Annotated in this window: 56 protein-coding genes and 1 pseudogene (1 of these 57 running past the window's edge); 27 read left to right on the top strand and 30 right to left on the bottom strand. The window is 44.6% G+C overall.

What is annotated here, in order from left to right; translation table 11 throughout:
- Both F4V45_RS03290 and F4V45_RS03285 read right to left on the bottom strand, forming a co-directional pair.
- Positions 1–673: the 5' portion of an FtsW/RodA/SpoVE family cell cycle protein gene (locus F4V45_RS03290; RefSeq protein WP_150337046.1), read on the bottom strand. It extends 446 nt beyond the left edge of the window; 673 of the gene's 1119 nt are visible here — the first part of the coding sequence; its start codon is at positions 671–673; its stop codon lies beyond the left edge, outside the window.
- A gap of 151 nt (positions 674–824) precedes the next feature.
- Complete coding sequence (locus F4V45_RS03285; protein WP_150337045.1) at positions 825–1034, bottom strand: hypothetical protein; 210 nt, start codon at positions 1032–1034, stop codon at positions 825–827.
- Between the two features lie 214 nt (positions 1035–1248).
- Here F4V45_RS03285 and F4V45_RS03280 point away from each other — a divergent pair, with 214 nt between their 5' ends.
- The 4 genes from F4V45_RS03280 to F4V45_RS03265 all read left to right on the top strand — a co-directional run bounded on the left by F4V45_RS03280 (position 1249) and on the right by F4V45_RS03265 (position 4225).
- Positions 1249–3006 carry a DUF262 domain-containing protein gene (locus F4V45_RS03280; RefSeq protein ID WP_150337044.1) on the top strand — a complete coding sequence of 586 codons (1758 nt, stop codon included), beginning with the start codon at positions 1249–1251 and terminating at the stop codon, positions 3004–3006.
- 46 nt (positions 3007–3052) lie between these two features.
- Positions 3053–3349 (top strand): phage antirepressor KilAC domain-containing protein, encoded by a 297-nt coding sequence (locus F4V45_RS03275; protein ID WP_150337043.1) that lies wholly within the window; start codon positions 3053–3055, stop codon positions 3347–3349.
- Entirely contained in the window at positions 3346–3651 is a 306-nt protein-coding gene (locus F4V45_RS03270; RefSeq protein WP_150337042.1) for a hypothetical protein, read from the top strand. The genes F4V45_RS03275 and F4V45_RS03270 overlap by 4 nt, the downstream gene beginning before the upstream one ends.
- 157 nt (positions 3652–3808) lie before the next feature.
- Positions 3809–4225: a hypothetical protein gene (locus tag F4V45_RS03265; protein ID WP_170235142.1), complete on the top strand. Its 417-nt coding sequence runs from the start codon at positions 3809–3811 to the stop codon at positions 4223–4225.
- 76 nt (positions 4226–4301) lie between these two features.
- On the opposite strand, the gene F4V45_RS03260 is transcribed toward F4V45_RS03265, so the two are convergent.
- Both F4V45_RS03260 and F4V45_RS09355 read right to left on the bottom strand, forming a co-directional pair.
- Entirely contained in the window at positions 4302–5369 is a 1068-nt protein-coding gene (locus F4V45_RS03260) for a radical SAM/SPASM domain-containing protein (protein WP_150337040.1), read from the bottom strand.
- 9 nt (positions 5370–5378) lie between these two features.
- Positions 5379–5534, bottom strand: a complete 156-nt coding sequence (locus tag F4V45_RS09355) for a hypothetical protein (RefSeq protein WP_170235141.1) — start codon at positions 5532–5534, stop codon at positions 5379–5381.
- A gap of 143 nt (positions 5535–5677) precedes the next feature.
- On the opposite strand from F4V45_RS09355, the gene F4V45_RS03255 reads away from it, so the two are divergent.
- The 3 genes from F4V45_RS03255 (at position 5678) to F4V45_RS03245 (ending at position 9608) form a co-directional block, all read left to right on the top strand.
- Positions 5678–6841 carry a NifS family cysteine desulfurase gene (locus F4V45_RS03255; protein ID WP_150337039.1) on the top strand — a complete coding sequence of 388 codons (1164 nt, stop codon included), beginning with the start codon at positions 5678–5680 and terminating at the stop codon, positions 6839–6841.
- Positions 6842–7365: 524 nt separating this feature from the next.
- A complete protein-coding gene (locus tag F4V45_RS03250) occupies positions 7366–8622 on the top strand; it encodes an ammonium transporter (protein WP_150337038.1) in 1257 nt (418 codons plus the stop codon).
- Positions 8623–8633: 11 nt separating this feature from the next.
- Complete coding sequence (locus F4V45_RS03245; protein ID WP_150337037.1) at positions 8634–9608, top strand: iron-sulfur cluster assembly scaffold protein; 975 nt, start codon at positions 8634–8636, stop codon at positions 9606–9608.
- Between the two features lie 82 nt (positions 9609–9690).
- Here F4V45_RS03245 and F4V45_RS03240 read toward each other — a convergent pair whose 3' ends face one another.
- The 3 genes from F4V45_RS03240 to F4V45_RS03230 all read right to left on the bottom strand — a co-directional run bounded on the left by F4V45_RS03240 (position 9691) and on the right by F4V45_RS03230 (position 12256).
- Positions 9691–10290: a histidine kinase gene (locus F4V45_RS03240; RefSeq protein ID WP_150337036.1), complete on the bottom strand. Its 600-nt coding sequence runs from the start codon at positions 10288–10290 to the stop codon at positions 9691–9693.
- A 9-nt stretch (positions 10291–10299) separates the two neighbouring features.
- Positions 10300–10545, bottom strand: coding sequence for a NifU family protein (locus F4V45_RS03235; RefSeq protein WP_115010902.1), 246 nt, complete (start codon positions 10543–10545; stop codon positions 10300–10302).
- Positions 10546–10801: 256 nt separating this feature from the next.
- Complete coding sequence (locus F4V45_RS03230) at positions 10802–12256, bottom strand: OmpP1/FadL family transporter (protein ID WP_150337035.1); 1455 nt, start codon at positions 12254–12256, stop codon at positions 10802–10804.
- A gap of 172 nt (positions 12257–12428) precedes the next feature.
- On the opposite strand from F4V45_RS03230, the gene maf reads away from it, so the two are divergent.
- From maf to F4V45_RS03215, 3 genes are read left to right on the top strand one after another with little or no spacing between them, the layout of a single operon-like run.
- Positions 12429–13046 carry a septum formation inhibitor Maf gene (gene maf / locus F4V45_RS03225; RefSeq protein WP_150337034.1) on the top strand — a complete coding sequence of 206 codons (618 nt, stop codon included), beginning with the start codon at positions 12429–12431 and terminating at the stop codon, positions 13044–13046.
- A complete protein-coding gene (gene ccoS / locus F4V45_RS03220) occupies positions 13043–14221 on the top strand; it encodes a cbb3-type cytochrome oxidase assembly protein CcoS (protein WP_023929563.1) in 1179 nt (392 codons plus the stop codon). Before maf ends, ccoS begins: the two co-directional genes overlap by 4 nt.
- Positions 14222–15541 carry a UDP-N-acetylmuramoyl-L-alanyl-D-glutamate--2,6-diaminopimelate ligase gene (locus F4V45_RS03215; protein WP_150337033.1) on the top strand — a complete coding sequence of 440 codons (1320 nt, stop codon included), beginning with the start codon at positions 14222–14224 and terminating at the stop codon, positions 15539–15541.
- Positions 15542–15592: 51 nt separating this feature from the next.
- Here the strand turns inward: F4V45_RS03215 and F4V45_RS03210 are convergent, their stop codons facing one another.
- The 3 genes from F4V45_RS03210 to F4V45_RS03200 form a co-directional block, all read right to left on the bottom strand.
- Positions 15593–16963, bottom strand: a complete 1371-nt coding sequence (locus tag F4V45_RS03210) for an aspartate aminotransferase family protein (RefSeq protein WP_211362719.1) — start codon at positions 16961–16963, stop codon at positions 15593–15595.
- 20 nt (positions 16964–16983) lie between these two features.
- Positions 16984–17844 carry an acetylglutamate kinase gene (argB, locus tag F4V45_RS03205; protein WP_211362722.1) on the bottom strand — a complete coding sequence of 287 codons (861 nt, stop codon included), beginning with the start codon at positions 17842–17844 and terminating at the stop codon, positions 16984–16986.
- An 84-nt stretch (positions 17845–17928) separates the two neighbouring features.
- Entirely contained in the window at positions 17929–18150 is a 222-nt protein-coding gene (locus F4V45_RS03200) for a hypothetical protein (protein WP_150337030.1), read from the bottom strand.
- A 258-nt stretch (positions 18151–18408) separates the two neighbouring features.
- Here F4V45_RS03200 and thrC point away from each other — a divergent pair, with 258 nt between their 5' ends.
- Positions 18409–19851 carry a threonine synthase gene (gene thrC / locus F4V45_RS03195; RefSeq protein WP_150337029.1) on the top strand — a complete coding sequence of 481 codons (1443 nt, stop codon included), beginning with the start codon at positions 18409–18411 and terminating at the stop codon, positions 19849–19851.
- Between the two features lie 48 nt (positions 19852–19899).
- Here the strand turns inward: thrC and gpmI are convergent, their stop codons facing one another.
- Positions 19900–21408 (bottom strand): 2,3-bisphosphoglycerate-independent phosphoglycerate mutase, encoded by a 1509-nt coding sequence (gene gpmI, locus F4V45_RS03190; protein WP_150337028.1) that lies wholly within the window; start codon positions 21406–21408, stop codon positions 19900–19902.
- Positions 21409–21549: 141 nt separating this feature from the next.
- Here gpmI and thiD point away from each other — a divergent pair, with 141 nt between their 5' ends.
- The 4 genes from thiD to F4V45_RS03170 are packed head-to-tail and all read left to right on the top strand — an operon-like array spanning position 21550 to position 24078.
- Complete coding sequence (thiD, locus tag F4V45_RS03185) at positions 21550–22380, top strand: bifunctional hydroxymethylpyrimidine kinase/phosphomethylpyrimidine kinase (protein ID WP_150337027.1); 831 nt, start codon at positions 21550–21552, stop codon at positions 22378–22380.
- On the top strand, positions 22380–23069 hold the full coding sequence (locus F4V45_RS03180) for a lysozyme inhibitor LprI family protein (RefSeq protein ID WP_150337026.1): 690 nt from the start codon (positions 22380–22382) through the stop codon (positions 23067–23069). The genes thiD and F4V45_RS03180 overlap by 1 nt, the downstream gene beginning before the upstream one ends.
- Before the next feature lie 19 nt (positions 23070–23088).
- Positions 23089–23742 (top strand): glycerol-3-phosphate 1-O-acyltransferase PlsY, encoded by a 654-nt coding sequence (gene plsY, locus F4V45_RS03175; RefSeq protein ID WP_150337025.1) that lies wholly within the window; start codon positions 23089–23091, stop codon positions 23740–23742.
- Positions 23743–24078 carry a dihydroneopterin aldolase gene (locus F4V45_RS03170; protein ID WP_150337024.1) on the top strand — a complete coding sequence of 112 codons (336 nt, stop codon included), beginning with the start codon at positions 23743–23745 and terminating at the stop codon, positions 24076–24078. It abuts the gene before it with no gap.
- A 66-nt stretch (positions 24079–24144) separates the two neighbouring features.
- Here F4V45_RS03170 and F4V45_RS03165 read toward each other — a convergent pair whose 3' ends face one another.
- The 9 genes from F4V45_RS03165 to F4V45_RS03125 form a co-directional block, all read right to left on the bottom strand.
- The gene (locus tag F4V45_RS03165) at positions 24145–25152 is read right to left on the bottom strand and encodes a DNA adenine methylase (protein ID WP_150337023.1); all 1008 of its coding nucleotides are present in this window, start codon (positions 25150–25152) and stop codon (positions 24145–24147) included.
- Positions 25152–26270, bottom strand: a complete 1119-nt coding sequence (locus F4V45_RS03160) for a DUF91 domain-containing protein (RefSeq protein ID WP_150337022.1) — start codon at positions 26268–26270, stop codon at positions 25152–25154. The genes F4V45_RS03165 and F4V45_RS03160 overlap by 1 nt, the downstream gene beginning before the upstream one ends.
- 1 nt (position 26271) lies before the next feature.
- Positions 26272–26502 (bottom strand): hypothetical protein, encoded by a 231-nt coding sequence (locus F4V45_RS03155; protein ID WP_150337021.1) that lies wholly within the window; start codon positions 26500–26502, stop codon positions 26272–26274.
- Between the two features lie 357 nt (positions 26503–26859).
- Positions 26860–27411: an RICIN domain-containing protein gene (locus F4V45_RS03150; RefSeq protein ID WP_150337020.1), complete on the bottom strand. Its 552-nt coding sequence runs from the start codon at positions 27409–27411 to the stop codon at positions 26860–26862.
- A gap of 9 nt (positions 27412–27420) precedes the next feature.
- The gene (locus F4V45_RS03145; RefSeq protein ID WP_150337019.1) at positions 27421–28245 is read right to left on the bottom strand and encodes a cytolethal distending toxin subunit B family protein; all 825 of its coding nucleotides are present in this window, start codon (positions 28243–28245) and stop codon (positions 27421–27423) included.
- A 33-nt stretch (positions 28246–28278) separates the two neighbouring features.
- Positions 28279–29007, bottom strand: a complete 729-nt coding sequence (locus tag F4V45_RS03140) for an RICIN domain-containing protein (RefSeq protein WP_150337018.1) — start codon at positions 29005–29007, stop codon at positions 28279–28281.
- Positions 29008–29187: 180 nt separating this feature from the next.
- On the bottom strand, positions 29188–30369 hold the full coding sequence (locus F4V45_RS03135; RefSeq protein ID WP_150337017.1) for an MFS transporter: 1182 nt from the start codon (positions 30367–30369) through the stop codon (positions 29188–29190).
- A gap of 267 nt (positions 30370–30636) precedes the next feature.
- Positions 30637–31326 (bottom strand): DUF305 domain-containing protein, encoded by a 690-nt coding sequence (locus F4V45_RS03130; RefSeq protein WP_150337016.1) that lies wholly within the window; start codon positions 31324–31326, stop codon positions 30637–30639.
- A 77-nt stretch (positions 31327–31403) separates the two neighbouring features.
- Positions 31404–33623 carry a hypothetical protein gene (locus F4V45_RS03125; protein ID WP_150337015.1) on the bottom strand — a complete coding sequence of 740 codons (2220 nt, stop codon included), beginning with the start codon at positions 33621–33623 and terminating at the stop codon, positions 31404–31406.
- Between the two features lie 164 nt (positions 33624–33787).
- Here F4V45_RS03125 and F4V45_RS03120 point away from each other — a divergent pair, with 164 nt between their 5' ends.
- On the top strand, positions 33788–33985 hold the full coding sequence (locus F4V45_RS03120) for a hypothetical protein (protein ID WP_150337014.1): 198 nt from the start codon (positions 33788–33790) through the stop codon (positions 33983–33985).
- Between the two features lie 11 nt (positions 33986–33996).
- A complete protein-coding gene (locus F4V45_RS09345; RefSeq protein ID WP_170235140.1) occupies positions 33997–34173 on the top strand; it encodes a hypothetical protein in 177 nt (58 codons plus the stop codon).
- 433 nt (positions 34174–34606) lie between these two features.
- Here F4V45_RS09345 and F4V45_RS03115 read toward each other — a convergent pair.
- From F4V45_RS03115 to recO, 10 genes and pseudogenes are all read right to left on the bottom strand, one after another.
- Positions 34607–34921: pseudogene (locus F4V45_RS03115) on the bottom strand (DNA methyltransferase); the annotation flags it as partial.
- Between the two features lie 84 nt (positions 34922–35005).
- Complete coding sequence (locus F4V45_RS09685; RefSeq protein ID WP_150337013.1) at positions 35006–39214, bottom strand: restriction endonuclease subunit S; 4209 nt, start codon at positions 39212–39214, stop codon at positions 35006–35008.
- A 19-nt stretch (positions 39215–39233) separates the two neighbouring features.
- Positions 39234–42413, bottom strand: coding sequence for an alanine--tRNA ligase (alaS, locus tag F4V45_RS09680; RefSeq protein ID WP_170235139.1), 3180 nt, complete (start codon positions 42411–42413; stop codon positions 39234–39236).
- Positions 42414–42503: 90 nt separating this feature from the next.
- Positions 42504–42920 carry a Holliday junction resolvase RuvX gene (ruvX, locus tag F4V45_RS03095; protein ID WP_150337012.1) on the bottom strand — a complete coding sequence of 139 codons (417 nt, stop codon included), beginning with the start codon at positions 42918–42920 and terminating at the stop codon, positions 42504–42506.
- A gap of 18 nt (positions 42921–42938) precedes the next feature.
- Positions 42939–43748 (bottom strand): DNA-processing protein DprA, encoded by an 810-nt coding sequence (locus F4V45_RS03090; RefSeq protein WP_246144983.1) that lies wholly within the window; start codon positions 43746–43748, stop codon positions 42939–42941.
- A gap of 4 nt (positions 43749–43752) precedes the next feature.
- On the bottom strand, positions 43753–45378 hold the full coding sequence (locus tag F4V45_RS03085; protein WP_150337011.1) for a divergent polysaccharide deacetylase family protein: 1626 nt from the start codon (positions 45376–45378) through the stop codon (positions 43753–43755).
- Positions 45379–45382: 4 nt separating this feature from the next.
- Positions 45383–45610, bottom strand: a complete 228-nt coding sequence (gene minE / locus F4V45_RS03080) for a cell division topological specificity factor MinE (protein ID WP_023929537.1) — start codon at positions 45608–45610, stop codon at positions 45383–45385.
- Positions 45607–46416: a septum site-determining protein MinD gene (gene minD, locus F4V45_RS03075; protein WP_023929536.1), complete on the bottom strand. Its 810-nt coding sequence runs from the start codon at positions 46414–46416 to the stop codon at positions 45607–45609. The genes minE and minD overlap by 4 nt, the downstream gene beginning before the upstream one ends.
- A 70-nt stretch (positions 46417–46486) precedes the next feature.
- A complete protein-coding gene (locus F4V45_RS03070) occupies positions 46487–47236 on the bottom strand; it encodes a hypothetical protein (protein WP_150337010.1) in 750 nt (249 codons plus the stop codon).
- Positions 47237–47326: 90 nt separating this feature from the next.
- Positions 47327–48112, bottom strand: a complete 786-nt coding sequence (gene recO, locus F4V45_RS03065) for a recombination protein RecO (protein WP_150337009.1) — start codon at positions 48110–48112, stop codon at positions 47327–47329.
- A 171-nt stretch (positions 48113–48283) separates the two neighbouring features.
- On the opposite strand from recO, the gene F4V45_RS03060 reads away from it, so the two are divergent.
- From F4V45_RS03060 to F4V45_RS10035, 10 genes are all read left to right on the top strand, one after another.
- Positions 48284–50083, top strand: coding sequence for a Na/Pi cotransporter family protein (locus F4V45_RS03060; protein ID WP_150337008.1), 1800 nt, complete (start codon positions 48284–48286; stop codon positions 50081–50083).
- A 77-nt stretch (positions 50084–50160) separates the two neighbouring features.
- Positions 50161–50766, top strand: coding sequence for a glycosyltransferase family 2 protein (locus F4V45_RS03055; protein WP_150337007.1), 606 nt, complete (start codon positions 50161–50163; stop codon positions 50764–50766).
- On the top strand, positions 50684–50971 hold the full coding sequence (locus F4V45_RS09320; RefSeq protein WP_170235138.1) for a hypothetical protein: 288 nt from the start codon (positions 50684–50686) through the stop codon (positions 50969–50971). The genes F4V45_RS03055 and F4V45_RS09320 overlap by 83 nt, the downstream gene beginning before the upstream one ends.
- Positions 50965–52146, top strand: coding sequence for an EpsG family protein (locus F4V45_RS03050; RefSeq protein ID WP_150337006.1), 1182 nt, complete (start codon positions 50965–50967; stop codon positions 52144–52146). The genes F4V45_RS09320 and F4V45_RS03050 overlap by 7 nt, the downstream gene beginning before the upstream one ends.
- Complete coding sequence (locus F4V45_RS03045; RefSeq protein WP_150337005.1) at positions 52146–52895, top strand: hypothetical protein; 750 nt, start codon at positions 52146–52148, stop codon at positions 52893–52895. The genes F4V45_RS03050 and F4V45_RS03045 overlap by 1 nt, the downstream gene beginning before the upstream one ends.
- Positions 52882–54432 carry a glycosyltransferase family 8 protein gene (locus F4V45_RS09550; RefSeq protein ID WP_211362718.1) on the top strand — a complete coding sequence of 517 codons (1551 nt, stop codon included), beginning with the start codon at positions 52882–52884 and terminating at the stop codon, positions 54430–54432. The genes F4V45_RS03045 and F4V45_RS09550 overlap by 14 nt, the downstream gene beginning before the upstream one ends.
- Entirely contained in the window at positions 54432–56321 is a 1890-nt protein-coding gene (locus tag F4V45_RS03025) for a glycosyltransferase family 4 protein (protein WP_150337002.1), read from the top strand. Before F4V45_RS09550 ends, F4V45_RS03025 begins: the two co-directional genes overlap by 1 nt.
- Complete coding sequence (locus tag F4V45_RS03020; RefSeq protein WP_150337001.1) at positions 56318–57208, top strand: glycosyltransferase family 32 protein; 891 nt, start codon at positions 56318–56320, stop codon at positions 57206–57208. Before F4V45_RS03025 ends, F4V45_RS03020 begins: the two co-directional genes overlap by 4 nt.
- A gap of 28 nt (positions 57209–57236) precedes the next feature.
- Positions 57237–57614, top strand: a complete 378-nt coding sequence (locus tag F4V45_RS03015) for an FkbM family methyltransferase (protein ID WP_150337000.1) — start codon at positions 57237–57239, stop codon at positions 57612–57614.
- On the top strand, positions 57601–57671 hold a 71-nt coding region (locus tag F4V45_RS10035; protein WP_407925324.1), incomplete at its 3' end, for a DUF4422 domain-containing protein. The genes F4V45_RS03015 and F4V45_RS10035, both read left to right, overlap by 14 nt.

Below are 57671 nucleotides of genomic sequence, written 5' to 3'. Positions count from 1 at the left end.
AGCCTATGGTGATGATACTCTGCTGGACATGGTAGCTGGGCTTTTCCGCGATGAAGTCGTGGATACGCTTTTTTTGATAGTCTTTGAGTGAGCCATAAATGAGCGGCGAAGCCACAATGATAGCGACAATAATCCCTGTCCAGATTTTGTAATTAACCCCGATTAAAAATAGCGTCCCAAACCCTACAAAGAGCACCACAAGCGCGGTGCCTAGATCGGGCTGTTTTAGGATTAGCACAAAGGGGAGCAGGGTATAGCCGCTAAGGATAGCAAACTGCTTTAGCCCATAGCCCTCCGGCGGTGGAGGGTTGTTGTGGATATGAAGCCCTAGAAGCAAGATGATAGCGACTTTCACAGGCTCGCTTGGCTGGATAGAAAACGCCCCTATGGTGATCCATCTCTGCGCGCCTAGCTGCTTAGTGCCGATGAAATACACAAGGATTAGCAGCACGATACAAATCCAGTAGAAAATCACCACTGATTTATTAAGCTGCCGCACAGGGATAAAGAACGCCACCACAAACGCACAAAGCCCGATAAGGATATAAATGCTCTGGCGGAGATTCTGGCTGGGGCTTGCTTCGCCTATGAGCAGGTATGAGAGCAGCACGATAGGGACTACAAGAATAGGGAGCAGTATGTCAAAGTGGATTAGCACGCGCCGATCGATCATCTTAAGTCCTAGATTCTAGCTAGTGGATTCTAGCTCGCTGCTTGATATAAGTGGGCTACTATGGGGGCGATTGTAGCACAAGGGGGCTTAAGTGCGCAAGCTAGGCTAGAATCTAGGGGCTAAAGCGTTTGGGTGTAGGGTGCTTATAGGGCTACTTGAGTGAGTGGGTGGAGTTTGGATCGACAGACTTGATAAGCTCTAAAATCTCTTGGTGGTAGAGCTCTTGGCTTGCTAGATTCTCGCGCATTTTGAAGCCTGCTTCAATGAGTGCGTAAAGCTCTGGCTTGGTCGTCTTCCACCGCTGGAGTGTGCGGGTGGTTATGCGCAGGATTCTGGCTTTGTCTCTTTGGGTGTATTTCATAATGCTTTGCCTTTAAATTTTTGGCATTTAAAGGCAAACTCTCTTTAAAGCTAACTATGACAATAAGTCGTTTTTATAAATTATTTAAGAAACTATGTCGTATCATTAGCAAGCTAGCAATCACAAAGGCGCGTAATGACACAAGATCAGGTAGAAAGTAGCAAAGTGAAAAACTTGAAATACTGCTAGGCAATCTTAATGTAAAGGAGCAACAATGACAAGCGAAAATCTAGGAAAAGCATTACAAATGGGGGTGTTTTATATCCCAAACTATCAGCGCGACTATGCGTGGGGGAGCGAGCAGTTTGATGATCTCTGGGAAGATTTGAAGGAAAATGTAAAGGTTGTTAAAGAAAAAGGACTAAGCGATGAAAGCGGGCATTTCTTAGGCACGATTGTCATCGCCCCGCACGGGTATAATGCTTACGATCTAATCGATGGGCAGCAGCGAATGACTACGATATTTATGCTGCTTACTGCGCTTATTGAGAGATCGGCAGAGAAAGATGAGCTAAAGCCGCAATATCTCATCAAAGGAGGCAAGCCTAGATTCCAAGTCATTGAGAAAAACCAAGACTTTTTCACCAAGCTTTTAGGCTATGCTGGTAGCTCGCATATCCCAGCAGAGCTGCAAAAACAAGCCCACACAAAAGGGCAGAAAAATCTCTGTGAAGTGTTTAAAAAGATTTTAAGTAGTGTAAATTTACCGCAAGATGAGATCAATCTCTATATCGATACTTTGCTAGCGATGCAGCTAATCGTGTTTAAAGAGAGTAACGCTGGGCAGGCGATAAGGACATTTCAAAGTGTCAATGATCGCGGCGTGCCGCTAAAGACATTTGACAAGCTTAAATCGCTGCTAATCTACTACTCCAATCGCTATTGTGATGCAAGGCTTGATGATAAGATCAATGATCTCTTTGGCGAGATTTTTGAGTATTCTGCGCGTATAGAGAGCCATAAGCATAGCTCAGTAGTAGGGGGGACAGATTTCAAAGAAGCTGAAATGCTGCGCCACCACCTAGGCAGCTACCCTACTTTGCCGCTCAAAAAATCGGCGATGGGTCCTAGAGTTACCACAGAGATGACATATAAAATCATTAAAGACTATCTAGCACACTGCAAAGAAGATCCGCTGGGTTTAGGGGAGTTTATCGATCATTATGTGATGGATTTGCGCGACTTTTTTAAGACATTTGTAGAGATTTTAGACAAAATCGATACAAGCAAGGTGCTTTTTGAGTGCCTGTATTTGGAGAATCTAAACCCGCGCCTTTACCCCACGCTTGTGCGTCTCTATATGCAGCCGACAAACGCAAAGACAGAAGAGCTAGTAGAGCTCATCACTAGGGCAGACTTCGTGCTATCCAAGCTTTTCCGCACTGAGTCGGTATATAACATCAATGCGGTGATACTAGAAAATGGATTGATGTATCTAACTAAAACAGACCTGCTGCAAGAGATACAAAAGATCTGCATAAAAGCAGACAGAAACTTCCAAAACAAGATTAAAGATTTCGTGCAAAGTGCGTTTAATACCGATAGCAAAGCTGGCTACCACTATGTGTTTCTCAAGCAAACTTGCCCTAATTTGACGATAGGAGATCTACTAAAGCTTGTTACAACTTCTCAAGGGAATTTTGACCTAGGCAATGCGCTAGGTATCGAGCATATATGCCCGCAGAGCTGGGGCGATAAGGAAGAGTGGAGGGGCTATGGCTTTAGCGATAGGGGGGAATTTGAAGGGCTTAAGCACTCGTATGGGAATCTACTCTCCCTAGAAAAGAGTCTCAATAGTGAAGCAGGCGATAAATCCCCAGAGCAAAAGCAAGCCGCGTATGGAAGATCTCATATCCCCTATACTGCGCAGTTTGGCAGCCAAGTGGAGAAATTTGACAAAGAAGTGATTATAAAGCGCAATGAAGAAGCCATCGCGTTTCTCAAAGAATTTTTCAAAGACTTTATAGATTAGAGTTTGCCTAAGCTTCGCATATAGCTATATGTGAAAGCGCAAGGATATGGAATGGGGTATGACGATAGATTTGCTCACTCATACAAACAAAACTTACACAATGACCGAGATAGCCAAAGAGTTGAATCTCAAATCAGCAGTAGAGTTGAATAATAAGCTGTGCGAGCTAAAGATACAATACAAGTCTAATGGCACTTGGGTAATGTATAGCAAGTATTCTAATCGTGGCTTTGAACTTATTAAACAGGAGGTGCTAGATAATGGTCGTGTAATATATCATAGGAAAATAACACAAATCGGTAGAGAGTTTATATTAAATCTAATACAAGGAGCAGGAAAATGAAGAAGTTGTTGTTATGTGTGCTTTTATTTGTTGGCACGGCAGGCGCAAAAGAAACTCACATCATAGGAAATATAGATGAGATTTATGATGGCGATATGAAAGTTATGCAATTTGTAGATGGGAACGATGTTGTTAGAGTTGTTTCAATACCTGGCAATATTAGTGATACTCGAGATAATTTGGGTGTTGTATGCGAAGCACCAGCAAACTATGATTTAGTTAGTGGCTCTATGAGAGCGGTCTATCCTATCTTTAAAAATATTGATTGGAAGCAAAAATTGCAAAAAATTGAGACCCCTTAGAGAATTTGTATGTAGGCTTTTATATGCACCAGAAATAAAGGAGACAAAATGACTTACCAAGAAATTAACATTGATGAAAAGAAACAAAGAAATGCACGCAAAGAAACTCACACTAACAATACAAGGACAGCACGAGGATTTTCAAGGCGCATATTGTATGTGGATTAAAAGTGTCAAAGGCTTTAACCCCACTAAGCATTGCATTAAATGCTTTGATGGCAAGTATATAAATATCAAACCCACGCACTTCACACAGCCATTTAAGACAAACACGCCCTACACTTTTGCACTTGATAACTCCCCCAAGCTTACATCGCATTTAATCAATGGCGAGATTCTGCACTACTTTTGCATTGTCGCACAGCCCTATAATTGGAGTCTCAATATCCACGCGGGCTTTATCTACTCACAAGGCGATATAATCGAGCGCACATTCAAAGAGCAGAAAATCACCATAGAAAATGCTAAAGAAATTTACTTCGATGATAGCGTAGTGAGAGAAAAGTATTCTCACTTGCCAAAAGAATTTACCACTTGCAGAAACTTCCACTTTGGCGCGTATTATTATGGCTAGATTCTAGCTTGCAAGCAGGCTTTAGGGCTTGTGCGCAAAAGCTAGAATCTAAGCGCGCTAGCTTGTCTCGCGCCACCTACACCACAGGCAGAGCACGGCTTGTGATAAAGCTGCGCATAGGCTTCTCATATTGACAGCTCGCGCAAGCCCCGTGCTTTTGCCCATCGGGTGTGAGTGCTTGGCGCATAGCGATAAGCTTGTCGCTCATAAATAAATCAAAGAGATCTTGCTTGGCAATATCGCCTAGAATGTAGCCCTTATGCGCCTCTACATCGCTTCGCAAGTTGCAGCAGGGCATAGCCAAGCCATTATAGTCTATATACATATCCATAAGCGGATAGTAGCAGCCCTTTGTGCGCACGCTCTGGCTTCTCTGCTTGATTGGCTCAATCACCCCGCCTCTATCGCTACCGCTTAAGGCTGGATTCCAGCTGCGGTAAAACACTTGCATTTTCTCATACGCGAAGCTCACCCCGTATTCTTGCGGCGTATCGATATAAGTGATATATGATAGCCCTAGCTTCTTGCCCATTTTTGCCATAGCGGGCTTGATGTAGGACTCCACATCAAAGGACTCATTTTTTGTGCCATAGTAGCTCATTAGCAAAAAGCTAGCCCCAGCATCTGCTAGCGCGTCTAAATACTCTCTATTTAGATAGTCTCCATTGCTAAAAATCCCTAGAGTCGCCTTGGGTAGCTTGGATCTAGCTTGGCGCAGGCGTTTTAGGATAAGCTCTTTGTTTGCTAGAGTTTCGTTGAATCTATGGAAATTAAGCATTCCAGCGTAGTTGATCTCTGCGAGATTATCGATACACTTGAGAAATAGCTCTTCTTGCAGCTCGATGTTTTTAGACTTTCTATCGATGATGGAGTTTGGGCAAAACCAGCAGGTGCGATTGCAAAAGCTAGAAATCTCGATTTCTATCAGCTTTAGATTCTGGGCTAGAAGCTGCTTTTTGCGCGCTCTATCAGTCGTGGGCGTGGTGAGTGCGATATAGCGATTAAGCGCATTTAGAGCATCGCTAGCCCTAGAATCTAGCTTGGCAGTATCTTTAGTGCTTTTAGCAAGCTTGGTGCGATAGTAGTGCCGCGCTTTAAAAGGGACATAGGGCTTAATGGTTTGCTTAAAAGCGTGTAGGCTCATAGATTTCCTTTATTGATAGTGTCGCGCTAGGTGGTTTAGGTTGTGGGCGCGTTTGCGATTGTATGTTTTTTTTGTAAAGAGCTTAAAGCGGCGGAGCATTAAGGCGTAAAGTCGTGGGGCTTTGGCATTATGCAAAGGAGTCTTATTATTGGCGTGATATTTCATAAAAACATTAGAAAATCCGTGCTACAATCGCGCCCGTCTCAAGCAATATTGGCAAGATTAAGCATTTCATCAAGCAAGTATCAATCATAGAACTATCAGCGGGAATTTATCTATCGCTTTTACAAAGCGGATTTGGAGCAGTGATGAGAATCTACCTTGATAACAACGCGACCACAATGGTCGATCCTAAAGTAAAAGAAGCAATGGAGCCGTTTTTCTGCGAGCATTATGGGAATCCAAATAGCCTGCATAAATATGGCACAGAAACGCACCCGGCAATCGCTGATGCGCTTGAGAAGCTCTACGCTGGTATCAATGCGCGCGATGAAGATGACATCATCATCACAAGCTGTGCCACAGAGAGCAATAATTGGGTGCTTAAAGGCGTGTATTTTGACAAAATTAGAAGCGGAGAGAAAAGCCACATTATCACCACAGAAGTCGAGCACCCAGCCGTGGGGGCAACTTGCGACTTTTTAGAGAGCTTGGGCGTGAAAATCACGCGCCTAAAGGTCAATAAACACGGCGCGATCTATGCCAAAGATGTGCGGGAAGCCATCAGCGATGAAACCGCGCTTGTAAGCGTAATGTGGGCAAACAACGAAACCGGCGCGATTTTCCCCATCGAAGAAATCGGCGAGATTTGTAGGGAGAGAGGCGTGCTGTTTCACACGGACGCGGTGCAGGCGATTGGCAAAATCCCCGTGTGCGTGCAAAGCGCGAATGTGGATTTTCTAAGCTTTAGCGCGCATAAGTTCCACGGACCAAAGGGCGTGGGCGGGCTTTACATTAGAAAAGGTGTGGGGCTAACCCCACTGCTACACGGCGGAGAGCATATGCGAGGGCGGCGATCGGGCACGCTTAATGTGCCTTATATCGTGGGTATGGGCGAGGCTATGCGGCTTGCGGTGGAGTATTTAGACTATGAAAATAGCTATGTCAAAAACCTGCGCGATACGCTAGAATCCAAACTGCTTGGGCTAGATGATGTGCAAGTCATCGGCGATATTACCCACCGCGTGCCAAACACGATCCTAGTGAGCGTGAAGGGCATTGAGGGAGAGGCAATGCTGTGGGATTTAAACAAAGCTGGCATTGCAGCTTCCACAGGTAGCGCGTGTGCGAGCGAGGACTTAGAGGCAAATCCCATTATGGTAGCAGTAGGCGCGGATAAAGAGCTGGCTCACACGGCGATTAGAATCTCTCTAAGCCGCTACAACACGCAAGCCGAGATGGACTACACTTTTGAAGTGTTTAAAAAGGCGGTGGAGAGGCTTAGGGCAATCTCTAGTAGCTATGAGAGCTAGATTCTAGCGGCATTCACATTTGGGTATGCAATTTGCGCGATTATGGGGATTTTAGGATAGTCATTACCGCTTTAGGTAACTCCTACCCTAAAATCCCCATAAAACACGCAAAACGAAGTTTCTTTAGAAAGCCATACCGCAACTGCTAGAATGTGGGATTTTCGTCTTAGAATTGCTAGGGTTTGCATTGAGCGGCTTATTCCGCCTTTGTAATTTTTTCAAAGATACTGCCGCAGAGTGTTTTAATGTGCTAGATACTAGAATCTAAGCGGCAATTTTATACAACAACTAAAGGAAAGAAAATGGCAAAGAATGACTTAATCGGTGGTGCGTTATGGGGCACAGATTTTTAATGAAACTTACGATTGTATCACAAAGATACTTCCGCAGTATGTTTAGTGCGTGTGAAATGCGCTAGATTCTACTTTGCTTTTGAGTAGAGTGGTTGATAAGACTTTATAGGCGGTCATACTTTGGGTAATGACTTAGGTAGCTAGTTAAGCGTAGATTCTAAGGAGTATTAAATGGCTTTTATTGAAACAATGAGTCCTACCAACACGCTGTTCCTTATGCTTTGCTCACTTCTAGTGCTACTTATGACACCATCTCTTGCGATGTTTTATGCTGGAATGGTGAAGTCCAAAAACACGCTTAATACTATTATGAATTGCTTCATTGGTTTTGGGGTGATTTCTCTGCAATGGATTGTTGTGGGGTATAGCTTGAGTTTTGGGACGGATAGCTGGTTTGGGATTGTGGGGAGCTTGGAGCATTTGTTTGTCGCAAACACTACTAGTGTCAATGAAAATGGAATCCCAAATATTTTGTTTGTCATCTTTCAAATGATGTTTGCTCTCATCGCTGCGGCAATTATCACAGGCTCACTTGTGGGGCGTATCAAGCTTGGTGTGCTTGTGGTGTTTTTGCTTTTGTGGAGCACTTTTGTGTATGATGTTTTGGCACATATGATTTGGAGTGAAAATGGCTTTTTACTTGCACGAGGTGGCTTAGACTTCGCTGGTGGCGGTGTGGTGCATATTAGCTCTGGTGTAGCTGGGCTTGTGGGAGTGCTGATTGTAGGTGCGAGAAAAGAGAATATCCCCTATACGCAAGGTGCGCATTCTGTGCCGTATGCGTTTTTGGGTGCGATACTGCTTTTCATCGGTTGGCTTGGGTTTAACTCTGGGAGTGCTGGAAAAGTAGATTCTATTGCTGTGAATGCTTTTGTTGTTAGCATTATCTCTGCTGCAAGTGGCTATTTTATGTGGGTGCTATTAGAGTGGGTCATACACAGACGCCCCACGATTCTAGGCTCACTTAGTGGGCTTGTAGCTGGGCTTGTGAGTATAACGCCCGGTTGCGGTTTTGTGAGTGTTGGCTCAAGTGTGCTTGTCGGTGCTTTGGGTGCTTGTATCTGCTACTTTGGGCTAAGTTTTATCAAAGATAAGCTGAAGCTTGATGATTCGCTTGATGCCTTTAGTTTGCACGGCATTGGCGGGATTTGGGGCGGAATCGCCACAGGTCTTTTTGCAAATGGTGCGGTGAATCCAGCAGTAGTAGCACAAGGGGCGTTAGGTGAGGGCTTGTTTATAAGCGGGGAGTTTGAGCTGCTTATTGAGCAGCTTTATGCAATCGGGATTTGTATCGCTCTATCGGCTGTGGTAAGCTATGTGATTTTCAAAGCTATAGCGTTTTTTACAGATTTGCGTGTAGATGAGGAAGTAGAGAAACACGGGCTAGATTCTAGACTACACGGCGAGAATGCGTATAATCATAATTGAAAGGAAAGAAAATGGCAAAGAATGACTTAATCGGTGGTGCGTTATGGGACGCATATTCAAACAAAGTAAGCGAGAGAATGGATAATCCCACACATTTAGGCGTTTTGACACAAAAGGACGCTGATGAAAAGGGAGCAAAGCTCATCGTGGCAGACTATGGTGCAGAGTCGTGTGGCGATGCGGTGCGGCTGTATTGGCTTGTGGATAGCAATGACACAATCATTGATGCGAAATTTAAGAGCTTTGGCTGTGGGACGGCGATTGCAAGTAGTGATATGATGGTAGAGCTCTGCCTTGGCAAAAAGGTGCAAGATGCGGTAAAAATCACCAACCTTGATGTAGAGCACGCCTTGCGTGATGACCCAGACACCCCAGCAGTCCCTGGGCAGAAAATGCACTGCTCTGTTATGGCGTATGATGTGATTAAAAAGGCGGCTGGGATTTATCTAGGCAAGGACGCAGCGGACTTTGAGAGTGAAATCATCGTGTGTGAATGCGCACGCGTTAGCCTATCTACCATTAAAGAAGTCATCAAGCTAAATGATTTAAAAAGCGTAGAAGACATTACCAACTACACAAAAGCAGGGGCGTTTTGTAAAAGCTGCATTAAGCCCGGCGGACACGAGGCAAGGGAGTATTATTTGGTAGATATACTCGCACAAGTAAGGGCGGAGATGGATAAAGAATCTGTGAAAAAAGTCGCTGATAAAGGTAGCGAAATCGCATTTGCTGAAATGACCATAGCCCAAAAGGTGCGTGCTATTGATAAGGTCATTGATGAGCATATCCGCCCTATGCTTATGATGGATGGCGGCGATATGGAGATTTTAGACATTAAAGACACAAGCGATGGATTTATCGATGTGTATATCCGCTATCTTGGGGCGTGTAGCGGCTGTGCGAGTGGGGCAACTGGCACACTCTATGCCATAGAATCCATTTTGCAAGAAAACTTACACCCAAATATCCGCGTGCTACCCATCTAAGCTAGAATCTAGCCTAGCTAGATTCTAGCTTAGATTATTCCTAGATTATGCCCAAATTATATCCTTGGGGGGCTTGGGCTCTCTAGCACTGCTTTAAAATCTCTTGTATCTCTTTGCTGTAAGCTACTTGGGGCATTTCTTCGATGTAGGAGAGTGCTACTTGCTTGAATCCATAGCGGATAAGGTCTTTGAGAAATTGGTGGAAGTCATCGCGCTCAGTGAAGATGATTTTGGTGCTAAAGATGAGATTTTCAAATACCTCTTTAAAACCCTTTGCCTTACATAGCTTGGTGAAGTCCTTATATGCTATGCCATTTAGCTGCTCGGATTCTAGGGAGTCTTCTTTCTCCACGGCTTTGGAGATGTGGTTTAAGCTCGCGTCAAACTCGCGCAAGATGTCAAGCATTTGTGTCTGTATCGTATCTTGCTGTGCGCGTGGGGCAGAAGCTAGGAGAATCTGGTAAAGCTCGGTGAAAATCTCGGCTTTTTTGGGGAAGTCTTGAGCGATGTCGGCGATTAGCACGCCTATACGCGCGCTTTTATCACTAGAATCTAGCAGCAATGCCAAGCCAAAGCAGCGGGCTGCTAGGGTGAAGTCTCTTGCTGCTAGAGCTTTGTAGCCCTTGGTGATTAGCCGCTTTTTGCGTGGATTGTATGAGGGATATGCTGGGATTGTGGTCATACTCTGCCTTTATCGAACTTCTACCACTTCCATATCTGGGTGTATATCGCGCTTGAGCTGCTGCTCTACACCGCGCTTTAGCGTGATATGCGAAGCCGAGCAGCCTTGACAAGCTCCAAGCAAGCGCACATACACCTTGCCGCCTTTAATCTCTTGTAGCTCGATGTCGCCAGAATCGCGCAAAAGATGTGGGCGCACCTTTTCTAATGATCGCTGCACAGGCTCATAAAGCTCACTATCGCTAAAGGGCAGCATTACACTCCTTGTGGGGGTCTAAATTGATATGTGTTTATAACTGGGTTTGTTAAACAATGCAAGCCAAGCTAGAATCTAAATTTTGTCATTGCCAGACACTGCGCCAGCAGTGGCGTGGCAATCTATATTTTTGCGTTAGCAAAATTATCGCTCCTAGAATCCACTTGCACGCTAGATTCTAGCTTCTCCTTTGTGAGAGCAAGCCCGAGCAAAGTGGCGGCAATCAAGGCGACACAAAGCCTAGAATCTATACTTCCTAGAATCTATACTTCGCGCCCAAGGTTACTAAATGTAGCTGCCCTAAGCCGTCTTTACTTTGGATAAAGCTCTCTCTATTGTCTTTGAGTGCGAGCGAGTAGGCAAGCCCCACATCTGCTCTCCCGTCAAAGAGATTATACCTAGCACCAAGCCCTAGCATATAGGCATTAGCATCAGGGATACCAAATTTATCTCTGCCTTGAGGCACGGGGGTAAAATCTAGCGCGAGCGATCCCATTAGAGTTAGATTCTGTGTGGAGAAGTGTGTAAAGCCTAGGCGGAAGGCATTGCTATTTTTCCAGCCTCGTCCCATAGCCACGGCATTGTAGTCGGCTCCTGCCATATTTTGGTATGCCATTGCGATAATGGTATCTTCAAATCCTTTTGTAAAGCCTTGTGCATTGCTAAATTCTTGATTTCTATAAGCAAACTCAAATATATCCGCACTTCCCCAGAATGTATGCTCATAGGTAAATTCTGCTAGGAGCTTGCCTAGCCTTTGAGCTAGGGCGACATTAAGGGTATCGGGCAAATGTGTAGAAAGTAGCAAGTCTGCTTGCATATCGACCGTTCCTTTTCCAGCCAATATTCCGCCATCTATGTGTGAAGTAGCAGAGAGCTTGCCTTTCATATCAAAATGCACTTTAGAGCGATAGGTGGCTGCAAGGGTGGTAGAGTGCGTGAGCTTGAGCGTGGCTGCGACATTGTAGCCATAGCCCCAAGCACTTGTTTTGGATTGCTGCTGCACCTTTGTCGTGCCGCTAATGTTTAAGCCCATACCCATAGCATTATCCGCACGATATGGGACATATAACGCATTATCAAAATCCCCAGATCCATAGATGATACGCGCTCCAGCAGCAAGCCCTAGCCGATCCCATAGCGTGATTGAGACCACAGGGTTTGTCTCTATCATCATTATCCCAACTTTGTCTAAAAACTCTCCCCCTTCTCCGTCCCAGTCCATACTTAAGCCAGAAGGCGCGGTAAGAGATAGCCCGAAGTTTGTCTTAAAAAAGCTTCCTATATGCCAAGGCTTGGTTTTGAAAAATATCTTTGGCGCGAATGCTAGCGTGGTGTTTGCCCTACCACTTACGACAGCGGGTCCTGCTGGGCGATTTGGACCAAGAGTAGCTCCACCTCCCGTAGAAATTTCCCCTTTATCTCTACCTGCCGTAGTAAAGTCAAACTCCGGGATAAAAATCATCGTCCCATTGACTTCTAGCTCATTTGCTTCATCAAAGCCCATATTCGCGGGATTATAGTAGCTGGAGTCTGCGCCATAAGCCCCAGCGATATATGCAGAGTTTAGCGCGGTGCCATTTAGGCTCTGCTCTGCAAGCTTAAAGCCAGAGGCTTGCGCTAGGCTGCAAGCACAGAGTGAAGCAAGCACGCTAAGCTTGGTAAGCCTTGATGACTTTGCGCTAAGTGCGCACCTTTTAGCCATTATCATCGTATATCCTTTTCAATAAATATTGGGGTATTTGCATATGCAAGAATCCATATTCTACAAAAAAAAAAAAAAAATAAAATCAATGTGCTGCTCAAGTGGGATTTAGAGTGGATTTAGCGCGATTGGTTTATAATAGCCCTTGACAAATGCCCTATAAGGACCACCAAATTTAATGTGTAAAGCCATGCGCACATCTGCTCCCCCACTTGCTGCTCCAATTATCCTAGCTAGCCTTAGCCCTACGCGCGCGCAGATTCTAGCAGAGCACGGGATAACATTTATCCAGATGGATAGCGGGTTTGATGAAGAGAGCTTGGCAGTTTGCGAGCCTGCGAAGTTTGCTTATATCGCTTGTGTGAAAAAGCTAGAATCTAGCCTAGAGCTTTTAGCCAAGCAGGGCAAATATGATCACGCGCTAGATTCTGGGCTGCTGTGTGCAGATAGTGTGGTAAGTGTAGATGGCAAGCTCCTGCGCAAAGCTAGAGATAAGCAAGAAGCTAGAAATATGCTAGAATTGCAAGATTCCAAGCGCATAAGTATCCTAACAGCCCTAGCCTATAAAAGTCGGCATATAAGCTTCACTGATTTGAGTGCGTGCCATTTGGAGCTAGGGAAATTTGAGCTAGATGATATGCTAGGCTATGTGGATTCTCTAGCGTGGCAGGGGAAAGCCGGGTGCGTGATGGTAGAGGGCTTTCATAAACGCTATATCCGCAGGCAAATCGGGCTAGAATCTAGCGCGCTAGGACTTAGCATAGAAAAGCTTGTGAGATTCTGGGAGATTGTATGAATACCCCTATTATTGTGATTATGCTGCTTGTATCGCTGGGGATAGGGCTTGCTGGGCTTTTGGTGTTTCTGTGGGCGTTGCGAAATGGGCAGTTTGATGATGCGCACAAAATCACGCACGGCGCGCTTTTTGATAGTGTGGAGGATCTAAACCTAGCCAACACCATAGCCCAAAGCCAGCAGGCAGACCTAAATCCCACCAATCTCAAACATAAGGAGACAAAAATGGAGCATTACACCATAGCAGTAGTTGGAGCAGGACCGGGCGGCATTAGTGCAAGTGTTGAAGCCAAGCTTAAGGGGCTCTCCGTCATCTTGCTAGAAAAGGGCAAGGAGCATAATGCCACGCTGCGCAAATTCTACAAAGACGGCAAGCGAGTGGATAGGGTTTATAAAGGCGAGCAAATTGATCTAGTAGGCGCGATAGATTTTAGCGATACGAATAAAGAAGGTGCGCTAGCGATGTTTGATAGCTTGCTAGAGCAGTATAAAATTGATGTGGCGTATGAAAGCGATGTAGAATCTATCCAAAGACAAGATAATGGCAGCTTGCTTATCCGCACAAGTGGGAATCGCTCTATAAGCGCGGATTATGCCATTATTGCCATTGGCAAAATGGGGCAGCCCAATAAGCCTAGCTACAAGATCCCTCCAGCGATTTTGCGCCAAGTCAATTATAATGCCCAAAATATCCAAGCAGGTGAGCGACTACTCATCGTAGGTGGTGGGAACTCCGCAGTGGAGTATGCCATTGATCTATGCACCTCGCACGATACCACGCTAAACTACCGCCGCACAGAGTTTGCACGCATCAATGATACCAATCAGCAAGAGCTAGAAAAGGTCATCGCAAGTGGCGCGCTAAAGACGAAGCTAGGCGTTGATATAGAGAGCTTAGAAGAGCAAGATGGCAAGATTTGTGCGCATTTTAGCGATGGCAGTAGCGATGTGTTTGACCGCGCGATTTATGCCATTGGCGGATCTTCACCGGTAGATTTTCTTAAAAAATGCAATATCGAACTTGATGGCAATAATCTCCCCATTGTCAGCCAAAATCTTGAGACTTCCGTGCAAGGCGTGTTTGTCGCTGGGGACATTGGCTTTAAATCAGGGGCTTCTGTGGCTATGGCAATCGCCCAAGCAGAAAAGATTATCCGCTATATCACAGGTAAGTAAGTGAAGCTCGCTAAGCCTTGTGTGTATGCAGGCGTGCAATACTCGCATTTAAGCGATGATTCTAGGGAGCTAGACTCTCACACGCTTTTTGTCCGCACGCCGCTAAATGCTGCTTTCACCCCTGATCACCCTAGCATAGAGGCAAGTGAGCTAGCAGGGCTTTTTGCCCCGCTGCCAAAGATCATTGGCATAACAGGCACTAATGGCAAGACCACCACTGCCGCGCTTATCTACTCGCTTTTGCTAGATTGTGGCTACTCTTGCGCGCTTATTGGCACGCGCGGAGTGTTTGCTAATGACAAGCAGCTTAGACCTAAGGGGCTTACGACACCTTGTGCGCTGGAGCTGTATGAGATTTTTGCTATGGTTGGAGAGTGTGAGTTTGTCGTTATGGAAGTAAGCTCGCACGCGATTGTGCAAGAGCGCATTGCTGGCATTAGCTTCCATACTAAAATCCTAACTAACATCACAAGCGATCATCTAGACTACCACAAAACCCAAGCAGAATATATCCGCGTGAAAAATAGCTTTTTTAGCGATGAGTGCTGCAAGATCATCAACGCTGATGAGCCAAAGGCTAGCTATAACCCGCTAAACTCCCATACCTACGGCATAGAATCTAGTGCCAACTTACGACCAAACGCATATAGCCTAGATCAAGCAATCACTGCGCATTTATCTTATACCCCAAGCAGAGTGAGCCAAAGCAGCAAGAGTAGAGAGCAAGCACTGATTCACGCTCCACTTTATGGCAAGCATAATCTCTACAATATTTTGGCTGCGCTGCTTTGTGTGCGGCTTATCGCACAAAAGCCCCTAGAATCCTGCGTGGAGTATTTAGAGAATTTTGGCGGTGTGGAGGGGCGTATGGAAGTGGTAAGCAAAGAGCCTTTGATCATTGTAGATTTTGCTCATACACACGATGGTATGGAGGCGATTTTTGAGAGCTTTAGGGGGAAAAATATCGCTGTAGTCTTTGGTGCTGGGGGTGATAGAGACCCTAGCAAACGCCCGAAAATGGGAGTAGCAGCTTACAAATACGCTAAGAGAATCTACATCACAAGTGATAATCCTCGCAGCGAGAAGCCAGAATCTATCATAGAAGCTATTAGGCAGGGTATCCCGCTAGATAGCAAGACACCCATTATCTGCGAAGTAGATAGGGCTAAGGCGATTTGCCAAGCTGTGAGTGAGCTAGAAGATGATTGGGTGCTGCTTGTGCTGGGCAAGGGCGATGAGACTTACCAAATCATAGGCGGCGAGAGTAGGCATTTTGACGATAGGGAAGAGATACGAAAGGCACTAAAAGCTAGAATCTAAATAGGCAGCTCTCTAGGCGAGAGAAGCTAAGATAGATTCTAGCTAGCTCTCTTACAGGCGATCAAGTGCGCGGATAAGCTTATGGCGCATTAGCTCTATATGCTCTTGTGTGATAATAAGTGGTGGTGCAAAGCGCAGGACATTTTGCGATGCGCTAAGGATTATGAGCCCCTGCTCTGCGGCTAGCTGGACTATGTCTTTTGCTTGAATTTTGCTCTTTGGATCAATTTGGACGCCTTGCAAAAATCCCTTACCACGCACGCTTTGCAAGAAGCTATAAGAGTCGCATAGCTCTTGGAGTGTTTGTGTGAGAGTGGGAGTGAGCTTGGCTACTCTTTGCACGAGTTTCATCTCATTAAATATATCAAACACCTTACTAACTGCTGCGCAGACAAAGGGATTACCCCCATAAGTGCTGCCGTGATCCCCGGGCTTTAGTGAAGAATCAGCGACCTTTTGAGATAGCACAAATGCCCCCACAGGCACGCCACAGCCAAGGGCTTTCGCCGTAGTGATAATATCTGGCATTATCCCATACTGCTCATAGGCAAACATACTCCCACTTCTGCCCATACCGCATTGGATTTCATCAAGGATTAGTAGCATATTGTGCGTATCGCAAAGCTTGCGCAGTGCTTGTAAAAATTCCTTGCTAGCAGGCGTTACACCGCCTTCTCCTTGAATCGTCTCTAGGATAATGGCACAAGTCTTTGGAGTGATTAGCTTCTCCACACTTGCTATGTCATTAAAGTGCGCAAACTTCACGCCAGAGAGCAGCGGTTTAAAGGGCTTTTGATGCGCGCTATTGCCTGTAACTGATAGTGCGCCAAGTGTGCGCCCGTGGAAGGAGTTGTGCATAGCGATGATTTGCGGAGATTTTATGCCTGTTTGATAGGCATATTTTTTTGCCACTTTTAGCGCGCCCTCACACGCTTCTGCTCCGCTATTGGTGAAAAACACTCGATCAAGCCCACTTGCTTTAGCAAGCTTTTTTGCTGCTTCTATGGCAGGGGGATTGTAGTAGAGATTAGAAATGTGCAAGAGCTTGTCAATCTGTGCTTTTAGCGCGGCATTAAAAGACTCATTCCCATAGCCTAGTGCATTGACAGCAATACCAGCACCAAAGTCTAAATACTCCTTGCCTGCTGCATCATAGAGATACACGCCACTGCCTTTTTCAAATATAATGGGTAAGCGGGAATAGACTTGCAAAATCGCATTGTCATCTGGTGTGGGCGTTGGCTTTTGCGCGCTTTTGGGAGATTTTGCGGCGGGGGCTTGCTCATTACCGCTTAGGTAAATCCCTTCGCCCCCGCCTTGAAAACCCCCAAAATCATCGCAAAATCCTGCCGCCCGCGAGATTTCTACATTTTTGGCGTTTTTCCTAGAATCCACTTTTTGCTTAGAATCTTTCCTTGCCATACTCTCTCCTTATGTGATCATCAATCGTGTAAAATCGCCGTGCCTATGCCCTCATCGGTGAAAAACTCTAGCAGCAAACAATGCTTAATGCGCCCATCAATGATATGCACGCGCTCCACGCCACTCTCCACCGCTTTTATGCAGTTTTGTAGCTTTGGTAGCATACCCCCGCTAATGCCCCCATCTTCTAGCAAGTTTCTAGCCTTTGATGTTGGCAGTATGGTGATGAGTGAAGCCTTGTCATTAAAGTCTCTATAAATCCCCTCAATATCACTAAGGAAGACAAGCTTCTCTGCCTTTAGTGCGATCGCTAGTGCATAAGCAGCATCATCAGCGTTGATATTGTAGTCTTGGGCGTTTTCGTCCATACCAATAGGGCAAATCACAGGCACAAAGCCCTTATCAAGTAGCCCTAAAATTAGCGTGGTATCTACTTGCTTCACTTCTCCTACAAACCCTATATCCACGCCATTTGCTAGCTTCTTTTGTGCGCAAAATGTATTCCCATCTTTGCCGCTTATGCCCACTGCCTTAACTCCATAGCTTGCCATATAGCCTACTAGGTCTTTGTTGATACGATTTAGCACCATTTGGGCGATTTCTAGTGTGCTCTCATCAGTTACGCGCAAGCCTTGCTCAAAGCGCGCTTCCCCGCCGAGCTTCCCTACCCATTTGCTAATCTCCTTGCCCCCGCCGTGGATAATGATGGGCTTAAAGCCTATGCTTTTTAGTAGTGCGATGTCTTGCACCACGCTTTTTTTTAGGCTCTCATCTTCCATAGCACTGCCGCCATATTTGATAAGGATAATTTTTCCGCTAAAGCGTTGGATATAGGGAAGAGCTTCGATGAGTGTTTTTGCCTTGCTTTGCAGCTCTTGCATATTCATACCTGTCCTTGGAAGTTAGATTCTAGCTTTTAGATTCTAGTGTGATTAAAGGCGCGATTATAGCAGAATCTATGTGCTTCAATCGCTTGAGTTAGGCGAGAAATCACGAAGATAAAAGCCCTTTTCATCACAAGTGATCTCATAGCGCACGCCTGTGTGCAGGTCGATTAGATAGCACTGCTCCAAGGTCTCTGCTTTAGCGCGCTCGGGTGGGATCTGGCGCATTCTGGCATAGACTTCATCAATGTCTTCGCACAATGCTGGGAATCCAAACATTACAAGCTTATATGATAGTGCCATTGCTAGCTCCTTAAGAAAACCGCAAGCTTACAACAAAAGCTTAAATCTGCTACAATCGCACCTGTTGAATCGATCCCGATCCACTTTTATTAAGGTTGTTTATTTGGCACGATTCTAAGCATTGCGGTGGGGCTTTGCGTCTTTTGAAACAATTTAGGGTAGGAGCTATCTTAGCGATAGTGACTGCCCTAAATTTTTTCAATGGCGCGAATCGCTCGCCCAAGACTGAATCGCCCACCACTCAAAAAGGATATAAGTATGAAGCCCTTTGTCTCCACTCGCAATGCCAATGCCAAGTCCGTTGATTTTGCTCAAGCGATCCTATCCCCTGCTGCTGATTCTAAAGGACTCTACACCCTAGCATCACTCCCTACAATCGACTTTCGCACACTGCTAGATTCTAGCTACAGCGATTTATGTAAGGCGATTTTCACGCACTTAAGAGTAGAGGTGGATTCTAGTGTGCTAGATACTGCCTTGCACTGCTATACAAGCTTTGATGATCCTAATAACCCAGCCCCCATAACCCAGCTTGAGAATGCCTACTTTTTGGAGCTTTTCCACGGACCCACAAGGGCGTTTAAAGATATGGCTTTGTGTCCCTTTGGCTCTCTTTTTAGCTCTCTAGCAAAGGCGCAAGACACGCACTATCTAATCCTAACTGCCACCAGCGGCGACACAGGACCAGCCACGCTTGCTGCCTTTGCCTCTAGCCCCAATGTCAAAGTCATCTGCCTTTACCCAAATGGTGGCACAAGCCAAGTGCAAGCCCTGCAAATGCAAACCGCCTCCGCGCCAAATCTCAAAACCCTAGGCATTGTAGGCGACTTTGACACCGCGCAAAGCCTGCTAAAATCTCTGCTAAATAGCCCAGAATTTACCAGCAAAATCGCGCAAAAGGGCTACAAACTCTCCGCAGCAAACTCTGTGAATTTTGGGCGCATAGCCTTCCAAATCATCTACTATGTGTGGGGCTATATGGAGCTTGTGCGCAAGGGGGCGATTAAATGGGGGGAAAAGCTAGCAGTGAGCGTGCCTAGTGGGAATTTTGGCAATGCTTTGGGCGCGTTTCTTGCTAAGTCTATGGGGCTACCACTAGGGCAAATCATCATCGCTAGTAATCAAAACAATATCCTTACAGAGCTTATTACAAGCGGTGTGTATGACATTACAGATAGATCCTTGCATAAGAGCATTTCTCCTGCTATGGATATACTAAAAAGCTCCAATGTCGAGCGCGTGCTTTTCTATCTCTATGGCGATAAGCGCACCAAAGAGCTGCTAGAGTCCCTAGAATCTACCTCGCGCTATGCTCTAAGCCAAAGCGAGCTAGCAAAACTACAAGAGCATTTTTGCGCGTGGTGGGGTGATGATACAAAGGCGCGCGAGATGATACGCGCAGCTTTTGGCAAAGGCTATGTCCTAGACCCGCACACAGCTCTAGCGTATGGGGCGCATTGTGCTATAAATCCTAGTCAAAAGACGCTTGTTTGCGCCACAGCAGAGTGGAGTAAATTTGCTCCAAGTGTCGTGGAAGCGATCTTTGATAAGAGAGTCGATGATAAGCAAGCTATAAGGATAATGCTAGATTCTGGTAGCACGATTGGCGCGGATATTGAAGAGCTTTTTAGAAAGCCTAAAATCCACACGCAAGTGCTCCCAAGTCAAGCAGTGGAAGCAGCGATTTTGCAGTGGCTATAAAGCTAGAATCTACATTTACTAGAGTGAGCGGCTTAGTAGAAGTATCTACTAAATAAGCGGGCGATCCATTTCTTTAGGGATTGGCAGTCCCATAATCTTTAGCACACTTGGGGCGATGTTATTGAGCGCGCCAGAATCCACTTTTTCCACGCCATTAGCTAGCACGAAGCACCACACATCGCCTATGGTGTGGTTTGTCTTTATCTCTCCTTGCGCGCTTTTCATCTCTTCACAATTGCCGTGATCGCTTGTAAGCACGAGCGCGTAGCCTAGCTCACGCGCTTTTTTAACTATCCGCCCAAGCTCATAATCCACCGCTTCTACTGCCTTTAGCGCGGCTTCATAATTGCCTGTATGCCCCACCATATCGCCATTGGCGAAATTGACTACGATAAAGTCATAAGCATTGCTATCGCTGCTTGAGTCTCCCATAGCCTTAAGCACTGCATCGCCCACTTCTGGCGCGCTCATTTGGGGCTGCAAGTCATAAGTGGCGACTTTGGGCGAGGGGATAAGCACGCGCGACTCTCCTATGAAAGGCTCTTCCACTCCGCCGTTGAAGAAGAAGGTAACATGCGCGTATTTTTCTGTCTCTGCGATGTGGGCTTGGCTTTTGCCTGCATTTGCTAGCACTTCTGCAAGGGTATTTGTGGGCTTTTGCTTGGTGAAAAGCACAGGATAGGGGAAGCTCTCATCATACTCACACATTGTAAGGATATGGGCAAAATGCTTAGGGCGCGGGAAATGCGTAAAATGCTCCGCCCCAAGCGCGGTGATAATCTCTCTAGCGCGATCGGAGCGGAAATTACTCATAAGCAGTCCATCTTCACTAGCAAAGCCACCATTTTTAGCAAACTCTCCAAAGCACATAGGCGTGATAAACTCATCTGTAATGTCTCTAGCATAGCAAGATTCTATATACTCTCTAGGGCTTTGCTCTGTGTGTGGGATAGCGTGCGCTAGGGCATTGTATGCTTCTTGTATGCGCTCCCAGCGTTTATCTCTATCCATCGCATAATATCGCCCGCTCACACTTGCTATGCTGATAGAATCCACTTTTGCACACATTGCCTCCACCTCTGCCAAAAATCCTAGCGCGCTTTTAGGCAGCACATCGCGCCCATCGGTGATAAGGTGCAAAAACACGCGCTTATTATGTGCTGCTAAAATCTCTGCCAATGCGACAAAATGCGCCAAATGAGAATGCACTCCGCCATCGCTCATAAGCCCTAGCAAATGCACTGCTTGCGATTCTTGCATAAACTGCTGCAAAGCTGGATTCTGGGCTAGCTCCTTAGACTCTATGGCGCGCTGGATTCTTACTAGATCTTGGTAGAGCACCCGCCCAGAGCCTATACTCATATGCCCTACTTCGGAGTTGCCCATTTGCCCATCTGGTAGCCCCACACTCTCTCCATAAGTGTGGATAAGGCTATAAGGCACATTTTTAAAGAGCCAATCATAAGTAGGCTTAGTAGCATTGGCAAAGGCATTGTAAGGAGAATCTGGCTTATAGCCGATCCCATCAGTGATGATAAGCACGCATTTTTGAGACATTGATAATCCTTTAGCGATAGAATCAAGGCTTTATTAAAGCTAAAAATATTAAACACACTTGTAAGCACCCTTGCCAAGCTACCCCTAGAATCTACATAGATTCTGCTACAATTTGCCCAAATGTTTCAAGCAAGGATTTTTATGCACTCAAAAGCACGCGCAAATGCCACCCCTGTCCTTAGTGTCGCTGGGAGTGATTGTAGCGGTGGGGCTGGGCTACAAGCGGATTTAAAGACATTTGCCGCACACGGGCTATATGGTATGAGCGTGGTGCTAAGTGTCGTGGCAGAAAATACTTCGCGCGTGATCAATAGTGTGGATATGCCAAGTGAGTCCATTTTCGCGCAGTTTGATGCGGTGTTTGAAGATATTGTGCCAAAGGCTGTGAAAATCGGTATGCTAGGCTCTGTTTCTATCCTTGAGAGTGTGGAGCAGTCTCTAGCACGCTATCTACCTAGCAATGTTGTCATTGATCCTGTGATGTTTGCTAAAAATGGCTTCCCCCTTATGCCAGAATCTATCCGCAAGGAGTTTGCTAGGCTGCTTATCCCCTATGCGTGCGTGCTTACGCCAAATATCCCTGAAGCTAGTGAGCTATGCGGCTTTGAGATAGTAAGCCTTGAAGATATGAAAAAATCCGCGCTTATGCTGCACAAAATGGGGGCAAAGAGTGTGCTTGTAAAAGGAGGGCACAAAGAAGACTTCGCTGATGATGTGCTCTATGATGGCAAGGAGTTTCATATATTCCACGCGCCAAAGCTCAAAAGCACCAGCACGCACGGCACAGGCTGCACGCTAAGTAGTGCGATCGCTAGCAATCTCGCACTAGGCTTTAGCCTTTATGATTCTATCAGGCGCGCTAAGTCTTACACTTATAATGCCATAGCTCACGCTGCGCCGCTTGGCAAGGGCTTTGGTCCTACTAATCATCTCTATGCTTGTGCGTGCGATCCGCTAGGTGGGCTACACTAATGCGCATAGCTAAAGCTGGATTCTATGTGCTTATGTGCAGTCTTTGTAGCTTGCGCGCAGATGTGGAGTTCCGCTCATCGTGGCAGGGGCATTACACACATAAAGCACACAAAGACTACACAATCGCTATCAAAAGCTGCGCTAATAATCTCTGCACTCTAATCATCACCAAAGATACCAAAGACTCTACTCCTAAGCCCATCTACCAAGCCACATTGCGCCTGCTTGATTACACAAGGGCGGAGGTAGATTCTGCTTGTGATTTTGCCCTAGAGACACACTTACTAGAATCTAGCGAGCTGCAAATCCCCTTGCATTTAGCAATCACCAAAAACACCTGCTTACAAGAAGCCCCCCTGCAAGTATCTCCCCACCCTAATAAAAAGTCTAATATGTGGGAGCGCGTGGCGGTTTATCCGTCCTTTGACTGCGCCAAAGCCCGCACAAACAATGAGCGATCAATCTGTGCTTCAACATCGCTTACAACCCCACTACAAGACATTGTGCTAAATGATATATACGCGCTTTTATTGCAAAGTCTTCCCAAGCAGGCTAGAAAGTCGCTTACAGCAAGCCAAAAGCAGTGGCTTAGTGAGCTTATGCTCTGTGATGGTGATGAGCAGTGTATCGCCCAAGGCTATAAGGCGCGTATTTTTGAGCTAGAGAATCTCTACGCATCGTATCTTTAATCTTATTTTAGGAGTGTTTATGGGGTTTTTATACGACTATATCAATGTGGTGTTTTATGTTGTGGCATTTCTTGTGGGGGGGATTCCATTTGGAGTGTTTTTCACAAGGCTATATGGTATTAAGATCCAAGAAGTAGGCTCTGGCAGCACAGGCGCGACAAATGTCTATCGCGCGTTGAAAGAAGTCGCCCCCAAGCAAGCCAAGCTACTCTCCATCGCTACACTTGTGCTTGATGCGATTAAGGGGCTGCTTGTGGTGCTTGTGGCAAAGCTTGTGGGGCTGCCTTATGGGGCGCAGTGGATGATCGCGCTACTAGCGATTGTGGGGCATTGTTATAGCCCATATCTAGGCTTTAAGGGGGGTAAAGGTGTATCCACTGCTATTGGCTCTGTGCTTTTGCTTATCCCCATTGAGGGTGCGCTTGGGCTTGTGGTGTGGGCGATTGTGGGGAAGGTGTTTAAAGTTTCTTCACTCTCTTCACTTTTTGGCGTGCTAAGTGGGATTGCGCTTACTTTCATCGTGCCTTATGTGCTGCCAATCCCTGATTCTATCAACATCATCGCGCAAATCCACAGCCACGCCCCAGTGATTTTAATCGGGCTGCTTATCCTCTACACGCATATCCCAAATATCAAGCGGCTATTTTCTGGGCAAGAAAACAAAGTGCTATAAATGCCACAAAGTTATGAGATTGTGCTAGAAAATCTAAGCACGCAGGTGATTATAGGCACGCTACCAAGCGAGAGAGAGCGGGCGCAAAGGGTGCGGATAGAGGCGTATATTTGCTATGAGCGAGATGGCGAAGCATTTTTGGACTATGCGCAAGTGAGAGAGTCTATCATCACGCATTTGCAGCAAGCGCGCTACTATTTGCTAGAAGAAGCTTGTGATGGAGTTGTAGCTATGCTTTGCGCGCGTTTCCCGCTTATCACTAAGCTCACGCTCACGCTAAAAAAGCCAGATATTTTCCAAGACTGCTGCGTGGGTATCCGCAAGAGCTATCCCTAGAATCTAGCTATCCTTTTGTCCTATAATTTAAGAAGTATAAATTCTGCATTTGTGCTTGGGCGATCATCAACACTTTTGCAAAATATGAAGATACTCTATTGTTTTGCTCTGTTTTTGCAAACGCGTAGAATCTGCTTTAAAGCGTTGATAATCCTGCTTGACACAAGAATATTTGCCATATTTTTTCATAAGCTTTTCTATTTTTTCTAAACTCAAAAGTCCCTCATCGTTGTAGCTTAAAAATATCCACTCAAACCTTGCTCTTTCAAGCAAAAAATCAAGCGCATTCTCCACGCAGCCCTTTTTGCACCACGCTGACTTTTCATACGCTCTAAGCCCCGTTTTACCCCTTGGAGTAAAGTCATCATACAAGGCTATGGTATTAAGCAAATGATAATTTGCCCCATATTCCCTAGCATTATAGGGCGGGTCAAGGTAGAGTATATCGCCACTAATTTGTGTGATAAGATGTTGAGAATCTTCATTAAAAACCTTATGCGTATTTTGGCTATATTCAAACACTACAGAGCTTAGCACAAGCTCTTTTGTCGCACTTTTTTTAAGGCTTTTTAAAAATGCTCCATACACACAGGCTGTATTTGCTACCCTATCGCTAGATTCTAAAAGTGAAGCAAGGAGGAAGTAAAACTCTTTTTCATCGATAAACCCACTTTGTCGCCACGCAGCAATTCTCTCTCTTATCCCATCAATTTTCATCGCATTTTCATCGCTAAAATACTGCCTTCCACCCCCACCACCAAGGGCATAATGTGTGAAAATCTTTCCCTTTTTTAAGGGCGTGTTATTGAGTATTGTTAGTAGCTCATTTGTGCGGATAAGGGGGGTGTGATTAGCAATATAGTTTTGATTAAGCACGAAACTATAATATTCTTTATCATTGCTTATAATCTGCTTGACTTTAGGCTTAAAAGCCCTGCCCACAGCCCCGCTCCCAGCAAACATATCGCAGAAGATAGAATCTTCCAAAGGCTTAGTATTGTGCTTTTTGAGCGTAGATTCTATGCTTTGCTGTAAAAATGGCAGTAATTTAAGCTTTGAGCCTATGTAGTTCATTAAAAGACTTGATTAAAAGTTATAAAGCTACTTTGAATCTTAAATTCTACATACATTAAAGGCAAAATATTATTTTCTTTATTAAATATTTGCACTTGTTGATAAAAATCTTGAAAGGAGCTGGAATCTTTATTAACTGTTTCTCTGCAAATTACCATTGGCTGAATGTCTGATGGACGATTTGGAATGTAATACTGCTCCAGCCAATCAATATATCGTTGAATTTGCTTCAAAATCTCAACATAAACACATGTGGATTTTAGTTCTATAGGGACAATTTTTCTTGGTTTTTCATCAATAGATAACATAATGTCAATGCGTTGCATTCCAACACCACAGCTAACTTCATTGCCCAGCCATTCAATCGGTTGATTTTTAAAAATTTCTTTATAACCAGATTGCAAAATATGGGCTTGCAAATGCGTTTCAAATTGATTATTCCTTGAATATTTATAAGTTAGCCTAGGTAAAATATTTAGTTGTTCTTGTCTCCCCTCATAAGTATAATGAGTGGAAATAGGAATAATCTCTTGGCTTGTTGAATTAAAACTAAAATTAACCCCACTGATATTTTTCTTTAAGTTTTTATCTCTAATCAATGAAACAAGTCTTTCGCTCTCATAAATAGTAATCATTGTGTTGCCACGATTACCTTTTAATTTCCTATAAATGAGACTCCATAGTATTTGACTAGGGGATTGCAAGGTTTTAATTTCATCTAATGCTTCCCATTCTGTAACCCCTTGAGCATAAATCATTTCAGGCTCAATCAAACATCTAAAAGTAAGAGATTTATTAAGATCTTGCTTAAGATATTGTTGTTCATCGTTATTGTCAAAAAAGAAATTACTTTTTACTTTAAATAAACCAAAAAATTTTCCCTCATAGATTCCATGTTGGAAATTTTGTTGCAAATAAAAAATGACTAAATCTCCGATTTTGACTCTAGAAAAATCCGCAATCATACTTAAAATAGTATTTTCTGTTTGTGTTTTAAGTTGGGTTGTTTGACTATCATTGAAATCAACAGAAATGTCTTTCATGCCTGTGCCGACAAACATATATTCCAAATGGTATTTAAAGGTTGTAGCATCTACAATAAAAACATGCGTGGTCATTTTATTTCAACTTTCTATGTGTCGTTTCTTTTTGACATTTTTTGCAATACATTCTTACTCCATATTTATACTTTCTTATCGCATTTGCAGACTCATTATCAAACTCATGCCCTTCTTTTACAAGATCTCTAATAATTGCAGCATGCTGACTTGAAGCATGGAGATCGCAAATAGCACAATGCCATTCATTATCTTGTAGAATTTCTAAAAAAGTCTCGCTTAAGTTACTCATATTAACTTCTCTATTTAAATTTAGGATGCAAAAATTATATTATACCATCTATAAGTCTTTGTATTTTAGGTTTCTATACCTAGCAAGATGGTTTTTTAAGAGTCTTTATGCTCGATAGAGCTTAGAACAATAAGCCATCAGCAATATTTAGTAATCGCCAATCGCACTTTTCGCTACCACATCTCACAAAGACTGAAATATCCAAGTCCTTGCCTTTTTAATCCACTCGCCCTAAGCACAATCTTTGCATTCCATCTTTTGTGAGTATTTTAAAGCTATATTTCACTCTTACCACACAGGCTTAGCAAGCTCTAAAAATAAATCTGTTTTTGTCTTAACACTCATCTAGATAATCTCTTAAGGATTGATTAGCATCGCATCGCGGATAGGGGGATTGAGCAAAAAGAGATTATCCAAATCCACAGAAAAGAGGCTATCCACATCGCAAGGGCGGATTCCAATGCCCCTGCCCCTTGGGAGCTGAGGGTTGTTAAACACCGTCATACACTCATTTTTATCCAGCACAAAGGAGCGGATTTGCACTGCGGGCGTGGTTGTGGGGATAATGGTATAGAGTGTCTCATATTTTTTAGAATCCAAATCTTCATTACAATTTTTGCGTGTAAATAATCCATCTTCGCCTAATGCTAGGCAGACATCTTGTGTGCCTAGCTGCACAAACTGCACCGCACCAAGCCCAAAATCCTTAAAAGGGTCATTTTTACTCATATCCTCTGTCAAAGGAATATCCCATATAGTCCAATTCCTATCTTTCCCAAAGCCCACAATATCCCCAGAAAACGCACTTCGTATCGACACAGGTGTGGTAAATTCTACAAAATCTGGCAGCTCCGGGTCATCAGCATACGCACTCAATACAAGCACTGCAACAAGCAAGAATCTTTTCATACCCACTCCTTATTTGAAATTCCCAAAACGCACAGGGACATGATCTGAAGCTAAATGCGATCGCACGCTAGCTGCCATCAAAAGCGCGGTGATAGCAGGCAGAGCAAGTGTCCTCCTATCACTAGAGCTTCGCCCCACAACCGCATAGTCCAAAATCCTATTTGCCGCCCCCCTACTAAAATGCGTGGCGGAATTTTGCGTAACGATGTGTATATGATTGGTGATCCTTGTATCAAGCCCAGATTGCAAGCTAGCAGGATCGCGGTTAAAATCCCCAGCGATGATCCAGCTTAACTCCGGGCGAGTGATAAATTCATCATGCACGGCGGTTACTAAAGCAGTGGCATCTCCACCGCCACTTGCTAGCGCGTGGATATTGAAAAACACATCATTACCGATTCTAATGCCAATAGCAGGGCGTGAAACATCAGCCGCAATCCTATCTTGACGGATTACAAAGACTTCCTCCGCCTGCCTAGCACTCACAATCGCCATATTCACCCTTCTAGCCCCTACATCGATATTGGCATAGTAGATAAACACAGAATTTGGTCTTGATCTCGTGCCTAGATCCCAAGTGTATTCCTCAATGGGCGTGCCGCCGGGCTGGATCACTCTGCCTGTGGGTCTAGCAGTGGCAGGCACTCTGCCTGCTTCTTGCACCATTAGGATATTCACAGGATTATCGCCTGTGATGAGCTGCCTCACACTTACATTCCACTTATTCTCCGTGCTAGCTGAAGAGCCTTGCAGATTCCAAGTCCCCACGACATAGTCCTCAATCCTGCCAAAAAGTAGGCTTATGCCTAGTAGCATTAGCGCGATAATCTTCATTGTGCCACTCCCTTATGTCAATGTCGTATCAATCTATCTGCCATCGGTGCTAAAGACTACACCTGCTTGAAGCGGCGGCGCGGTGATAAACCACTGCTGATCGCTATTTAGCTGCCCGCCTTGCACGCAGTCTGTGAGAAAAATGCTAAAAAATCTCGTGGCTTGATTGCTCGGTGTCTCTAGGCATTGCTTGGTGGCGACATTTTGGATTTGCACCGCTTGATTGTCAAAGAAATTAAACCTCCATAGCTGCGCTGGATCTTCCATATTGCAGTAGCTATGGATTACGCCATTTCTATACGCACTTAGGCAGGTGCCTTCCTTGGCATTCTGTATTGCAGCACTGCCATTTGCTTTGGTGAAAATCCGCCAAATCCTAGCCCCACCAAAATCTAGGGTATCTATCAGCGGATAGCCCCACACCCAATTCCCCACCGCTAGAGCCCAAAGCGTCAAAACACCCCCCTCAGGGCTCATAATAGAGAGTAAATCAGACACACTCTCTCTGCCGCTATTATTCCCAGCTAGCAGCAGCAGCTCTGTATGCTCGGTGGGCGTGTGGTTGCCCGCTTCATCGGTGTTTGGTCGAGGGAGTATATCTGTAAGGTTTGGTCCCTCTACAAGCGAGACTTTACTAGAATCCACTTCACTCATATCCACAGGCGGCGTAGGAGAATCCCCAATGCCCAAATCCACGCCTACACCTACTTCTTGCGCCAAGCAAACCCCAGATAACAGCACCGCACACATAGTCAAACGCATAGCAACTCCCAATGTTGTAAAATTATCCGCGATTGTAGGGCAAAATAGATTAAACACCAAGCAAAGTGCGGTAATTTTACCTAAAAGCGCATTACCCTAACTCCAAATGTCGGCATACGCGCATTATAGCGGGAGGCTCTCTGCTTGATCCCAAGAGCTGCCTAGTAGAATCCAAGTCCCCTAGATTTGCGGAGATTTGTAGGCGAGATAGCCCACACAATTTAGCAAAATCGCCAAGCCAAGCAGCCCCACAAGCGCGTAGGTAAAGCTATGAAAATGATCATAAATTTTGCCAATCACCACAGGGGATAGCGCGGCGATGAGGTAGCCCACGCCTTGTGCCATAGCGGAGAGTTTGGTGGCGGTTTGGACATTGGAGCTTTTTGTAGAGATAAAGAGCAGCGCGATCCCAAACACACCGCCCACAGGCACGCCAATAAGCACAGAGACGATGAGCGCCACCCATGCTTGCTGGGAGAGAAGCAGCAAGGCGAAGCACACAATATATGTCCCACAGATGAAAATGATGAGATAGATTCTGCGCGCATTTGGCAAAACCCCAAGCATAAGCGGCGCGAAAAACGCCACAGGCACGAGAATGCAATGCGCTAGAATCATCATCTGTGAAGCAAAATGCGCAGAGAAGCCAAAGGATATAAGAAAGCTAGGATACCACGCGAAAAAGCTATACGCAATCGCGCTTGTGATCCCCATAAACAGCGTGATTTTCCACGCATTTGCATTGGCAAAAAGCGTGCCTTTGGCGGTGGATTTGAGCTTGGGGCGTGAGATTCTGTGGTTGCTCATTTGAGGCAGATAGCTAGCAATGGCAGCCACTGCGAGAATCGCCCAGCTAGAGAGAGCTAAAGGCACAGGCAGCAGCCCCATAAGCGGCAAAATCAGCAGCACCCCAAGCATAGCGGAGAAGTTAAGCACGAGGCTGTAAATCCCCATTATTTTGGGGATTTGTCGGGGGAATTTGGCTTTGACAAGGCTTGGGAGTAGCACATTTGCCACGGCAATCCCACTGCCCATAATCGCCGTGCCGATAAATAGCTCCGCACTCCCGCCCACGCAGCGCACAATCTCACCTAGCAGGATACAAAGCAGCCCCACAAACATCGCACGCACAGGCTGAAAATACGAGACAATAAACGACACAAGCCCAAAGGCAAGCAGCGGCAGGCTTGTGAGTAGCCCCACTAGAGCGGCATTTAGCGCGTAATACTCACGCACAGAATCCACCACAGGCGCGACAGAAGTGATGGGCGCGCGGAGATTTAGGGCGATTAGCACGATGGGCAAAAGATTGATGAAAAAGATTTTGCGGCGTGTGTTGGCGGTGGATTGTGCTTTGCTCATTGCTGGCTCTTTGGGGGTGGATTGTTGCGATGGATTCTAGCATACTTGGGGCTTTTTGGCTGGTGGAGTTTGCCTGCTAGGGTTTGTGCGTTTGCGCATTATGTCCTGTGTTTTAATGTTTGGTGTGCTTTAGGGCTTGTCGCTCGCACTTAGATCTGCCTTGCTAGAATCCACTTTTACAATTTTCCACGCATAAGCCTCTACATACTCTTGCTCTAAGCTGCACTTGTGTTGTAGGTTATGCTGGCTTGGGCTTTGTCAAAGCAATTAGCGCGTAGAATTGCGTGTATCCGCGAGCATTGCTCTAAATTCCTTGATTTCGCTCTCTTGGGCGGCAATGATGGCATTAGCGATTTTTTTAATCGTGGCGTTGTTGCTAATGCTTAGGATTTGCTTTGCTGCATCAATCGCGCCTTGGTGGTGGGCGATCATAGAGTGCATATAAGCACTTTGCACATCATCGCTACTGGATTCTTGGCTGGATTTGTGCATTGCTTGCATCATTGTCTGCATATCGCGCTTTGCTTGTTGCACAAATTGCTGGTATTGCTCTTTGTCTATTTCTTGGCGTAATTGCGCTTCATTACGCAAGAGTTTGGTGAAATATGCGATTTCTTTTTCTTGCGCGCTAATGATTGCTTTCGCGATTTTTTTCAGCTTGGGGTGTAAATCTTTACTTTGTAAGAGCTTTTGGGAGGAGAGAATCGCGCCTTTGTGGTGGGGGATCATATTTTGCAAGAAGTCGATGTTGGGATTCCCACTTTCTGTAAATTTTGCTTCCATCATTGGCGCGTGCATTAAATTTAGCACCTCTTGTATAAAGGCGGATTCTGGGCTTTGGTGGGCTTGGGTAGCGTGGCTATGGGCGTGGGAGTCTGAGCTATGCTCGTGGGGTTTTGCCATAGACACTTGCGCTAAAGCCGCTGCCACACAGCAAGAGAGTAGTATATTTTTCATTGCGGACTCCTTGTAAAAGATAAAAGTGGATTCTAGCTTTGCTTTGGTTAATCAATCGATAATGCCCAAATAAAGCCTTATACCCTATACTCCACCACGCAGTAATTTGGCAATATCTCTTTTACTCTTTCTGTTAGGATTCTGCCTCTCTCAATAACCGCTTCATCATTCACTCCCTCCCAATCGCCTTTTTCATCAAATTCAAGCTCAAAATAATCATACGCCCATTCGCTTAATTCTTCATCAAGTTTTTCTATCTCTTCCCTATTCTCTGTTATATCAATCCCAAAGTCATCTTCTAAAACACCTTCAAGCGAAGTCCCACAACCCTCTTCATCCCACAATCCACAATCATAATCCGCCATTACATAATAATACTTTATCTCCTTTATATCATCTTCACTCTCAACATAAGTCTCTATATACGCATCGCCTTTAAAGTGTGCTTTCAATGCCTTAGCAAGTTCTAATTTTTGCTCATTAAAGGCAGCATACAGCTTTTTTAGAAACTCATCTGCATCATCTTTATACCAATACAGCCCATACTCATCGTGTAGCCACTGCCATTGTTTAAATTTCCACGCTAAATCTTGCGGTAATCCCAAAAGTTCATACCCAACATTTGGAAATTCTCTTTCTTGCTTTTCATCACTCCAAAGACTCCATATCCCACTACTATAAAATTCTTCCCACACTTGCAAATGCCATTTGTGGCTACAAGATTCATCGCCACAAGGCTTTAGCCTTTGTTTTTGCTCTAGCTGCTCTTTATGCTTTTGCAGGAGACTTTCATATCGCTCTAGCACGCCTTTATTTGGCTCTTTTTTGCTATTTCTCTCCATAATCTCAATAATGCTTTGTGGAATCTCTTTATAAGTTTCAATCACATTTAATGCCATATTGCGATTACCCGTTACAGGACTTTGCAGGGCAGTCTCTACAAACTCTAACCCAATAATCTCATCAAAATTTCTAAGATTTTGCACGATGAAAGTTATATCATCATACACCCTAAACTCCGCTCCAAGCCCTAGCTCATCTTGTGGCTCACTTTTTAAAGATTCTAGATTAAATCGCTCTTTTGCCAAGGCACAAAGCCTTTTATACCGCTCTTTAGAATCTGTAAGTGTGAGTGGATACCACTCTTTGAAGTCCTTATTTTTACTAGCGATTTTAAACATATCCTCCCAGATATCAATGCCAAGATGCCTAGCAATATTCCTTGCATTATGGTCAAACACATTAGCGCGGATAATCCCCTCCCAATCAATCTTTTTATGAAAAGCAATGTCTCTTATAATGTTAAGCAACTCCTCTTTTTCGCTCTCATCATATTCTAGCTCCTCTTTAATGGGGCTAATCAACGCACAAATAATGGCAAATCGCTCTAGATTCATCTGTTGATTGTTAGATTCTCTAATAAATAATGCGACTAGTTCTTTAGAATGTGGATAGTCTTCAAAATGTGCCTTACTCAAGCCACAAAAGCTATATAGCATTTTACCTGTTGCAATATAGATTTTTTCATCAAAGCCATTTTCTTGTATAAAGCCTAGCAAATCACCCTTTTCCAAACACTCAAGCACAATATGATCAATCCCAATCTCACATTGATAGCCTTCAAGCAGCAGCCACTCTCGCTTTTTCTCATCATCAATTTTCACATAATCCACATAGGCGATTCTCCCCCAGCCCTTTGTGCGTTTTGCTAGATAAAAGATTTCATCATTTTTCTCATTACGCATTAACGCCACGGCGACAAATCTCGCAAACTCATCTGCCAAGCCAAATTGCATAAGCATACTTATTTCTTTCTCATCAAGTCTGCACACCCCAAGCACGGCAATGCCAAATTTAATCGCCTCTCTATGCACCCCACTACGCAGAAACTGCCTAGCCGCAGTGATACAAAAATGCAAAAGTCTCGTATTATTATCCGCTTCATTCATCAATGCTTCTAAAAAATCATCAATATACCCAAGCGTCCTATGCTGGATAATAAACATATAAATCCCACCTAAATGCTTATCTATCAATTCATTACTTAGCTCACTAGAATCCACTTCTGCAAAACACCTAAACATCGCAAGCAGCGTAGCAGCACTATCATCTGTGTCTTTCCCCATAATGCCATCTAGCATTCCGGGCATAAAGTTTAGCCCCGCAATCTCTGGCATAGCAATATGCAGGCTATCATCATCTGGCAAGTCTTTATCCAAGCCATCTTCTGTCGCATTATCTATAATCCATCTAAGCAGCCCCTGCTCGCCGCTTATAATCTTTTCATAGCTTTGCATAGTATTCCTTTTTGCAGTTTGCTTTATTATAGCATTTCAAGAACGTTGCACGATTAATCGTTTAACATCACAAACTACTTAAAGATTCTCATTTACTATATATATATATATATAATGCTTCCTGTCATGTATTTTGACAAATATTTATTTACAAGGAGATTGGTATGTCAGTTGATGAGTTGATAAAAAAGTTTGCGGATAAGCAAGTAGCTGAAAAGTATGCAAAAGCTGCAGGAGAGGCAAAAAAACAATGCAAAACAATATGTTTTGTAGATTCTGCAGAATGGAAAGTAGCAGATATTAGGAATGCTCTTTTCAAAAGTAGCAATGGTGCATTAGTAAGACAATATGGTTTAGAATAGGGAGAATAGATATGGCTAAAGAAAATCATCGTATGACTACACAAGCAGAGCTTGATAATCATTCAAATCAGTTAAATCCAAATCACCCAGAATATCAAAAAGCGCATCCAGAATCTCAAAATTCTGGCACCAATGCTTCTAAAGGAAATAACAATAATAGTCATAAGGATAATCCTAAGAAGAAGTAGTTTGGAATCTTGCAAGATGAATTTTTTATTGCGATAGCTTTTAAAGATGACCATTTAGATAATAGGCAATGGGAAATGTGATTTAAGTCTCTGCGTGAGATTATGTCGCTATATATGCGATTGCTGTAGAATCTAGTGAGCTTACACGGATTCTACGATTTGACTTTTCAAATTTAGGCTTTGCATTTCTGTTTCAAATGTATGCGTTGGTATTTGTTTCACCCTTTTTTGTTGTAGAAATGCTTTCTCTATCATTTGTCATTTTGCTTGAAATATCTTTTTATGTTCTTATTTATCGTTTAATGTTTTTGCTTCTTTGGTTTTGTATTGACTCTTTGTAGAATGCAGTATTCATAATGGCACACCAAAACTATGCGATTGTTATATTTTTCAATAGCACTCCAACCAATATACTTCTCAACAATAGAATCCAAATGCTATGCTGTATATCGCTTTGTAAGTCAAAAATATGGCGATTATAATGCGTTCTCAAATCCCTTTTAAACATCGGCATTAAAGGCACATTGATACAAAGCTTGCCATTTGGCTTTAGCACCCGCTCACATTCACGCCATACTTTTAAAAGCTCTTGTATATAGATTTTATACCCACTAATAGCACCTAAATCGCCCTTTTTAGAATGAGAATGTATCAAATCTTGGTAGCCATTTTTCGCATAATCTTTGATATTAAAATACGGCGGTGAAGTAATAATCAAATCCACACTGCAATCACTCACTTCACTCATATTTTGACTAGATTTATAAAAGATTGTATTCTTTAGTTGAATCTTTCCTTATTGACTTTATTTAGTTTTGTGTGTTTTGCAGTCTTATTTTACCACCTTTTTGTAAGCTTCTCTCTCCCTTTCTTGCCACAAAACCACGCTTTTTATGCACTCTTTTTGGATAGCTTTGATGAAAGATTCTATAAAGTTAAAATCAATATTGTTAGAATCCAAAACAGGCAGTAAAATCTCTGTTTCGTTGAAAGTCTTCTCAAAATCTCTCACTAAAACACCTTGAAAAATCCTTTGGTGTTTATTGAGCCAAGCGATGAAAAATTGCGCGATTGTAGCATTTAGCCCACTAAATTTTGGATATAAAGTTTTGGTAAATTGCCCTGCGTAAAAGTCCTTTTGCATATAGAAAAACTGCATTCCAAGCATACCTACAGCTATGCTTTCTCCCTTGATTTTATGCTCCTCGTCTAAATACTCCACATAACCTGCTATGCCATTATTTAAACAAGTGCGCGTAAAGTAAGGATATGGGGCATTTTCACTAAAGCTAAAACTATCCTTATTTAACTGCGGATTAGACTTCACACTAAAAAGCTCTTCGCATTTAAAGCTTTTCCATTTTATGTTGTGATTTTTGTCATATTGAGCTAACTTTGTTAGCGACATATCTTTGTTAGATTCCGCTTTAGATACTTCGCCTAAAGGCTCAGTATGACAGGGAGAAAAGTCAGTTTCAAGCAAGAAAGATTTAGAATAATAAGGCTTAAATTGAGAATCTTGTGCTTTAAGTCCCTTGCAAAACTCTTCATATTCACTAAGGGTAAAGCTTACCCCCCCCCCCCCGTTAATCACGGCATTATAGGCTTTTAGCTTACTCTCCCAGAATCTATAAAGTGTCTCAATGTGCTGTTTTTCAATGGCTTTGATGAAGGATTCCATAAAGTTAAAATCTATTGTGTTGTCTTTTGTTGGGAGAAAGAAAGTTTCAGCCATAAGCCTTTCGTGGTTTATCTCTCTAGAAAATTCATATTTAGGCTTAAGTGCTTTTTCAAAAATAGCATTAAAAAATAGTGCCAAATAGCGATTAAGCTCCCTATCTTTTAGCCACACAACCATACAATGATCTGATGCGACAAACTCATAAGAATGATAAAAGCAACTTCCTACGCTTCCGCTATTTGCTAGAGTAATTTTATTGTTATATCTTTTCATATAACTTGGTGGATTGACATAATTATCTATGCCATTGTTAAGTGCGCTTGATGAGATATAAGGGATTTGTCCGCTTGTGTGGTCAAGCTTTTTATATCGCTTTCCACGCTCATATTTAAATACCTTATCAAAGTTAAAGCTTTTCCATTCTATGTCATTTTTCGCACTGCTAGATTCTAGCTCTTTTTGTGCTAGGGTGCTTAGGGCAGTGTTAGCAAAGCTCTGCCACTCTCTAGAATCTGTAAGCGTAGAATCTTGCAAGGCTTTAAGCGGCATTTCGTGTGAAATGCCGCTTACTCTCTCTCTCTCTCTCTCTCTCTCGTTTGGTGCGCTTAGATTCTCAAAAGCTTTTAGTGCGTCTTTTTCTTTTTGGCTTAAAGTATAATCATTTAAGCCTGTAACCTTAAGATAGGCTTCAAGTTCTTGAAGACGCTCGGCTTCAAGTTCCTTAATGTAGGATTCCATATAGTCAAAGGCTATTTGGTAGTTGTTAGATTCTATGTTTATTTTGTCATTTTCTAAAGAAGCTTTGCTTTGAGCGTTAGCGAAAAATCTAGATTCTGTATTGCTAGATACTTCGCCTAAAGGCTCAGTATGACAAGGGGTGGGCAAAACGGGCAGAGAGATATAATAATCTTCATTTTTTAGCTTTGAGCTTGAAAGCTGATTTCCATAAGTAAATTTGCCATAAAAACTTTTTTTAATAATTCCTGCAATAAAAAGCCCACTTGTTTTTGTAAAAATACCATTTTTCAATTTTAAAGTATGCACTTTCATTTCTAAACTTGCTTTGTAAGGGTGATAAAAAGTATCACCGAAAAAATTAACCGAAATGAAGTTTTCACAATGCCTTGCTTCGCTGTTAGATTCCGTATCAAAGTATCCTAAAATTCCATTATTGTCGCTTTTGGCTGATATTCTAGGGGTGTTGCCCTGTTTTAAATCTTGTGAAACAAGTAAAGAACCTGTGCCAACATCAAACAACTCGCCGATTTTAAAGCTTTTCCACTTGCCCCCGTTTTGCTTGAAGTCTTTTTCAAGCTTTACTAAACGAGGGCTAAGGGCGTTTCCCTCCAGCCCACCTTGTGTAGAATTTTGATTTTTCAGCACATTGCTTACTTCCCACGCGAGATACTCACTCACGCATTTTTTAAAGTCCGCTAAAGTGGGCGTTGTGTCTATCTTTTTATGCTGGTCAAAGTTCCAGTCCGCTCCACTTTCACTAATGAAATCTTCTACATACACTTCGCTTAAGTTAATAGGCTTTTCATACACGCTATTATCAAGCTTGGCATTTAAGCCTTGCTTGTAGATTTTAAGAATATCTATGTAGCGTTGTATTGGATTATCCACTTCTTGTAAGGCTTTTTCTGTGCGTTTGTAGCCGTCATTTCTAAAGTCTATAAATTTCACTGGCTTTTCAAAATCGTGCGGGATTTTTGCTTCAAAGATATAAATGCTTGTTTGCACACCTGCCATAGGCACAAATAAATCCATAGGCATTTTAATACTAGCCTTAAGCGTATGGTGTGCTAAAATATCTTGGTTTGTCTCTTTAGCCTTGCCACTACCTGCACTATCTTGGATAATGATAGCTCCTAATGCGTGGCGTGGCATATTATCAAGCCCCTGTTTGATGAAGGGCATACCATTTTCTTTATAACTAAAGGGCGGATTTAATAGGATTCTATCAGCTTTAAATTCTTTTAACTCTAAGGCGACTTGGAAGCTATCATTTTGTATGATTTTACTAGAGCCATCACCGCGTAAAATCATATTTGTAGTAGCTAGAGCAAACATATCGGTATTTTCTTCCACGCCTAAAAGTTGGCTTTGCTTTATGGTAGCGATTTTTTCATTTTTACTTTTGGCGTTTTGATTGGGGGCGTTTCTAGCAAAATCTATCATCAAATCCATAGCCGCGATAAGAAATCCAGCCGAGCCTGTGGCTAAATCCATAACCTTAGAATCTGCATTAATCTCTAAAATCTGCACCATCATTTTAGTTACATACGATGGGGTAAGCACTATGCCCATTTTGCCATCAGTCATTGCATATTTTAGAAACTCATTATATAGCTCACCCATTACATCGTAAAACTTGCTATTTTTATTAAGAATGTTGATTTCTTTATAAATGTTTTCATAAATATAAGTAAAAATCTGCTTATTCACGCTAGATTCTTCTTTTAAAAGTTTTTCTACAAGCTTGTGCTTTTGCTTTTTCTTATCTCTTAGAGCATTGATAGAAATGCGCGTAAAAGCATTTATCATTAGCTTTACTTTCTCTTGGTCTAAATCCCTTTGACGCAAAAACTCATCAATGTGATTTTTTATCTTCACACTATCGCGGTAATTCTCGTCATCTTGACTTGTCAAATCATCTGGAATCAAGCCTTTTTTAAGCACATTTCCCGCTTTGTTTTTAATATCTTGCTGTGAAAGCAAACAAGCGGCAACATATAATGCCCTTTCGTGTGTGGAAATAGAATTGTCATTCATAAGCTTATTAAGATTTTTAGCGTGTTTTGTAATGAGAGTGCGTTTTTCAAGGAGGAATTTATGCTTTTGCTCATCGTTTAAAATAATATCTTCATAAAATTCAGCAAAGCTATCTTTGTTTTCTAAAAATAAAAAATCGCCTTTTTTCGCTTGTATGTAGGTGTTTTCATCATAGATATAAAGAATCTTAACAGCAACCTTTTGTTCGCTATCTCCAGCCACGCCAATGGCAATAACTTCTTTATATTTTTTGCTTTTAATAAGATGTTTTGCATAGTGTAAAGCACCATTGATTGCGTAGTTTTGTATAGATGTTTGACTAAGGCTTATTTTGTGATTTTCTTTGTTTTCTAGCATTAATAAACCTAGCTTACACTCTATCACAACAGGTAAATCATAGCATTCACATACAAAATCTGGTATCCCTGTGCCGCTTTGCTTTTTAGTCTTACTCGCACCTTTTAGGGCGTCTTTGAGATAAGCACTTGCATCTTTTTCTAAGAAGTCTTTGCCTAGCTTTAAGCCCATAGACTTTAGCTTCTCTCTTACCCATTCATCAACTTGCACTTCTTTGCTCCACTGCATATTGCTTCCTTTTTTGCCCTTAGCCTAGATTTTCTCTTGCGATTTGTTTTGCCAAATCTAGGGCTTCTTTTATTGCATTAGAATCTGTAACCTTACCTCCAGCGGTGGCAAAGTCATCTCTGCCCCCACCATTGCCCCCTAAGATTTGTGCGACTTGCTTTACCCACGCTCCAGCTTTGAGGCTAGATACGCCTTTTACTCCAGCGGTTAGAGAGACTTTGCCGCCAGATTCTGTTACAAGCAAAATCGCTACTTTTTCATTCTCATTTTTCGCCCTATCTATAATGTCTTTTGCCTCTTTTGCCTCCACTAAATCTAGCTTTAGGACGATGAGTTTCACGCCATTGACTTCTTCATAATCTAGGCTTTTGACACTCTGCTTTGCTTTGTTTGCGGTATCTCTTGCCTCTTTCAAAGCGTTTTGCAGCTTTGCCACACCTTGCAGGACATCTTGGGCTTTTAGCTGCTCTTTTAGGCTTTTTATGGATTCTAGTGCTGCTTTGCCATAATTATAAGCTGCTTTGCCACACACCGCTTCAATACGCCTAACCCCGCTACTCACGCTACTTTCACGCACGATATAAAAGCTCCCAATCTCTGCGGTATTGTGGATATGAATCCCCCCGCATAGCTCAATAGAATCCCCAAGGGTTATCACACGCACACTCTCCCCATACTTCTCGCCAAAGAGTGCCATAGCCCCCTTTGCTTTAGCTTGTTCTATCCCCATAGTCTCGCACACTTGCGGACAAGATTCTGCGATTTTTTCATTGACTAGGGCTTGTATTTGCTCTAGCTCATTGACGCTTAACGCCTTTGGGTGAGAGAAGTCAAACCGCAAACGATTTGCTTCTACAAGGCTTCCAGCTTGAGCGATATGGCTGCCTAGAATCTGCCTTAGAGCGTAATGCAGTAAATGCGTGGCAGAGTGGTGCTTGACAATTTCAAAGCGACTAGAATCCACTTGTGCTTTTACTAAATCCCCCACTTTTAGCATACTTGTGGCAACGACTTTAGAGAGATTTAGCCCAAAGTATTTTTGAGTATCTAAGACTTGTGCGGTAATATTAGAATCATTTTTTAATATTCCTTTATCCCCCACCGGTCCACCTGATTCTGGGTAGAATGGCGTAGATTCCAACATCACCCAGCCCTCTTGCCCTGCTTCTAAAGATTCTATGCGTTTAAAGCTAGAATCTAAAAGGGCTAGAATCTTAGATTCCACACTCATACGCTCATAGCCCACAAACTCATTCTCCCCAAACTCGCTTAAGAGCGCGTTAAAATCGCCATCTTTGACATTATCGCCACTTCCCTTCCAGTGTGCTTTGCTCCTATCTTTTTGCTCCTGCATACATTTTTCAAAGCCCTGCAAATCCACACCTAAGCCAAGCTCTCTTAGCATATCTTGCGTTAAGTCAAGCGGAAAGCCGTAAGTGTCATAGAGTTTAAAGGCTACCTCACCACTAAAATATATCGTTTCTTTAGCATTGCTGGAATCCACTTTTTGAGCTACTTTGTTTGACTCTTGGCATTCTAAGGATTGAGATGAGAAAACCAGCGAAGCGGTGCAAGGCGAAGCCGCAGCAGGTTTCTTTAGTAAATCAGGGTTGTGCGAGTCTTGCGAATGAGACGCACTAAGCGTGCGTTGCAGTGAGCAAGGCGAAGCACTCCCTGATTTATCGCTCAATACTGAATGCCCTCTTAATTTTTCTAGCTCGGCTTGAAACAACGCCATTCCCAACTCTATCGTCTCAAAAAACCTCTCTTCTTCTGCCCTACACTGCTCTTGCAGGGCGTTTTTACGCTCTATTAAATAGCTATAATGCCCCCCCATAGAATCACACACAGCCCCCACTACTTCATACAAAAACGCCTTTCTCAAGCCTAGCAAATAGCCGTGCCTAACTGCCCTGCGTAAGATTCTCCGCAAAACATAGCCGCGCCCCTCCTTATCAAAATTTACCCCTTGTGCGAGTAGAAAAGCGACAGAGCGCGCGTGGTCAGCGATCACTCTAAAACTTGATTGCAATTCAGCTTTTGGCGATAAATGCGGGAGCTGCGAAAAATCGCGGCAGTCATTACCCTCTAGGTAACTCCCTTGCGATTTTCCTTGCAACCCACATTTACTAAAGAAACCTGCTGCGGCTTCACCTTGCACCGCTTCGCTGGTTTTCTCACTCAAAATCTTAGAATTGCTAGAATCTAGCGTGGCGGAACCGGTTTGAGATTCTGTATTGTTAGAATCTTGGCATCCTAAGCTTTTAGAATTCCCAATTCTAGTATTTGCGGTGTGGCTGTGCAAGTTTTGAGAATTTTGGGGAAGGTTAGCGGACTTGGCGTCCGTGCCTTTCACAAAATTCTCAACCTTGTCGCATTGCATACCCAAAGATGAATTGTTTAAAAGTTCATCATCTCTATAATATTTCTCCCCCGTTACCCTCTCAATACACTCCATAAGCGGCGCAAAAAGCGAAGTGTCAAAGTTATTGATTTTCTTTTCTTTCAACGCCACCACGCGTTCAAGCCCCATACCTGTATCAATGCTAGGCTTAGGCAGTGGCGTCAAAGCCCCACTAGAATCCCGCTCATACTGCATAAACACAAGATTCCATATCTCTAAAAATCTATCCCCCTCTCCGCCAAAATAATCTTCTTCACTATGAAAAAACTCTGCACCTTGATCCACATATATCTCACTGCAAGGTCCGCAAGGTCCTGTATCACCCATTTGCCAGAAGTTATCCTTATCGCCCATTCGTTTAATGCGACTAGATTCTATATGCTCCTGCCACAATTCATAGGCTTCATCATCACTTTCGTGAATCGTTACATATAAAAGGCTCTTATCAAAGCCCAAAATTTCAGTTACAAACTCCCACGCATACGCAATAGCTTCTTTTTTAAAATACGCCCCAAAGCTAAAGTTGCCAAGCATTTCAAAAAGCGTGTGATGTCGTGCGGTATAGCCGACATTTTCTAAGTCGTTATGCTTCCCACCCGCACGGATACACAGCTGTGAGCTTGTAGCGATATTGGGGCTTGGGGCTGGAATCTTACCTGTAAAAATGTCCTTAAACTGCACCATTCCCGCATTGGTAAAAAGCAGGCTTGCATCATCTGGGACTAAAGGCATAGAATCATAGACTTTATGCCCCTTAGAAGCGAAATATTCTAAAAACTTGGCACGAATATCCATACAAACCCTTTATGATAAATTATGCGACATTGTAGCAAAATCCCCCTTGCGCTCTAGCGAGATATGCCTACAATGCGCCACCTAAGCCATTTACTTAAGATAGCGGCTAAGTATCTCGCACGCGCTTAGAGAATCTAGCACGCCGTTTTTGATATAGGCTCTTTTGCTCTCTCTTTTGGCGTGGTGTAAAGACTCTAGCGCGTGTGTGCTAGTGAAGTCTTCATCGACATACACAATCTCCCCGCCAAAGCCAAGCAAGCTTATAAAATGCCTAATGCGCTCTTGCGTGCTTGTATCTCCCCCTAGCCCCCCGCTTGGCATACCGACAATGAGAGTTTCCACCCCCCTTTGCCCTAGAAGCTCTGCAAGCTCTTTGGCAGCTTGGTTGCGATTGCGCCGCATAATTGGCTCTAGCGGCAGGATAATGCCCTGCACGATATGCGCAAGCCCTATGCGCTTTAAGCCCACATCACACGCTAAGATTCTGGGGCTTTGACTAGAATCCACTTTTACACTCCACTAAGATCATACGCTGCTAATGATTATACGCCCATTTTCACGCGTAATTTTCCCCATAAGCTCATACTCAAGCACCTTTTCCCCAAAACGCGCAAAGGCTTCTTCAAAGGTGGGGTTGCTACGCGCGAAATCTAGCAGCTCATCATCTTCTAGCACTTCTTGCGCCCTAAGGTCAAAGCGCAGTGCAATGGCTTGGGTGAAAGCTTCTATATCGGTGATGATCTGCGCGCGCTCTTTAGCTAGCAAATCCTGTGTGCCAAGTGATTCTCCTATGCGGTGAGATAGCACAAATATTGGCTTATTAAGCTTTGTGCAAAGATTGGCACTAGCAAGCGAGCCGCTAAATCTATCTGCTTGGGGGATAATGACAAGATCACTTAGGGCTACAATCAAGCGATTTCTATGGAGGAAGTCATATCGCTGGGGGCAGTGATTACGCTCATACTCGCTAAGTAGTAGCCCTTGCTCTGCGATAGCTTGGATTATCTTGGCATTGCTTGCTGGGTAGAATCTATCAAGGCTTGTAGGCAGCACGCAAATAGTCTTAGGCAGTGCGGCACTATGGGCGATAATGTCCGTGCCAAGCGCACCACCGCTAATGATGATCGCTCCAATATTGGCTAGAGATTTGGCAAGCAAGGTGGTGTAAGTTTGGGTGTAGGTGTTGGGCTTGCGCGTGCCGATGATCGCAATCTTTACCCTAGAATCTAAAAGCGCGCTATCCCCTAGGGCAAAGAGCCTAGCAGGCGGATCTTGTAGCTTCTGCATAGATTGTGGAATATCTAGCAAATAAGGCTCTGTGCTATGGCTTGGCATAGCTCTAAAACTCACTAGAATCTAAAAAGTCTTTAGGCTTTTTGCTGGGGTTTTGCTCATCATTATGCCACTTAATATTGATAAAGCCTTGCTGCTTTTTCTTAGCCTTATCACTAGAGCAGCCAGAGACAAAGGCTTCGACTTCATCTTGCGCGCAGTCTTGGATACTTTCACTTCCTTTGGCTTTGGTGGCTTGGGGCTTTGGCTTTGGTGGCTTGGCTTTGACTTCTTGCTCTTTGCTCACGCGCTTTGCTTCTTTAAACATCGTGGGATCAATCTTTGAAGGCTTTGGGATCGCGGCTTTTACAGGGGGTGTGGCTGGCTCGCTGGGGCTAGTGGGGGTAGCTTTAGCTTGCGCGCTCTCTTTGTCTGGGCTTTGTGCGCTATCTTGCGCACTTAGGTCTATGGGGGGGCTAGATTCTAGTGCGTTTATGTCTTGCGTATTGTCGCTATCAAGGTAGGCATTGCGCGGTATGCTTGGGGTCTGCTCTTCTTGTATCACGCCTTGCTCTGGGGTATTGTCAAAGAGATTTGCTATCTCGCCTTGCTCGGGCTGCGCTTGATTAGGCTGCGCTGGGGGAGTGGCTGGCTCGCTAGCTTTGATAGCTTTGGTGGCTTGGGGCTTTTGTGGCTTGGCTTTGGCTAGGTTTTGTGTAAGTAGGGTGCGCGCTATGGGGAGATCCTTGAGATACACAAGCTCCACTTCTTTAAAGAGACTATGCTTAGCATTTGCTAGGGCTTTGAAAGTGCTTTGGTGTGGGTGGCAGATCGCTATGGCATAGCCCTTTTTCTTGGCGATTTTGATGGCTTGCCTTAGCTGATTGGTTATGTAGCTAACATTTGGGGTATTGTCTAAAAACACATCGCGCGCTAATAGCTGGCGACCATCTTGCTTATAGAGTGCTGGCACAGCAGTATCAGCACTCGTCCTAGAATCTACAAACTCAATCCCAAATTCCCCTAGCACTTGCAGGAGATTTGCCATATCTGTCTTGCTCGCAGTAAATTTGCTGCCGGTGTGGTTGTTGATAAACATCAGCCTAGGGAAATCCTGCTTGATTGTAGCAATGTGCTCGCGGATCTCATCTTGGGAAGACCCCACTAGAATCCACTTTTGGCGCGACTGCTGGGGAGCGTTTGCCTCAAGGGGTAAATGCACCATATAAAATGGCGTAGAAGCTGCAAGCCTAGCTGTATCTGGAGAGTCTGGGCTCACAGGGAAAAACGATGGCGTAATGGGCAGGCTAAGCTTTTGCAAGTCATTAAGCTGGCTTTTGTATGCCATATCGTCCATAATGATAGCAAGCTTTGGCTTTTGCTTTTGGGCTTGCTTTTTGGGTGGGGCGAGCGTTTTTATCACAGGGGCTTCCTGCGCTGCTTCTTGCTCTTTTTCATCTTTTGTGGCGTTTGCTTTGATTTTATCCCAATCAATAGGCTCGCTAGAATCTTTCGCTTCTGTCTCGCTGGCTTTGGGGCTTGGTGCGGGGGCTTGTGTGGCGGTTTTGGCAGCTTGCTCGGCTTTGTATTCTTTGTAGAATCCATAGCCAAAATACGCGCCTGTGGCGATCACTGCAATAGCCACAAGAGAGCTAATTAGGTGCAATACTTTGAAAAACTTTGTATTGTTCATTATCCTATCCTAAGGTGATTTCTACTTCTAGTGTGCTTACTTCTTGGTTTGAGTCCGCGCGGATAGCGATTTTATCCGTTTGGGTGTATTTGCGCACCACTGCTAGAATCTCTTCTTTCATCTGCTCCATATAAGGCACTTTCACGCTTCTTTCATGCGCGAGCATTATCGTAAGCCTATCTCGCGCGACTTTGGCACTGCCGTTGTTTTTACTAAAGAGTTTCCAGCTCATTGAAATAGCCTTTTGAAGCCTTGCAAAATCCCGCCTTGTTTTTTAAACTCCACAAATGGCACTTCATCGCCTAGGATTCTAGCCACAATGCGCTTGTAGCACTCACCACTAATGCTAGATTTATCATAGATCACAGGCTCGCCGCAGTTTGTCGCAGATACGACTCTCTCATCTTCTGGCACAAGCCCGATAAGCGGGATCGCTAGGATCTTTAGCACATCATCACTGCTAAGCATAGAGCCATTTTCTACAAGCTCTGGCTTAATGCGATTGATGATTAAGTGCTTTTGCACCTTTGCGCCCTTGGCGGCTTTATCACTTTTGGCATCGATTATACCTATGACCCTATCGCTATCGCGCACGGAGCTTACTTCTGGCGTTACCACCACAAGCGCGCGATCTGCCCAGAAAATGGCGTGCTCAAAGCCGCCCTCAATCCCTGCTGGAGAATCTAGCAAGATATAGTCAAACTGCTCTTTAAGCGACTCGATTAGTGCCTTTACCTTTTGCTTGTCTAAAATCGTTTTGTCTTTACTCTGGCTTGCTGGGAGAAAGTGGAGATTTGGGGTCTTTTTATCTTGGATTAGAGCTTGTGAGAGCGCGCACTTGCCCTCCATCACATCAATGACATCATAGACGATACGATTTTCAAGCCCTAGGATCATATCAAGATTCCTAAGTCCTATGTCAAAATCCACCGCTACGACCTTTTGCCCAATCTGCGCTAAGCCTACCGCGATATTCGCTGTGGCGGTGGATTTGCCTACACCGCCTTTGCCTGAAGTTATGGTAATGACTTCTGCCATAATGACTGCTCCTTTGAGTGTGATTGCTGCGCGATAGGTCGCTTTAAGTAAAGCAAATTACATTCCTATGCTACTTTTCTGCGCTATTTGCGCCACTAGATTCTACGCTGCTAGGGACCTGCCTAGTGCCAAAGCCCTTGCCAAAGACTTCTTCACACATAGCCTTTGGTGCGCGTTGGGGCTGCATATATGTGCCAAAGCGCAAGGCTTCAGGGATTTTCTCTCCATCTGCTAGGCACACAAGCAGTCGCACGCGCTTGCTTCCTTGCTCTCTGTGCTCTAGCACTTCGATGATAAATTTTGGCAGAGTGATGGGCTTTTGCAAGGATAAAAGCAGGTATTTTGGACTATTTTTTGTGTGGTCCCAGCCATCTCGCTTTGTGTAGTCGCCATCTTGAGAGATCGCTATGGACTTTGATGATTCTAGCTCAAATGAGTCCAAGAAATACTCCCCAGAATCTAGTGTAACCACCTCATCGCGCACCTTGCGGAAGCGCGTGGTATTGATCGCACGATTAAAGGCATTTGCCCCGCCTATGGCAAAGCGATCACCCAAAGAGCCATCATCATTGCGCTTGCGCCAATAGGTGAGCGCGGATTTTGTCGTGGTGCTCTCATCTGCAAGATCAGTAAAGACGCCCGCGAAATTGATTGTAACGCTTATAGGTGAGCTTGTGGTGGGCTTTGGCAAAGTGGCGCATGCACCTAGCCCAAATGCTACCAATACAGCCACAAAGATTAGCGAAAACATCTGGCACGCCTGCTTTTTGTGGCATAGAATTTGGCTAGACTCTCGTGCTTGTTGCAGCCCCTTGTGCAATGCAGCTCCTTAAGAAATGGCGATCAAATAAGCCGTGATTATAGCTAAACTTGCCTAAATGCGCACATTAGAATCTAGCCTAGATTCTAGCTACATTCCAAGCAGCAGCACTTGATACGCGCGCTGGATTTCTTCGTCATCTAGCTCTATGGTGCTAGCACTATGGAGATAGGATTCTAGCTTGCTATGAGGTAGAATCTGCGCATTTGCACAGAGCGGGTGCGCACTTAGAAAGCCTCTTAGCACAGCTATGGGCTTATGCGTGATGGGTGCGTGTGGGATAGGGGCTGGCTTAGGGCTTGGCGTGTGCTTGGTGTGCTCTTGTGTGGCGGATCTTAGCTCTTGGAGGGCTTGTAGGCTAGTGGATAGCGCATCGCTGCTTAAGTAGCCTAGCTCTAAAGATTCTAGCGCGCTATGATTAGGCTCACTCTCTAGTGGCTCATCGCAGATCACGCAGTGGCTTAGTGGTGGGACACGACCTTCTAGGTGCAAGATTTGCGCATACGCTTCTAGCACCACACGCTTAGGATTCTGGCTAGCAAGCCGCTTCGCACTAGAATCTAGGATAGAGAAATACTGCTCTTCAAGGCTAGAAATATCGCGCAAATGCTGGTGCAAAAGCTCGATAAAATGCTGCCACACATACAAGCGTGTTACATCTCTCTCCCAAGCAAAGCCTAGATGCATAACATTTCTAAGCTTTGGCATAAAGGTGCCATTATGCTCTTTGGTGAAGTCAATCTTTCGCCCGATATGCACGATAGGGTGGCGCGCCCCGTAGAATCTATACAGCGTTGCGATGTGGGTTTGTGTGAGAATGCGCACGATGACATCTTCGTTTTTTTGCTTTTGCGCGCAGAGAATGTAGCCTTGCATAATCGCTCTTTGTCCTACTTTAAGTATGGCGGCATTGTGGCTAAATTTTGCTTAAGCGACTTAAGTATTGCGCGAGTTTGGCAGAATGTAACTTTAAACACTCTGTGTTTAGGCTACAATGTAGCAAAATTTCTACGCAAACTTTGAGTAATGCAGAATCTAGGGGGAGCTATGTTTCAACGATACCTTATACCTTTGTGTATTGTGGCGATTATTTATCTTGTATCCACAAGCGATGCTTTGACCAATGTCAGTGCTGGGCTTGCGATTTTACTCTTTGGTATGCTTAGTCTTGGGAGTGGATTCCGCGCTTTTAATGGCGGCTTTTTGGAAAATCTCCTAGCAAGCTCTACAAGCACTTCAGTAAGGAGTGTCGCCTTTGGGAGCGTTGCCACAGCGGTTATGCAAAGCTCATCGCTAGTCTCTGTGCTCTCTATCTCTTTTGTCTCTGCAGCACTTTTAAGTCTTGCGCAAGGCATAGGCGTGATCTTTGGCGCAAATCTTGGCAATAGTGCTGGCTCGTGGCTTATTGCTGGGGTTAGCGGTATGAAAATCTCAGCCCTAGCACTTCCGCTCATCGTAGGTGGCGTGCTTTTCAACTTCCAGAGCTCAAAGACGAGCAAAGGCATAGGGCAGATTTTTGTGGGTATTGGGTTTTTCTTCTTAGGTGTGGGGTATATTAAAGAAGGGTTTGAAGAGTATAAAGAGATTGTAGATTTTTCGCAATACTCTATGGAGGGCTTAAGCGGGGTCTTGCTCTTTGTAGGGCTAGGTGCGCTAATGACAGCCATCGTGCAGAGCTCCCACGCTACGCTTACAATCATCATCTCCGCTTTTGCAGCTGGCAGTATGAGCTATGAAAACGCCCTTGCAGCGACACTTGGCACAAGTGTGGGCGGGGTTATGACTGCTGTCATCGCTTCACTTAGCACCAATGTCGATGGCAAGCGTTTGGCTATGGCAAATTGTATCTTCAACTTTGGGATAGCACTGCTTGTGATTGCGACATTTGACTACTTTATGTGGGTTAATAGCACCATTTCCGCGCTTTTAGGCTTTGGGGAGGATAGCGTCTTGCGCATTGCGGTGTTTCATACGCTTTTTAATCTTGTGGGCGTGGTGCTTCTCCTGCCATTGATCCCCAAAATTGCCAAGCTCTTAGAAGTGCTAATGAAAGATGAAGACTCTCAAGTCGATAAGCCTTTGTATGTCAGCGATACTATCGTGCAGTATCAAAACACCGCGCTAATCGCGCTTACAAGAGAGGTGTATCATCTCTATGAAAACGCCTTTGAGCTTATCGCCCACGCGCTTGGCTTCTCGCGGCACGACATACGAAGTGAAAAAGACATAGAAGAGGTGCTAAAGGAGCATATTTGGAATAGGGCAAATGAAGATGATGTGGATATTGAGATTTTTTATATCAAAAAAATCAAAGTGCTTTTTAATGCGATCCTTGACTTCTCCACAGAGGCTCAAGCGCACACGCAAGATAAAGAGCATATTTATAAGTTTGCTATGCTTACTTCTGCCTCGCGCCACATCATTGAAGCTATCAAAAATATGGAGCTTTTGCAGCCAAATCTTAAGAAAAATAGCCTATCAAGAAACCAGATTCTATCTAGTGAATACAACGCCTTAAGGACACATCTAGCCCTACTTTTGCGCAGTATTGAGCAGATCAATACTGATGAAGAGATCCACCCGCAAGTAGCCATTGTCAAGCTCAAGTCCCAGAAAAAGGCGTTTAAAAAAATCGATAAAGATTCTATCGTGCATATAGAATCTATTTTGAGCAAGAAAGAAATAAGCGTGCCTAGCGGGACATCACTCCTTAATGCGGTGGGCTTTAGCCACAATATCGCCAAAGAGCTAGCTAATGCAATCATACAAATTCAAAAAACACGCCTTGAGTTTGAAGACACGCCAAATGAGCTAGAAGAGAGTGCTGAAGGGCGCATAAGTGAGTAGGAGAGCGCGGGTTTATTGTCGCTTAAAAATAATCTAGCTAGAATCCGCGCTTACTTTACGCGCTTTTAGGATAGGAAATGCCACAGGATCTTGTCTCTATCATTATCCCCAACTACAACACCGCGCGCTATATCGCTGCTGCGCTAGATTCTATCCTAGCGCAGAGCTATGGGCATTGGGAAGCGTTGGTGGTTGATGATGGTAGTAGTGATGGCTCGCGTGCAATTATTGAAGCCTACGCGTCTAAAGACTCTCGCATTGTGCCCATATTTTTTACACACAATCAAGGCGTAAGTGCCGCGCGAAATTATGCTCTCTCACAAGCTAGGGGGCGGTTTATCGCGTTTTTAGACGCTGATGATGTGTGGGAGGCTCATAAGCTAGAAGTGCAAGTGCGCACAATGCTAGAGCAAGATGCAGCCCTAAGCTATGGGGGCTATCGCGTGATCGATGAGAGTGGGGCAATGCTTGGGGGCTTTCTCCCCCGCGCTACAATCACCTACAACGATATGCTAAAAACTTGTCAAATCGGCAACTCCACGGCAATGTATGATAGAGACAAAGTCGGCACACCACAAGCTGGCACAATCCGCCACGACTATGAGCTTTGGCTCTCTATCTTGCGCGATCATCGCGCTTATATCGCCCCCCCCCCCACAGGATTTAGACGCCTTAGAATCTAGCTCTGCTTATCTCGCGTGCATTAGGATACACGATCAAAGCGACACTGCCAACAAGCTTAAATCCGCGCGCAAGCAGTGGCAAGTCTATCGCGAGATTTTGCAGCTGCCGCTGTATAAAGCGGCGTATTACTTCGCGCACTATGCGGTAAATGGAGTCATCAAGCATAGATTCTACCGCAAGCCTAGCAAGGCGCATATATGCTAGTTGCGCTAGATTCTAGGCATTGTGGGCTATATGTGGCGTGCCTTTTGCCCTATATGGCTCTGCCTTTTTGCCCGCTTTTTTCTTTCATTTTGGCGTTTTTGCTGCTTTTGGCTTGTGGGAGAGAGCTTGATGGGCTCTGCCGTATCGCGCTTGGCGTGGGCATTATCCTAAGTGGGAGCATACTCTATGCAAGTAGAATGTATTTCCACTGGGAGGGTGATGACTTTATCCGCTATTTTGCTACCTATCGCACGCTACTAAATGGCGATATTATGCAAGTATTTTCGCTCTATAAGCTTGAGTGTGCGCTTGGATTTTGGTATGTCGTGCTTATCGCACTTTTTGGTGAGCTTGAGCCTGCTTCTGTGCTGTTTTGGACGATTTTCCCCGCTGGCGTGCTTTTCTACATTTGGCTAGAGAAATACGCTATGAGCGAGCTTAAGCAGAGTGAAAAGTCGCTATGCCTAGCATTGTCGCTGCTGTTTTTTGACTTTTATATCGCCTCAGAATACACGCGGCAGTTTTTTGCCTCGCTTGTGATCCTCTATGCACTTTATGCGCGCACCACTTTAGGCAAGCTTTTTGCAATCGCGCTTGCCACACTTTTTCACACAAGCACCCTGCTGATTGCGCCCTTGCTTTTTGCCCTTAGGCATTATCCTAGAGCCACGCTTGCTATAAGCTTTGCTGTCGTGGTGCTTGCAGGGCTTGCATTCCCCCAGATTCTAGCTCTCTACAATAGCGGTGCGCTGCCTAGAGAGCTGCCGCTCTTTGATAAGCTAGGATTCTACGCGCTAGGGTTTGGGGAGTTTATGCCAAATGCCATTGAGCTGGGCTTGGTCATTATGGTGGCGGGGCTGTTTTTGCTACCGACAAATGACCCTATCAAAAAGCGGTGGTTTTTCTTTGTGGTGTGGTTTGTGATGATGTATTTTGCTTTGCATTTGGTCATTGGTGGGATCGCACATAGATTTACCATACTTTTTACCACGATTTTGCTGGGATTTTTGCTCTTTGTGGGGCTAAGGCGGCTTGGCATAGCTGCAGTTTGCTTTGGTGGCGGGGCACTGCTCTATAAGCTTAAGACTATGCTCTTTGGCAAGGAGCATATCTATCTTTTTGATAGCTATGGAATCTATGGAGAGTGGTTCTACTATATTTTTAAGGAGTTGTGATGGATTCTACATTAGCGGCGTTCTGGCGGTATAAGTGGGTGTTTGTCGTGGTGTTTGCTTTGGTGCTTGGTGTAGGGGGTGTGGGGATATTATACAAGCAGCGCACTGCGCAAAATGCTAGCCTAAGTGCTGGGGATAATTATGCGTTTTTTATCCTATCAAAGAGCGCGACTAGATCGCCGAGCTCTCAAGGTGCGTATTTTGTGAGCAATAGAATCTTAAACCCACTTCTTAGCCGCCTGTATGCAAAGCCTTTAGAGAATGTGAGCAAAGAAATCGCGCATATAATTCAGGGCAAAATGTGGATTTTAGCACCGGCGGGGTATTCGATGAGCTATGCTGATGTGTATTGGTGTGTTTATCCAGCAAATAGTGAAAGCCAAGCAAAGCAAGTAGCCCAAGCGGTGCAAAAGGAGCTAGACTCTGCACCAGAAGTGCAAGCTCTTATAGACTCTCTTAGCTTTTTGCGTGATTTGCAGCCCAAGAGCGATGAGGTAGCGGCGTGGAGGGCTGGGGTTGATGATATTCTTAGCAATGGCTTTTTCATCTACTCTAGTCCTGCTAAAACTTATGCCAAAGGCTTCCGCGATTTAAGCGTGCTAAAAGAGGGCGTGGGGAGTCATTATGGTGGCAAAAGTATGTGGATACTGCTTTGTGTGAGTGGCTTTGTGTGCGCGATTTTGGCGGTATTTGTCGCGGAGTTTGTGCGCGGCTTAAAAAGCTCAAGGGCTAATAATGACACAAGATAGTGCCCTGCCCATCGTGCTATGCGCTGATGAGAGCTACATCAAATACGCAAGTGTGGTGATGATCTCCGTGCTTAAGCATACCAAAGCGCGAGTTAGATTCTACCTTGTAAGCGATAGAGTATTGCCCAAAGCCACGCTCACAAAGCTCTCTTACATAGAATCCACCTATCCTAATGCTAGTATTTCACACTCTTGCCACGCTCTCGCGCGCTTTGCCTCTCTGCCAACTCAAGGAGAGAATGACAGCCATATCACTTACTTGCGATTGCTGCTAGATTCTATCCTGCCACAGAGTGTTAGCAAGTGCATTTATCTTGATTGCGATGTGCTGGTGCGCAGCGATATTGCTGGGCTTTTTTCTTATGACTTGCACGGCGCGCTTTTGGGTGCTGTGCGTGATTTAGCCTTTAATGACGCTTCTAGCGCGTGTAGGAATCACTTGGGATTTTACTTCAATGCTGGGGTTTTGCTGCTAGATATGGAGAAGTGGCGAGAGTCAAAGGCTGGGGAGCGACTCTTCGCGCTCTTAGAGGCGCGCCCACAAATCACGCAAGGCTTCCACGATCAAAACTTGCTTAATGAGTGCTTTTGTGATGAGGTGTGTGAGCTGCCGCTTGGGTGGAATGTGATTATAACTCCGCCACATATCTTGCGCTTTGCTGATAAGGATTCGGCTTTGGGTGAGCAATGCGGCAGTGTTGCAAACTTTGTGAAAGGCACGACCACCAAGGTCGCTAACCTTCCCCAAAGTTTGCAAAGCTCCCACAGCCCCACCGCAACTCCTAGAATCCTAGAAGAAAACCAAGCCAACCAATCGTCATTGCGAGACACTGCGCCAGCAGTGGCGCGGCAATCCACACTAGAATCTAGCGTGCAAGTGGATTCTATGGATTGCCACGCGGATTTTCAATCCGCTCGCAATGACAGAAAAAACGCCACAATTCTAAACGAGCCAACAAAGGATTCTAGGATTTTTACACAAGAAGTTCAAAATGTAGCCAAGTCGCAGGCAGAAGCAAAAGTAGATTCTAGTAAAAGCCCAAGCGATTCTAAGATTTTAGATGAAAAATGTGGGTTGCAAGCAAAAGCACAAGGGAGTTACCTTAGCGGTAATGACCGCAGGGCTTTTGTGCAGCTCCCGCATTTTTCGCTAAAAGCTGAATCGCCACAAGCAAAAATCCCAGCACTCCTATGTCGCCACAGCCGCGCCGCTTATGAAAGCGCACTAGAATCTCCCTATATCGTGCATTTTGCTGCGCAGCCTAAGCCGTGGGGGCGCGTGTGCTATATCAAGCAGACACACTCCACCCTAGAGCTTATAGAGTATGCAAGCCCTCACACCAAGCAGTGGTGGGAAGTAGCGCGTAAAAGCCCCTTTTTCACAGAGATTTTGCGTGCCTTTATCGCCCCCACTTTGCAAGCATATAAGACAAAGGCGATATTTGCCGCTAAGACCAAAGCCCCTAGAATCTATGCTGCCCTGCACGCTCTAGCAAGACTCTTTACCCCCTCCAATCCCAGCCACAAGGAAGCATAATGCCAGCCTGCCAAAATCTAGATTCTAGCACCAAGGGCACAAGGCTTACAGTCTGCTTTGATGCACGCGCGCTAATGTATATCTCTCGCTCTAGTGCCAATCGCAGCGGCATCACACTTAGTGCCTACCAAGTCCTGCTAGCTTTAAGCAAAATCTGTGAAGTTAGGCTTTTTTGCGAGCTGGAGTTCTACACACTTTGCAAAAGAGAGTGCGCCAAGCTAGAGAGCTTACAGGGCTTTAGCTTTGTCAATAGATTTAGCCTTGTAGAGCGCGCTTTGTCCTATCTGTGCTATCAAAAATACTCCATTTGCCACTACTTAAGAGAGCGCAATCACCCCATTTTAGACCGCGCTATGCGGGCGGTGTTTCTGCCATTTATCATTCTAGCGCGCTACCACAAGCTAGGATCAAGCACACTAGAATCTATGCAGAGCTGCGATATTCTCTTCTCTCCTTACTATGCCTTTGCCAAAGAGATCGCCGCACTAGATTCCGTGCGCTTCACACTTCTGCACGATGTGATCCCAATTGTGTATGAAGAGCATTTTAGAATGAGTGATATACCTATTGATAAGCTATTGAGGCAGGTATTGAGGCAGGTATTGAGGCAGGTATTGAGGCAGCGGCACGATTTTTATGACATAGCCGACTCGCTTAATGTAAAGGACTTTTATATCACAAACTCTGCTTTTACCAAAGCCGACTTCCTTAAGCACTTCCCTACTAGGCTTTGTGAGAGCCATATCAGCGTAGCCTTGCTTGGCGCAGATAGGGAGATATTTTACAGAGATTTTGATGAGCGCAAAAACGCGCAAATAAGAGAACGATACCATATCCCGCACAATGCGCGCTATATCTTTAGCCTATGCTCGCTAGATCCTAGGAAAAACTTGATTTTTGTCGCGCGAAATTTCATCGAGTGTATCAAAAAGCACAATATCAATGACCTAGTGCTAGTGCTTGGCGGTGGGGCGTGGGAGAGCTTCATAGGCGAGCTAGAATCTAGCTTTGACTCTTTGGGAGAGTGGCGCAGCAAGATTATCCGCGCGGGCTATGTTGAGGATAGGCACTTGGCAAATCTCTTTAGCCATAGTCTTGCTAGCGTGTATCTCTCTACTTATGAGGGCTTTGGGCTGCCGGTGCTAGAGTCTATGAGCTGCGGCTGCCCGACTATCGCTTCTAGCACGACTTCTGTGCCTGAAGTGCTGGGCAGTGGCGGCATAGCCCTAGACCCAAATGACGCCCTAGGCTTGCAAGAAGCGATTTACAAAATTTATAGCGATGAGAGCTATGCTAGGGAGTTAAGTCAAAGGGCTTTAGAGCAGGCGGGTAGGTTTAGCTGGGGGGCGTGTGCTGGGGAGATATATAGCGCATTCTCACACGCTTTGGGCAAGCAGGATTCGGCTTTGGGTAATCATTCCGCAGATTTTGGGGATTTTAGGACAACCGCAGACCACAAGTCTAGCTCTGCCCTAAAATCCCCAAAAAACTACGAAAGCAATACCGCAACTCCTAGAATCCTAGAAGAAGACAAGCAGAACGCGCTAGAATCGTCATCGCGAGCCGCGCAAAGCGGCGTGGCGATCCATAGTCCAAACACCCAAAACCTAGAATCTAGTATAGATTGCCACGACTTGCCAAGCAAGTCTCGCAATGACAGAGAAAACGCCACAACACTAAAGCAATCCGCACAGGATTCTAGGATTTTTGAAAGCAAAGCCCAAAAAGTAAGCGAATCGCAGGCGGCAGGATTTTGCGATGATTTTGTGGGTTGTCAAGGCGTGGGCGAAGGGATTTACCTAGGCGGTAATGAGCAAGCCCACGCCGCAGACTCCCGCAAAAGCGCGCAAAAGCCAACGCCAAAACTAAAAAAGGAGAGCAATATATGAACCTCCAAACAATTCACAGGATCTTTTTTGGCTTCAATGACGAGCGCGACATCTACACGCGCTATCTTGAGACTTGGCAGCAGCAGCTCCCAGACTTTGAGATTAGATTCTACAATGCAAGCAATCTCCCCCTAGATCTAAACCCCTACACCAAAGCCCTAAGCGAGCTTAAAGATGGCGTGTTTTTGGGGGATTATTATCGGTGGTGGCTTATCTACCACTATGGGGGCGTGTATTTGGACGCGGATATTGAAGTGGTCAGTGGAGAGAAGTTTCGCGCCATTATTAGCGAGCTAGAATCTAGCGAGTATGAGATGATAATCGGCATAGAAGATAAAGTCAATGGTGGCTACACAAGCCACGCGATGGCAGGCAAAAAGGGCGCAAAGCTAGCGAAATTTATGTGCGAGATATATGAGAATCTAGGCAAGCTCTATCTCGCTAGAAAAGAGCTGCTAATAAGCCCCAAGCTCACACAGCTCTATTTCCTAGATCAAGGCGAGTTTGTGGAGACTAAGGGCTTTTGCGGTGATATTAGTGAGCCTATCATTAAATGCGGGGTCAAAATCTACCCTAAAGACTACTTCTCTCCTCTTAGCGTAGGGCTAGCCCCTGTGCTAGAAGACCTAAGCCCAAACACCACCCTAGCACACCACTGCGCTAGCTCGTGGTGGGAGAGTGGCTCAAGGTTTGATAAACATAAGCAGGCATTTAAGGCGTATCAGCCTTTGCTTAGTGATTATGTGGCTAGGAGTAAGTCGCCTAGATTTATCCTAAAGACCCTGCCTAAAAGGCTCTTTATCAAGATTTGCTTCCCGCACGGAAGTAGGCGCAGAGCGTGGGCAAAATCCCTAGCTCAAAAGCTTGTATCCTTTGGCTTGCGATGAGAAATTAACCAACTTATAAGGAGTGAAAATGCTAGTTTATAGACTAAAGCAGATTCTACCAAGGCGTGTGTGGGAGTGGCTAAAATGCGTTAGGCAGCGGATTTTAGGGCGTAGGGCTTATATGAATCCTAGCTACTCAATCGAGGGTGAAGACCGCATTGTGCGCGCGCTACTTTGGCAAAAGCACGACAAGGGATTCTATGTCGATGTGGGGGCGCACCACCCCTTTCGCTTCTCAAATACCTATTTGTTTTACACGCAAGGCTGGAGTGGGATCAATATCGATGCGACTCCGGGCAGTATGAAAGCCTTTAACAAATATCGCCCTAGGGATATAAATTTGGAAGTGGGGATAGGGAGGGGTAGAAAAACGGGGGGGGGGGGAGCAGATTTTGCTAGATTCTAGCGGCGATAATATCAGCCACCTAAACGCAAATTTCTGCGAGCTTACGGCGATGTATTG

This window comes from Helicobacter canis, assembly GCF_008693005.1.
GTDB lineage: Bacteria > Campylobacterota > Campylobacteria > Campylobacterales > Helicobacteraceae > Helicobacter_B > Helicobacter_B canis.
This window is presented reverse-complemented; position numbering and strand designations above follow the sequence as displayed.

Coding starts and splice junctions, on each gene's coding strand:
- F4V45_RS03170 (WP_150337024.1), top strand. CDS start 23,743: ATGCCACAAAGTTATGAGATTGTGCTAGAAAATCTAAGCACGCAGGTG.
- F4V45_RS09355 (WP_170235141.1), bottom strand. CDS start 5,534: ATGAAATATCACGCCAATAATAAGACTCCTTTGCATAATGCCAAAGCC.
- F4V45_RS03150 (WP_150337020.1), bottom strand. CDS start 27,411: ATGAAAAGATTCTTGCTTGTTGCAGTGCTTGTATTGAGTGCGTATGCT.
- recO (WP_150337009.1), bottom strand. CDS start 48,112: ATGCAAGGCTACATTCTCTGCGCGCAAAAGCAAAAAAACGAAGATGTC.
- F4V45_RS09345 (WP_170235140.1), top strand. CDS start 33,997: ATGGCTAAAGAAAATCATCGTATGACTACACAAGCAGAGCTTGATAAT.
- F4V45_RS03280 (WP_150337044.1), top strand. CDS start 1,249: ATGACAAGCGAAAATCTAGGAAAAGCATTACAAATGGGGGTGTTTTAT.
- minE (WP_023929537.1), bottom strand. CDS start 45,610: ATGAGCTGGAAACTCTTTAGTAAAAACAACGGCAGTGCCAAAGTCGCG.
- F4V45_RS03255 (WP_150337039.1), top strand. CDS start 5,678: ATGAGAATCTACCTTGATAACAACGCGACCACAATGGTCGATCCTAAA.
- thiD (WP_150337027.1), top strand. CDS start 21,550: ATGCACTCAAAAGCACGCGCAAATGCCACCCCTGTCCTTAGTGTCGCT.
- F4V45_RS03165 (WP_150337023.1), bottom strand. CDS start 25,152: ATGAACTACATAGGCTCAAAGCTTAAATTACTGCCATTTTTACAGCAA.
- F4V45_RS03245 (WP_150337037.1), top strand. CDS start 8,634: ATGGCAAAGAATGACTTAATCGGTGGTGCGTTATGGGACGCATATTCA.
- F4V45_RS03265 (WP_170235142.1), top strand. CDS start 3,809: ATGTGGATTAAAAGTGTCAAAGGCTTTAACCCCACTAAGCATTGCATT.
- F4V45_RS09685 (WP_150337013.1), bottom strand. CDS start 39,214: ATGCAGTGGAGCAAAGAAGTGCAAGTTGATGAATGGGTAAGAGAGAAG.
- F4V45_RS03045 (WP_150337005.1), top strand. CDS start 52,146: ATGGATTCTACATTAGCGGCGTTCTGGCGGTATAAGTGGGTGTTTGTC.
- F4V45_RS03200 (WP_150337030.1), bottom strand. CDS start 18,150: ATGGCACTATCATATAAGCTTGTAATGTTTGGATTCCCAGCATTGTGC.
- F4V45_RS09550 (WP_211362718.1), top strand. CDS start 52,882: ATGACACAAGATAGTGCCCTGCCCATCGTGCTATGCGCTGATGAGAGC.
- F4V45_RS03140 (WP_150337018.1), bottom strand. CDS start 29,007: ATGCGTTTGACTATGTGTGCGGTGCTGTTATCTGGGGTTTGCTTGGCG.
- F4V45_RS03160 (WP_150337022.1), bottom strand. CDS start 26,270: ATGACCACGCATGTTTTTATTGTAGATGCTACAACCTTTAAATACCAT.
- F4V45_RS03055 (WP_150337007.1), top strand. CDS start 50,161: ATGCCACAGGATCTTGTCTCTATCATTATCCCCAACTACAACACCGCG.
- F4V45_RS03250 (WP_150337038.1), top strand. CDS start 7,366: ATGGCTTTTATTGAAACAATGAGTCCTACCAACACGCTGTTCCTTATG.
- F4V45_RS03060 (WP_150337008.1), top strand. CDS start 48,284: ATGTTTCAACGATACCTTATACCTTTGTGTATTGTGGCGATTATTTAT.
- argB (WP_211362722.1), bottom strand. CDS start 17,844: ATGCAAGAGCTGCAAAGCAAGGCAAAAACACTCATCGAAGCTCTTCCC.
- gpmI (WP_150337028.1), bottom strand. CDS start 21,408: ATGTCTCAAAAATGCGTGCTTATCATCACTGATGGGATCGGCTATAAG.
- plsY (WP_150337025.1), top strand. CDS start 23,089: ATGGGGTTTTTATACGACTATATCAATGTGGTGTTTTATGTTGTGGCA.
- F4V45_RS03125 (WP_150337015.1), bottom strand. CDS start 33,623: ATGCAAAGCTATGAAAAGATTATAAGCGGCGAGCAGGGGCTGCTTAGA.
- F4V45_RS03180 (WP_150337026.1), top strand. CDS start 22,380: ATGCGCATAGCTAAAGCTGGATTCTATGTGCTTATGTGCAGTCTTTGT.
- F4V45_RS03210 (WP_211362719.1), bottom strand. CDS start 16,963: ATGGCAAGGAAAGATTCTAAGCAAAAAGTGGATTCTAGGAAAAACGCC.
- ccoS (WP_023929563.1), top strand. CDS start 13,043: ATGAATACCCCTATTATTGTGATTATGCTGCTTGTATCGCTGGGGATA.
- F4V45_RS03120 (WP_150337014.1), top strand. CDS start 33,788: ATGTCAGTTGATGAGTTGATAAAAAAGTTTGCGGATAAGCAAGTAGCT.
- F4V45_RS03240 (WP_150337036.1), bottom strand. CDS start 10,290: ATGACCACAATCCCAGCATATCCCTCATACAATCCACGCAAAAAGCGG.
- F4V45_RS03270 (WP_150337042.1), top strand. CDS start 3,346: ATGAAGAAGTTGTTGTTATGTGTGCTTTTATTTGTTGGCACGGCAGGC.
- F4V45_RS03235 (WP_115010902.1), bottom strand. CDS start 10,545: ATGCTGCCCTTTAGCGATAGTGAGCTTTATGAGCCTGTGCAGCGATCA.
- F4V45_RS09320 (WP_170235138.1), top strand. CDS start 50,684: ATGAGCTTTGGCTCTCTATCTTGCGCGATCATCGCGCTTATATCGCCC.
- F4V45_RS03130 (WP_150337016.1), bottom strand. CDS start 31,326: ATGAAAAATATACTACTCTCTTGCTGTGTGGCAGCGGCTTTAGCGCAA.
- F4V45_RS03275 (WP_150337043.1), top strand. CDS start 3,053: ATGGAATGGGGTATGACGATAGATTTGCTCACTCATACAAACAAAACT.
- minD (WP_023929536.1), bottom strand. CDS start 46,416: ATGGCAGAAGTCATTACCATAACTTCAGGCAAAGGCGGTGTAGGCAAA.
- F4V45_RS03025 (WP_150337002.1), top strand. CDS start 54,432: ATGCCAGCCTGCCAAAATCTAGATTCTAGCACCAAGGGCACAAGGCTT.
- F4V45_RS03145 (WP_150337019.1), bottom strand. CDS start 28,245: ATGAAGATTATCGCGCTAATGCTACTAGGCATAAGCCTACTTTTTGGC.
- F4V45_RS03085 (WP_150337011.1), bottom strand. CDS start 45,378: ATGAACAATACAAAGTTTTTCAAAGTATTGCACCTAATTAGCTCTCTT.
- thrC (WP_150337029.1), top strand. CDS start 18,409: ATGAAGCCCTTTGTCTCCACTCGCAATGCCAATGCCAAGTCCGTTGAT.
- F4V45_RS03015 (WP_150337000.1), top strand. CDS start 57,237: ATGCTAGTTTATAGACTAAAGCAGATTCTACCAAGGCGTGTGTGGGAG.
- F4V45_RS03090 (WP_246144983.1), bottom strand. CDS start 43,748: ATGCCAAGCCATAGCACAGAGCCTTATTTGCTAGATATTCCACAATCT.
- alaS (WP_170235139.1), bottom strand. CDS start 42,413: ATGGATATTCGTGCCAAGTTTTTAGAATATTTCGCTTCTAAGGGGCAT.
- F4V45_RS03260 (WP_150337040.1), bottom strand. CDS start 5,369: ATGAGCCTACACGCTTTTAAGCAAACCATTAAGCCCTATGTCCCTTTT.
- F4V45_RS03050 (WP_150337006.1), top strand. CDS start 50,965: ATGCTAGTTGCGCTAGATTCTAGGCATTGTGGGCTATATGTGGCGTGC.
- maf (WP_150337034.1), top strand. CDS start 12,429: ATGTGTAAAGCCATGCGCACATCTGCTCCCCCACTTGCTGCTCCAATT.
- F4V45_RS03155 (WP_150337021.1), bottom strand. CDS start 26,502: ATGAGTAACTTAAGCGAGACTTTTTTAGAAATTCTACAAGATAATGAA.
- F4V45_RS03230 (WP_150337035.1), bottom strand. CDS start 12,256: ATGATAATGGCTAAAAGGTGCGCACTTAGCGCAAAGTCATCAAGGCTT.
- F4V45_RS03135 (WP_150337017.1), bottom strand. CDS start 30,369: ATGAGCAAAGCACAATCCACCGCCAACACACGCCGCAAAATCTTTTTC.
- F4V45_RS03020 (WP_150337001.1), top strand. CDS start 56,318: ATGAACCTCCAAACAATTCACAGGATCTTTTTTGGCTTCAATGACGAG.
- F4V45_RS03285 (WP_150337045.1), bottom strand. CDS start 1,034: ATGAAATACACCCAAAGAGACAAAGCCAGAATCCTGCGCATAACCACC.